Genomic DNA, 56,216 nt, shown 5'->3' on the forward strand with positions numbered 1-56,216 from the left:
GGTTTTTGCCCAGCAGCGCGTGGTACACCCCACCACTTTCTGGCGGGTTTACAGCTAAGCCACCACGCATTACCTGTAGCAGCTGCCGCAGGCTGCGTCCGATTGCGCAGCAATCGTAAAGCCTGTGTACGCGGCTCACCTGAAGAGTCGTGTTACCGGGCTGAACGACGGCTGCGCCGCCGGACGTAGCCTCGTGCCACTCGGCAACTGCTACGGCCTGAGATCAGCCCAGGTTTTTGCCCAGCAGCGCGTGGTACAGCTCGGTATCGCCGAGTATCCCCACCACTTTCTGATTGTCGTGCAGCACCAGTTTGTTGCCGGTCTGATAACGGATTTGCAGCGCGTCGCGCATGCCGATTCCGGAATCCACCAGGGTCGGGCCGCGTCCCAGTCCTTCGACGGCCTGCCCATGGCTCCAGTGCTGCAAGTCCACGCTGCTGGCGCCCTGGCGCACACCCTTGATGGTGTTGCCTTCTGCCAGATCAATCCACGAGTCGTCCCCCGGGTCTATGCACACCGAGCCGTTGATGCGTTTACAGTTGTCCAGCGTGCGCATCAGGCTGCGCCCGCACAGTACGTTCAGGGGGTTGGTATGGGCGACGAAGGTGCGCACATAGTCGTCTGCCGGGTTGAGCACGATCTCTTCGGGCTTGCTGTACTGAATGATCTTGCCGTCTTTCATGATCGCGATGCGGCTACCCAGTTTCAGCGCCTCATCCAGATCGTGACTCACAAACACAATGGTCTTGCTGAGTTTGCGTTGCAGCTCCAGCAATTCGTCCTGCAAGCCCTGGCGGATCAGCGGGTCCAGTGCCGAAAATGGTTCATCCATCAGCAAAATATCGGCGTCCATGGCCAGCGCCCGGGCCAGGCCGACCCGCTGCTGCATGCCGCCGCTCAGTTCATCCGGCTTTTTGTTGCGCCACTGGGTCAGGCCCACCAGCTCCAGCTTTTCGTCCACCAGGGTGCGTCGTTCCTTCTCGGGCCGGCCCTGCATCTCCAGACCAAAACTGATGTTCTCGCGCACGGTTAACCAGGGCATCAGGGCGAACTTTTGAAACACCATGGCGATGCGCTTGGTGCGCATCATTTTCAGTTCGGCCGGGGTGCAGCAAGCAATATCGATTTGCTTGCCTTCATGCTCCACATGCAACTGGCCGCGGCTCACGGTGTTGAGCCCGTTGATACAGCGCAGCAAGCTGGATTTACCCGAGCCGGACAACCCCATCAACACGCAGATTTCGCCTTTGTCGATGTCCAGGCTGGCGCTTTCGACGCCGACAATCTGCCCGGTTTTTTTCAGGATCTGATCCCGTGACAGGCCCTGGTCCAGCAGGCCCAGGGCTTCGCGTGGATCTTTGGCAAAGATAACGTCGACTTTGTCGAAGCGAATAATGCTCATGCGTCGGCTCCTTTTTTAGCTTCCGGCTGCTTGCAGATCCGGTCGAGCATGATCGCCAGCAAAACAATCGCCAGTCCGGCTTCAAAGCCCAGGGCGATGTCTGCGGTGTTCAGTGCGTTGACCACCGGTTTGCCCAGGCCATCGGCACCGACCAGCGCGGCAATCACCACCATCGACAGCGACAACATGATGCATTGGGTAATCCCGGCCGCGATGCTGGGCATGGCATGGGGCAGCTCGATCCGCGTGAGCAGTTGGCGGCGCGAACAGCCAAAGGCCTTGCCGGCATCGAGCAGTTCATGGGGTACATCGCGAATGCCCAGGTACGTCAGGCGAATCGGCGCGGCAATCGCAAAGACCACGGTAGAGATCAGCCCCGGCACTACACCCAGGCCGAACAGGGTCAGGGTAGGGATCAGGTAAACGAAGGTCGGTACGGTCTGCATCAAGTCCAGTACCGGGCGCATGAAGGTGTAGAACATGGGTTTGTGCGCCGCCAGAATGCCCAGCGGCACCCCGATGATCACGCAGACAAAGGTGGCGAACAGCACCTGCGCCAGGGTTTCCATGGTCTCTTGCCAGTACCCCAGATTGAGGATCAGCAGAAACGACAGCGCCACGAACACCGTCAGCCCCCACTTGCGTTGAATAAAGTGCGCGAGCAGTGCAATCAGTCCGATAAACAAAAAGGGGTTGAACCAGGTCAGGGCGAACGTCACGCCGTGGATCATGGTTTCCAGCGTCAGCGCAATGGCGTCGAAGGTGCTGGCACCGTGTTTGGTCAGCCAGTCGACGAAGCTGGCGATGTACTCGCCCAGAGGGATTTTGTGATCAATCAGCATGGTAGTGAACATCCGCATGCAGGGAGAATTGAACCGGAGCCGGACGGGCGTGCCGTCCGGCGCCCGAGATTACTTCGCGAGGCTGGCCTTTACGGCCTCAAGGCCCGGCTTGCCATCAATCGTGGTCACCCCCGTCAGCCAGGTGTCGAGCACCTGCGGGTTCTGTTTGAGCCAGGCTTTGGCCGCCACGTCCGGTTTGATCTTGTCATCAAGCACTTTGCCCATCAGGGTGCTTTCCATGTCCAGGGTGAACACCAGGTTCTTCAGCAACTGGCCGACGTTCGGGCACTCCTCGGTGTAGCCCTTGCGGGTGTTGGTGTAGATAGTCGCCTGACCATAATTGGGGCCAAAAAAGTCATCGCCACCGGTGAGGTACTTCATCTTGAAACGGGTGTTCATCGGGTGCGGTTCCCAACCCAGAAACACCACGTCGGTGCCACGGCGCTGGGCGCGATCGACTTGTGACAGCATCCCGGCTTCGCTCGACTCCACGACCTTGAAGCCCGCGTCCTTAAGGCCGAAGGCGTTCTTGTCGATCATGGTCTGGATCATGCGATTGCCATCGTTGCCCGGTTCGATGCCGTAGATTTTGCCGTCCAGTTCCTTCTTGAATTTAGGCAGGTCGGAGAAGTCTTTGAGGCCCTTGTCGTACAGCGCCTGGGGGACGGCGAGGGTGTATTTGGCGTTCTCCAGATTGGCCCGTACGGTCTCGACGGTTCCGGCATCGCGGTAAGCCTTGATGTCGTTTTCCATGGTCGGCATCCAGTTGCCCAGAAACACGTCCATGTTCTTGCCATCGGCCAGCGACTTGTAGGTGACGGGCACTGAAATCATGGTGGTTTTGGTCTTGTAGCCGAGGGCCTTGAGCACCTCGCTGGTGACGGCGGTGGTGACGGTGATGTCGGTCCAGCCGACATCCGAGAAGTTAACGGTGCTGCATTGCGCCGGCTCTGCAGCCTGGACGATCACGGGCAGACTCAACAGTGCAGCCAGCAACAGCGACGGGGAATGTTTCATGGAACGACTCCTGGGTGTCTGGGTGGCGGTTTTTCGAATCGAAAAGCCGCACGTATCAGTTGCGGTTGGGCGATGCCCGGCAGACGTTTGGCGGCGCATCTGGCAATCGAGTCGAGACTGATCATGTAACAGTGAAATTCAAACGCCTACAGGGTGCGTCGCATCCAGTACAGGGAGGGTCGTATCTGGTACTTGGGAGGTCGTATATGGAAAATTCCGCTGTCAAAACCGGCTTTTCCGGCCTTCTGCACCCTATAAAACGGCGAGGGCGCTGGCAGGCAAAGCCGGGTCGTAGCTGGACGTTTTAGCGGATTGAAAACCGCCCATAGTGCGGGCATTCACCCCCGAGGCTTTGTGCTCATGGCTATCAGCGTGTTTGACCTGTTCAAGATTGGCATTGGCCCCTCCAGCTCCCACACGGTCGGGCCCATGCGGGCCGCAGCGCTGTTTGTGCAGGGCCTGCGCGAACGCGACCAGCTACAACAGGTACGCCGTATTGAAGTGCAGCTTTATGGCTCGCTGTCCGCCACGGGCATCGGCCATGGCAGCGACAATGCCGTGCTCATGGGCTTGATGGGTGAATGGCCGGACACCATCGACCCGGCACAGATAGGCCCGCGCATCGCGCAACTGCGTGAAAGCCGGACACTGCTGCTGGACGGGCATTTGCCCATCCCGTTCGAGTGGGCTCAAGACATGCGCCTGATCGACGAAAACCTGCCATTTCATCCCAATGCCATGACCCTGATAGCCGCCACCGAGCATGGCGAACTGTTCCGCGACAGCTATTACTCGGTGGGCGGCGGCTTTGTGGTGGACGCAGCACAAGCGGCCAGCGGCGTACTGGACATGGACCGGACCCTGTTGCCGTATGACTTTTCCAGCGCCGCCGAGTTGCTCGAACTGTGCGCCACACATCACCTGAGCGTGGCCACCCTGATGATGGCCAATGAACGAACATGGCGCAGTGAGGATGAAATCCGCTGTGGCCTGATCAAGCTCTGGCGGGCCATGCAGGATTGCGTGGAGCAAGGTCTGAAACACGAGGGCATCCTGCCCGGCGGTTTGCATGTCCGTCGCCGCGCTGCCCGCTTGCACCGTAGCTTGCAGGAGCTGGGCAAACCCAACGTCATTGGCTCGACGCTCAGTGCCATGGAGTGGGTCAACCTGTTTGCACTGGCGGTCAACGAAGAAAACGCTGCCGGCGGGCGCATGGTCACGGCCCCCACCAACGGCGCGGCGGGCATCATCCCCGCGGTGCTGCATTACTTCATGAAGTTCAGCGACGAAGTCAGTGAAGCCCATGTGGTTGACTATTTATTAAGCGCGGCGGCGATCGGCATTCTGTGCAAAAAGAACGCCTCGATTTCCGGGGCCGAAGTGGGGTGCCAGGGCGAGGTCGGTTCGGCCTGTGCCATGGCCGCCGCCGGGCTGGCGCAAATCCTCGGCGCTACGCCGGAGCAGTTGTGCAACGCCGCCGAGATTGGTCTGGAACACAACCTGGGCCTGACCTGCGACCCGGTGGGCGGGCTGGTGCAAGTGCCGTGTATCGAGCGCAACGCCATCGCTGCGGTCAAAGCCATCAACGCGGCACAAATGGCCTTGCGCGGTGATGGCCAGCACTTTATTTCGCTGGACCGGGTGATCCGCACCATGCGCGACACGGGCGCCGACATGCATGACAAATACAAAGAAACCTCACGGGGCGGTCTGGCCGTCAGCGCGGTGGAATGCTGAGCTCCGGATGACTGGGTCACCCCCTCCTGTAGGAGCGAGCTTGCTCGCGAGCTTCCAAGATCAAAAGCTCGCGAGCAAGCTCGCTCCTACAGGTTTGCAGTCAGGTTTTCCGCGCGCCGTTTAGGCGCATACCGACCTCTTTTAGCGCATTCGTGCGCTTGGTGACATTCCGTCACATCTCTGTTTCTAGCGTCTCCCTCAAGTGCTACCAATGTGCTCAAAAGCGCCGGGCAATCTGCGCCGGTTGCTTTTAAACATGGCTTGTCTGGTATTTCATCACGACCCGTCCAGACACATTGCGACGTCGTTTTCAGGCTTTGTTGAATGCTCATTCAAGTTTAGGCATGGCATTTGCGTTGTGATTACAAAGCCCCGTTAAACGAGGGCAATAACAAGAGCCTGTGCCTGGGGCCATCACCCGCTTTGTGTGAGGAGATACCGCGATGACGTCGTTCAACTCCGGGGTTCAACCCCAGAACCGTACGCCTCAATCCATCGGCTTTCTGCTGCTGGACAATTTCACGCTCATTTCCCTGGCTTCCGCGATAGAACCCTTGCGCATGGCCAATCAGCTGTCCGGGCGCGAACTGTATCGCTGGAGCACCCTCACCGCAGATGGCAGTCAGGTATGGGCCAGCGACGGTCTGCAAGTGACCCCTGATGCAAGCATGTACAAGGCCCCGGCGCTGGACATGGTGATTGTTTGCGGCGGTATCGGCATTCAGCGCACGGTGACCCGCGAGCACGTTTCATGGCTGCAAAGCCAGGCGCGCCAGTCGCGCCGTCTGGGCGCGGTGTGCACCGGCAGCTGGGCCCTGGCCTACGCCGGTCTGCTCGACGGCTTTGATTGCAGCGTGCACTGGGAATGTCTGGCTTCCATGCAGGAAGCCTTTCCACGAGTCGCCATGAGCACTCGCCTGTTTACCCTGGACCGCAGCCGTTTCACCAGTTCGGGCGGCACCGCGCCGCTGGACATGATGCTGCACCTGATCAGCCGCGATCATGGCCGCGAACTGTCGGCGGCCATTTCCGAAATGTTTGTGTATGAACGCATTCGCAACGAACAGGACCATCAGCGGGTGCCGCTCAAGCACATGCTTGGCACCAACCAGCCCAAGCTGCAGGAAATCGTGGCGTTGATGGAAGCCAACCTCGAAGAGCCCATCGACCTCGATGAACTGGCGGTGTACGTCACAGTGTCGCGACGTCAGCTGGAGCGTCTGTTTCAGAAGTATTTGCACTGCTCGCCATCGCGTTATTACCTCAAGCTGAGGCTGGTGCGGGCGCGCCAGTTACTCAAGCAGACACCGATGTCGATCATTGAAGTCGCGGCGGTATGCGGCTTTGTTTCTACCCCGCATTTCTCCAAGTGTTACCGCGAGTATTTCGGTATTCCGCCCCGCGACGAGCGTGTGGGTTCCAACACTGCCCAGCAGACAACCCTGGTGCCGATTCCGCAGTCATTGCTGATGACACCGCTGGCCGGCCCCATGTCAGCCCTGAATCAGGCACGCCACGAATCAACCTTTGCCAGCGTAAGGCTGTAGCGCCGCAGCGCCTTCTGTAGGAGCGAGCTTGCTCGCGAGCTCTTCAGCGAAGAGATCGCGAGGCAAGCTCGCTCCTACAGGATTAAGGTAGAGGTGGGGTCAGGCCGTCTGGTTTTGCTTGAATTGCGCCAGCCCCGGCAGCAGTTGTTGATCTATGGCCTGGCGCACCGCCGGCAAAATGGTCGCGCTGCCGGTGTAGAGTTTTTCTACCAGGCCCTTGAGTGCGCGCGCGTTGGTTTCATTCAACCCGCAAACCACGGTCGTGCAGGCTTGCTCGGCGCTGCCCGCCACTTCAAACCCCAATGAGCGCAGTTGGCCCAGCAGGTCCTGCTCATCAATCAAGTCCGCATGCATCATGTTTTTATCCTTTTACAGAGGCGCGATCGAACTCGATTCTGGTACGGCCCGGGCCAGGGGGCAAGGGCGGTTTGACGATTTGTCCGGGACGCCTAAGCGCAGGTCGTTTTCGGCTAAGTCCCGGCGCAAAGGGTTGTGCACACTGACTTTCGCGGCACCGTCGATGGTTTGGTCACCCTCTCGGCATCACACAAGGTTAGCCCCGAACCTGTCACGGCAGGCTCGGGGCTTTTTTCATGCCTTCGCGGTATTGGGCAGGCCGATCACCCGGCCCGCATAGGCCGGCTTTGGCAGGTCTCCCTGCTGGGCTTCTATTGCTTGCAACAACGCCAGCGTGTGTTCGCTGAACGGCGCAGAGTGCGGCCCTGCAAGGTCGACATGCAGCAGCATTTGCTCATTGCCAGCCAAGGTTTGCGCTTCGCCGGTCAGGTGCAGGCTGTGATAAAGATGCAGGCGCTTTTTATCAAAGCCGATGAGCTGGGTACGCACTTCGACCTGGGCGCCGAGTTTCACTTCGTGCAGATAGTTCAAGTGCACTTCCAGGGTGAACAGCGAGTGGCCGCCGGCCTCGCGGTTCTGGCTGTCGAGCCCCAGTCGGTCCATCAGGGCATCGGTGGCATAGCTGAAAATCAGCAGGTAAAACGCGTCCCGCAAATGGCCGTTGTAATCGACCCACTCTTCAAGGACGGGGGTGCTGTAGGTCGTGAGGATGGGCATGCAGTACCTCGATCAATCGTTGATGGCAATGCCATGTTTGAGTTTGGTCGCGTTCACCGCTTCCATCACCGCCAGCAGGCAGTCATCACGATAGCTTTCCAGCGCGCCAATGCTGTGGCTGCCCAGTTGTTCTGTCGTGCCCTCAACCACGTCGTCGATCAGTTTTTCGCTGAGTGGCGGTGCAGTCAGGTAGGTCCACGGCAGTTTCAGGGCCGGGCCGAACTGGTTCATGAAGTGGCGCATGCCCGCATCGCCACCGGCCAGGGTATAGGTGAGGAACGTGCCCATGAACGACCAGCGCAAACCGGCGCCAAAGCGGATTGCATCGTCGATTTCACCGGTGGTTGCCACCCCGTCATTGACCAGGTGCAGCGCCTCGCGCCACAGGGCTTCGAGCAAGCGGTCGGCGATAAAGCCCGGCACTTCCTTGCGCACATGCAAAGGCCGCATGCCCAGGGATTGATAGACCTCGATCGCCGCCGCAATGGCTTGGGGCGCGGTTTTTTGCCCGCCCACCACTTCCACCAGCGGCAGCAAGTACACCGGGTTGAACGGGTGGCCGACGATGCAGCGTTGAGGATGGGTGGAGGTCTCGTAGAACTCGCTGGGCAGCAGCCCCGAAGTGCTGGAGCCGATCAGTGCATCGGGTTTGGCGGCGGCGCTGATTTTGCTGTGCAGCTCGAGTTTGAGATCAAGCCGCTCGGGTGCACTTTCCTGGATGAAATCGGCGTCGCGTACACATTCTTCAATGGTGCTGACAAAGCGCAGGCGGTCCTGGGACGCGCCTTTGGCGAGGCCGCTTTTTTCCAGCGCGGGCCAGGCCTTGGCCACGCGTTTGCGCAGGGCGGCTTCGGCACCGGGAGCAGGGTCCCAGGCCACCACGTCCAGGCCGTGGGCCAGTGCGCGGGCGACCCAGCCGCTGCCAATGACACCGCTGCCCAGGGCCGCGAAGGTTTTGATGTTAGTGATAAAGGTCATGGGCAATTCCTGATCAAAATTCGGTCTTAAACCTGTAGGAGCGAGCTTGCCTCGCGAGCTTTTCGCTGTTTCGTTGTTTCGCTGAAGAGCTCGCGAGGCAAGCTCGCTCCTACAGGGGAACAGGGGGCATGTGGGCAGGGGAGGCGGTGTTAGTGGCGCTGGCTCAAACCCATCTTGACCCGGCCTTCAGCCGGGGTCAGAACCCGGGCGCCAAGGCGGCTGAGGATTTCTGTGGCGCGCTCCACCAGCTGCCCGTTGCTCGCCAGTACCCCACGATCCAGCCACAGGTTGTCCTCCAGCCCGACCCGGACGTTGCCGCCGAGCAAGACCGCCTGGGCTGCCATCGGCATTTGCATGCGGCCAATGCCGAACCCGGCCCACACCGCATTAGCGGGCAGGTTGTCGACCATGGCTTTCATGCTGGTGGTGTCTGCCGGCGCGCCCCACGGGATGCCCAGGCACAGCTGGAACAGCGGGTCGTCGAGCAGGCCTTCCTTGATCATTTGTTTGGCGAACCACAGATGGCCGGTGTCGAAAATCTCCAGTTCGGCTTTAACCCCCAGCTCCTGAATGCGCTTGGCGCCCGCCCGCAACTGGGCCGGGGTCGACACATAAATCGTGTCGCCGTCACCGAAGTTCAGGGTGCCGCAATCCAGGGTGCAGATTTCCGGCAGCAACGCTTCAACGTGAGCCAGGCGGGTCAGCGGCCCGACCAGGTCGGTATGGGGGCCAAACTCCATCGGGTTTTCGCCGGGGCCGATGTGCAAGTCACCGCCCATGCCGGCCGTGAGGTTGACGATGATGTCGATGTCGGCCTCACGGATGCGCTCCATCAGTTCGCGGTACAGCGCCACGTCACGGCTGAACTGGCCGGTTTTCGGATCCCGTACATGGCAATGCACCACCGTGGCTCCGGCCTTGGCCGCTTCCACGGCGGCGTCGGCAATTTGCTTGGGCGTGATCGGTACCAGGTGGCTGCGGGCGCTGGTGTCGCCGGCACCGGTGAGTGCGCAAGTGATGATGACGTCGTGGTTCATTTAGCGTTTCCTTAGGGCGTAGAGCGCCACGCCGCTGCCGTTGCAGGCGCGGCCGGGTGGGCTCGGTGTTGAATTATTTGGCGCTGAGTTTCAGGTTCCCGGCAGCGGGTTTGCCATCCGCTGTGGTGACGCCTTCGAGCCAGCGCTGCAAGTCTTGCGGGTGGTCCTTGAGCCACTGACGGGCCGAGACCTGAGCGTCCTTGTGGTCCAGCAACGGCTGCATCATGCGGCTCTCGTCTGCGGCGCTGAAGGTCAGGTTGTTGAGCAAGCGGCTGACGTTCGGGCAACGATTGGCGTAGTCCGGCGTGGTGACGGTCCATACCGTGGCCAGGCCTTCATTCGGGCCCAGTGCATCTTCGCTGCCGGTCAGGTAGGTCATGTTCTGGTTAATGTTCATCGGGTGCGGGGTCCAGCCAAAGAACACGATCGGCTCGTTGCGGTTGACCGCGCGGGTCACGGCCGAGAGCATTCCGGCCTCGCTGGACTCCACCAGCTGGAATTTACCCAGGCCAAAGCGGTTCTGATCGATCATCGCCTTGATCTGGGTATTGGCACCGGAACCCGGTTCAATCCCGTAGATTTTGCCGCCCAGTTCTTTCTCGAATCTGGCGATGTCAGCAAAGCTTTTAAGCCCTTTGTCACTCATATAGGTCGGCACGGCGAGCATCGCCTTGGCATCGTCAAGGCTGGGCCTGGCCAGCACCGTCACCTGTTTGGCATCGACAAAGGGGGTGATGCTCTGGTTCATGATCGGGTTCCAGTAGCCCAGAAACATGTCCAGCCGGTTATCTCGCATCCCGGCGAAGATGATTTGCTGGGAAGCGCTGGTCTGTCTGGTTTTATAGCCGAGACCGTCGAGCAGGGTTTGCGCCATGGCGCTGGTGGCGATCACATCGGTCCAGTTGACCACGCCCATGCGCACGTTCTTGCACGATGGATCTTCGCCAGCCAGTACGTAGGGGCTGAGTACCAACAAGCAACAGCTGATCAGTCGTTTCATGGAGCGGGCCTCGGCAGGTAGCTATTAGAGAACCGGTGTCTTTGTGCACCGTGACGCCAAGTTACGCAGGTCGGGCAGGGCTTAACCGCACTGGAGCGACGGGCTTTTGCACTGCAGCGACCCGAGTGTGTTTCAATCTTTCGAACTGTCTGCACGAGCGCCTCCATGCCCCAGGATTTCTACTTCCTATTGCTGCCCGGCTTTTCCTCATTGGGGTTTATCTCTGCCATTGAGCCGCTGCGGGTGGCCAACCGTTTTCGTGGCGAGCTTTATCGCTGGCACGTGCTCAGCAGCGACGGTGGCGCGGTGCCGGCGAGCAACGGTATGTCGGTCAATGCCGAGGCTGCACTGGAGGGGCTCAAGGCCGGGGCGACGCTGCTGGTGGTGGCCGGCTTTGAGCCGCTGGCCCATGTCACGCCTGCGCTCATCCACTGGCTGCGGCGTCTGGACGGCGAAGGGGTGAGTCTGGGCGGCATCGACACCGGCAGTTTTGTGCTGGCCGAGGCGGGCTTGCTCGACGGCTATCGACTGACCCTGCACTGGGAAGCGCTGGAGGCGTTCAAGGAGTCATGGCCGCGGTTGCAGGTTACCCAGGAACTGTTCGAAATCGACCGCCGACGGATTACCTGCGCAGGTGGCACGGCGTCCATCGACATGATGCTCGATCTGATTGCCCAGGCGCACGGGCCGGAGCTGGCGATTCAGGTCTCGGAACAGTTCGTGCTCGGGCGCATCCGCCCGCGCAAGGATCACCAGCGCATGCAAGTTGCCACGCGCTACGGCATCCGCAACAAGAAGCTGGTGCAGGTCATTGGCGAGATGGAACAACACAGCGAGCCGCCCCTGAGCACGTCGCAACTGGCACTGAGTATCAGCGTCACCCGGCGCCAACTGGAGCGCCTCTTCCGCCTGCATCTGAACGACACACCGCGCAATTTTTACCTTGGGCTGCGTCTGGAGAAAGCCCGGCAATTGCTGCGCCAGACCGACATGAGCGTGCTGGATGTCAGCCTGGCCTGCGGCTTTGAATCACCGTCATATTTCACCCGCAGCTATCGGGCGCGTTTTGCCTGCGCGCCACGACAGGACCGGGTCGGTTAACCCTTGAGCAATGCCGCGCACGCAGCCTTGTAGGCATCATGCTGATATTTGTTCAATGAAGCGGGCAGCTCGAAGGCGTGCTTTTTGAATTGCGCGTTGAGGGTTTGCGGTGACAGCAATTGCACCTCGCAATCGTCCAGCAACTGGATGATGCCTTCGATTTTGAAGGTGGTTGGCCCGCCCGCAAACTCGCCTTTTTTGCTGCGCTTCTTGATTGCGATACGGGTGATGCCGTTGGCCTTTACAAAGGCTGCGAGCTGCGCGGCGAAGGCCTTGACGTTGAGGGCATTTTCATCGTCGTCGAGGGCGATCTTTTTGCTCGCAGTGGCCAGATGTTGAAGGCCGTCGGGGCCTTGGGTGGCAAGGGCGAAGATGGCTTCGCTGCCTTTGATATCGATACCGCAAATAGTCATAAAAACCCTGGATTTAAATAAAGCACCTGACCTGTGGGAGCCGGCTTGCCGGCGATGGCATCAGCCGATTTACCCCTATGGGGCACCGCGCCTGAATCGCTGGCAAGCCAGCTCCCACAGGTTTTTGATAGCAGGGTGGTTATTCCTGCCCGATCGATTCCAGAAACTCCGAACGGTCATCGCTCATGCGCGCCATGCAGTCGTTCAGGGCAATGTTGTAGGTCTGGGTGCCGGAGGTGGCAGGGAACACCACAATCGCGCAATCGGCGTCACGCTGGTGCAGCCACAGTGCCTGAGCGGTCTTGATCTTGCTGATGATGTTATTGAGCTGAGTCGCGTTTGAGCCGTACATCGAGGTCATTCGCGCCTGCAGGGCTTCGTAGTTCTCGGTCAGCAACAGCTCGGCAGCATTTTTGCTGTACGCCGAACACGCCAGGGTTTGCTGGTCGTTTTCCACCGCATCGCACGGGTTGTAGTCGGCATCATCGGCTGCATATGCACCGCTTGTGATCAACGCCAAGGCCAGGAGAATCGATTTCATTGCGGCTTCCTAATCCATAGTTGGGACGGATTCTGGCTCAAGCGGGGGCCAAAGAACAGCCGCGCAGCATAGGTGGTGAGATTGGCGCCGGGTGCTTTGTCGCGCATTGACGCTTTCGGCAATTGCGCTGTCGCTTTTGCACCCGGCTGTTTTTGACCCCGAGCCTATGCTGGCCCCAAAGCGCCGGCAGTCGATTCGGCGTACATAAGGGGACGCCTGATGAGCCCAGCCGAGTTGCACGCAGACAGCATCGTTATCGACGGGCTGATCATTGCCAAATGGAGCCGTGAACTGTTTGAAGACATGCGCAAGGGCGGCCTCACGGCCGCCAACTGCACGGTGTCGGTGTGGGAGGGCTTTCAAGCCACGATCAATAATATTGTGGCCAGCCAGGCCCTTATTCGCGAAAACAGCGACCTGGTGATCCCGGTAAAAACCACCGCCGATATTCGTCGGGCCAAGGCGCTGGGCAAAACCGGAATCATCTTCGGCTTCCAGAATGCCCACGCCTTTGAAGACCAGTTGGGCTACATCGAGATCTTCAAACAGCTCGGGGTTGGCGTGGTGCAGATGTGCTACAACACGCAAAACTTGGTGGGCACCGGCTGCTACGAGCGTGATGGCGGACTCTCGGGCTTTGGCCGCGAAGTCGTGGCCGAAATGAACCGCGTCGGGATCATGTGCGACCTGTCCCACGTGGGTTCAAAAACCTCGGAAGAGGTGATCCTCGAATCGAAAAAACCGGTCTGCTATTCGCACTGTCTGCCGTCCGGCCTCAAAGAGCATCCGCGCAACAAATCCGACGCTGAACTTAAATTCATTGCCGACCATGGCGGCTTTGTCGGGGTGACCATGTTCGCGCCATTTCTGGCCAAGGGCATCGACTCGACCATTGACGATTATGCCCAAGCCATCGAGTACACGATGAATATCGTCGGCGAAGACGCCATCGGTATCGGCACCGACTTCACCCAGGGCCATGGTCAGGACTTCTTCGAAATGCTGACCCACGACAAGGGCTACGCCCGGCGTCTGACCAGCTTCGGCAAGATCATCAACCCGCTGGGCATCCGCACGGTGGGGGAGTTTCCCAACCTCACCGAAACCCTGCTCAAGCGCGGCCACCCCGAGCGCGTGGTGCGCAAAATCATGGGCGAAAACTGGGTCAACGTGCTCAAGGATGTCTGGGGCGAATAGCCGCAAAGCTCCTCGTAGTCGCTGCCGAAGGCTGCGATGAGGACCTCTTGAAAAACGGGCTGCTTCGCAACCCTTCGCAGCCTGCGGCAGCGACTACATAGATTTGTTCAATTTTTGGAGTTTTGTTCCATGGCTAAAATCGCCCCGCAATTGCCTATCGAAGTCGACAGCGAAACCGGTGTCTGGACCTCCGATGCCCTGCCCATGTTGTATGTGCCGCGGCATTTTTTCGTCAATAACCATATGGGCATCGAGGAAGTGCTGGGCGCCGACGCCTACGCCGAAATTCTCTACAAGGCCGGCTACAAGTCCGCCTGGCACTGGTGCGAAAAAGAAGCCGAGTGCCACGGCCTGGAAGGCGTTGCGGTGTTCGAACATTACATGAAGCGTCTGTCGCAGCGTGGCTGGGGCCTGTTCAAAATCCAGGACATCGACCTCGATAAAGGCACCGCCACCATCAAGCTCGAACACTCCTGTTTCGTCTACGTGTACGGCAAGGTCGGGCGCAAGGTCGACTACATGTTCACCGGCTGGTTTGCCGGGGCCATGGATCAGATCCTGCAGGCTCGTGGCAGTCACATTCGCACCAGGGCCGAGCAGGTTTATAGCGGATCGGAAGAAGGCCACGACCACGGCCTGTTTATCGTCAAGCCGTTGTAAGTCGAGGATCGGGATATGGCGTTCGAAGCAATGTTTGAGCCGATTCAAATCGGCAAACTGACCATCCGCAACCGCGTGCTCAGCACTGCCCACGCCGAGGTGTATGCCACCGATGGCGGCATGACCACTGAGCGCTACGTGCAGTACTACGAAGAAAAAGCCAAGGGCGGTATCGGCCTGGCGATTTGCGGTGGTTCGTCAGTGGTGGCGATCGACAGTCCGCAGGAGTGGTGGAGTTCGGTCAACCTGAGCACCGACCGCATCATCCCGCACTTCCAGAACCTGGCCGATGCCATGCACAAGCACGGCGCCAAGATCATGATCCAGATAACCCACATGGGCCGCCGCTCACGCTGGGACGGCTTCAACTGGCCGACCCTGATGTCGCCGTCCGGGGTGCGTGAACCGGTGCACCGTGCCACCTGCAAAACCATCGAGCCCGAAGAAATCTGGCGCGTGATCGGCAATTACGCCAGTGCGGCAGGGCGCGCCAAAAAAGGCGGGCTGGATGGGGTCGAACTGTCGGCGGTGCACCAGCACATGATCGATCAGTTCTGGAGCCCGCGGGTCAACAAACGCACCGATGAATGGGGCGGCAGTTTTGAAAATCGCATGCGCTTCGGTCTTGAAGTGCTCAAGGCCGTGCGTGCCGAAGTCGGACCGGATTTCTGCGTCGGCATTCGCCTGTGCGGTGACGAATTTCACCCCGATGGCTTGAGCCACGAGGACATGAAACAAATCGCCAAGTACTACGACGACACCGGCATGCTTGATTTTATCGGCGTGGTTGGCTCGGGCTGCGACACCCATAACACCCTCGCCAACGTGATCCCCAACATGAGTTACCCACCGGAGCCGTTTTTGCATCTGGCCGCCGGGATCAAGGAAGTGGTCAAGGCGCCGGTGTTGCACGCGCAAAACATCAAGGACCCGAACCAGGCCACGCGAATTCTGGAAGGCGGCTATGTGGACATGGTGGGCATGACCCGTGCCCACATCGCCGACCCGCACCTGATTGCCAAAATCAAAATGGGCCAGATCGACCAGATCAAACAATGCGTGGGCGCCAACTACTGCATCGACCGTCAATACCAGGGGCTGGATGTGCTGTGTATCCAGAATGCCGCCACCTCCCGCGAATACATGGGCGTGCCGCACATCATCCAGAAAACCACCGGGATCAAACGCAAAGTGGTGATCGTCGGTGCCGGCCCTGCCGGTATGGAGGCCGCGCGGGTAGCCGCTGAACGGGGGCACGACGTGACCCTGTTCGAGAAAAAGGACGTTATTGGCGGGCAAATCACCACCGCCTCCAAAGCCCCGCAGCGCGATCAGATGGCCGGTATTACCCGCTGGTTCCAGCTGGAACTGGCGCGCCTGAACGTTGATCTGCGTCTGGGCACTGCGGCAGATCCGGCCACCATTCTCGACCTGCGCCCCGACATCGTGGTGCTGGCCGTGGGCGGGCATCCGTTTGTGGAGCAGAACGAACACTGGGGCGCCGCCGAAGGGCTGGTGGTCAGCAGCTGGGACGTGCTTGACGGCAAGGTTGAACCGGGCAAGAACGTGCTGGTGTACGACACCATTTGCGAATTCACCGGTATGTCCGTCGCCGATTTCATGGCCGACAAAGGGGCGCAGGTCGAGATCGTGACCGACGACACCAAGCCCGGCGTGGCGATTGGCGGGACTTCATTCCCGACCTACTACCGCAGCCTGTACCCCAAGGAAGTGATCATGACCGGGGACATGATGCTGGAGAAGGTGTACCGCGAAGGCGAGAAGCTGATTGCCGTGCTGGAGAACGAATACACCGGCGCCCGGGAAGAGCGCGTGGTGGACCAGGTGGTGATCGAGAATGGCGTGCGCCCGGATGAAGAGCTGTATTACGCGCTCAAACCGGACTCGCGCAACAAGGGCCAGATTGACGTCGAAGCGCTGTTCGCGATCAAACCGCAGCCGTGTCTGAGCGAAGCGGGGGACGGGTATCTGCTGTTCCGCATCGGCGACTGCGTGGCGCAACGCAACGTGCATGCCGCGATCTATGACGCACTCAGGTTGTGCAAGGATTTCTAAGCACGTGTGAATAACTCTGTGGGGGCTGGCTTGCCAGCGATGTTTTTAGCCATTGCATATGCCTCATCGCCGGCAAGCCGGCTCCCACAGGATTTGCGCAACCCCTGAGGTCTTCGGGAGCTTCACCATGCTCAATATTGTTCTCCCTGTATTGTTATTCGCAGCTCTGGGGCTGGCCGTCATCGGCGCCGTGCGGCGGATGCATATGTGGCGTCGTGGCCGCCCGGCCAGGGTCGATCTGCTCGGCGGCCTGCTGGCCATGCCCCGGCGCTACATGGTCGACCTGCACCACGTAGTGGCCCGCGATAAATACATGGCCAATACCCACGTTGCCACCGCCGGGGGCTTTGTGCTGGCGGCGTTGCTGGCGATTCTGGTGCATGGCCTGGGCCTGCATAACCGCATCCTCGGCTACGCCCTGCTGGTTGCCACGGCGCTGATGTTTGTCGGCGCGCTCTTTGTGTTCAAACGTCGCCTCAACCCACCGGCCCGCCTGTCCAAAGGCCCGTGGATGCGCCTGCCGAAAAGCCTGCTGGCATTCTCGCTGAGCTTTTTTATCCTCACCCTGCCGGTCGCCGGTTTGCTGCCCCAGGACTTTGGCGGCTGGTTGCTGGCAGCCCTGCTGGGGGCGGGAGTGGTGTGGGGCGTGGCGGAACTGTTCTTCGGCATGACCTGGGGCGGGCCGATGAAACACGCCTTCGCCGGGGCTTTGCACCTGGCCTGGCATCGGCGCGCCGAGCGCTTTGGCGGTGGGCGCTCCACCGGCTTGAAGCCCTTGGATCTGGAAGACCGCAGTGCGCCACTGGGGGTGGAAAAACCCAAGGATTTCACCTGGAACCAATTGCTGGGTTTTGACGCCTGCGTGCAATGCGGCAAGTGCGAAGCGGCGTGTCCGGCCTACGCTGCGGGCCAGCCGTTGAACCCGAAAAAGCTGATTCAGGACATGGTGGTGGGGCTCGCGGGCGGCACCGATGCGCACTTTGCCGGCAGCCCGTACCCGGGCAAGCCCATTGGCGAACATGCTGGCAACCCGCATCAACCGATCGTTAACGGCCTGGTGGATGCGGACACCCTGTGGTCCTGCACCACCTGCCGTGCCTGTGTTGAAGAGTGCCCGATGATGATTGAGCACGTGGACGCCATCGTCGATATGCGCCGCTTCCTGACCCTGGAAAAAGGTGCAACGCCGAACAACGGGGCCCAGGTGCTGGACAACCTGATCGCCACCGACAACCCCGGCGGTTTTGCCCCGGGCGGGCGGATGAACTGGGCCGCAGATCTGAATCTTGATCTGATGCGCGATAAACCTTCTGTGGACGTGCTGTTCTGGGTTGGCGATGGCGCCTTCGACATGCGCAACCAGCGCACCCTGCGTTCATTCGTCAAAGTGCTGAAAGCGGGTGGCGTCGACTTTGCGGTCCTGGGCCTCGAAGAGCGTGACAGCGGTGACGTGGCCCGGCGCCTTGGTGACGAAGCGACCTTTCAGGCATTGGCCAAGCGCAATATCCAGACCCTGGCGCAATACCGCTTCAAGCGCATCGTGACCTGCGACCCCCACAGTTTTCATGTACTGAAAAACGAATATGGCGCCTTTGGCGGTGAGTACCTGGTGCAACACCACAGCACTTACATGGCCGAGCTGATCAGTCTTGGCGCGCTTGCCTTGAAGGCGGATACGGGCGGCAGCGTGACCTATCACGACCCCTGTTATCTGGGCCGCTACAACGGTGAATACGAGGCACCCCGCGCGGTATTGCGCGCCCTGGGGATTGAGGTCAAAGAGATGCAGCGCTCGGGCTTTCGCTCGCGCTGCTGTGGCGGTGGCGGCGGTGCGCCGATTACTGACATTCCCGGCAAGCAGCGGATTCCCGACATGCGCATGGACGACATCCGCGAGACGGGCGCCGAGCGCGTGGCTGTAGGTTGCCCGCAATGCACGGCGATGCTCGAAGGCGTAGTCGAGCCGCGTCCACAGATCAAAGACATTGCCGAACTGGTGGCCGACGCCCTGATTGAAGAGGTTGCGGCCGCCCGACCGGCCAGACGGGCCGCCCCGGAGGTGATCGCATGAGTGACATTATTCGCCGCGACCCGCGGGCCGAGTGGATTGCCCGTAATCGCCTGCACCCGCTGCATGCTGCCATGCAGCCGGTACAGACCCTCTGGATGGGGCCCAATGGGGTGATGCGCAAAAATGTGCATGGGCAGGGGTTTATCGGCCCCAACGGTATCAAGCGAATTGACCGCAGTGGCGCGCAGCAGGGCGGTGCGGCCAAACGCGCGGCCAGTGTTGAAGTGCAATTACCCCTGCATCAGGTGCCAGCGCCAGCGTTTTATATCTGCGTGGTGCCGGACATGGTCGGTGGCCGTCTCGCCAGTCACGACCGCGACTTGCTGGGCCTGGCCCGGCAGTTGGCGGGCAGCGACGGCGCGGTGCTGGCAGTGGTGTTTGGCGAGTGCAAAGAAACGGCCTTTGCCAGGGCAGGGGTGGATCGTTTGTTGTTACTCGACAGCGAAGGTTATGCACCGGAGCAACGGGTTTACGATTTGCGGGCTGTGGATAACCAGTTCGCCCCCAAGCACTGGTTGCTGCCCGACAGCCGCAATGGCGGCGCAGAGTTGGGCCGCCGCTTTGCTGCGAGCCTGGGCCAGCGCCCGGCCACGCGGGTGTGGCAGATCAAGGACGGAGCCTGTTTGGGACGCGCCGGGGCCGGTCTGCAGGATCTGGCGCAGCCGTTACCAAGGTTGATCCTGGCGGCTGCCGAGTGCGCCGAGCCGGTCAGCGAAACCCGGCATGAAGCATTGGCGGTGCAGTTATCCACAGACGCGCCGCGTTGCTTGGCCCGTATCGAAGACCTGGGTGCAGTTGAGGTCGATCCGGCGGCGATTCCTATGGCCGAAGCGGAATTTATCCTCAGCGGCGGAAACGGGGTTAAGGACTGGGGACTTTTCCACAGGACGGCGGCGGCGCTGGGCGCTACCGAAGGAGCATCAAGGGTGGCGGTGGACGACGGTTTTATGGGCCGGGAACGTCAGGTCGGGGCCAGCGGCACCTGGGTCACGGCCCGGGTGTACGTGGCGGTCGGTATTAGCGGTGCAATCCAGCACCTGCAAGGGATCGGCGCATGCGACAAGGTGGTGGCGATCAATCTTGATCCGGGCTGCGACATGATCAAACGCGCTGACCTTTCTGTGATCGGCGAGGGTGGTGCGATTCTCGAAGCACTGATCGCCGCTGTGGATAACTGGCGCCAGGGCGCCAGACGCGATGCCGCCTGATTGACCTAAACCCCCTGTAGGAGCGAGCTTGTCTCGCGAGCTTTTAAACAGATCGCGAGGCAAGCTCGCTCCTACAGACTGTTTACAGTTTTGGAGATTCGCTTATGACCATTGCCACCGTTGCTCTGGTTTCAATCGGTGCCCACCCGGCTTCCGGCCGGGCCCGGCGCGCTGAACAGGATGCCCGGGCTGTCGAGCTCGGCCTCCAGCTGGCTGGGGATAACCTGCATGTTCTGCACGCAGGTAACCCCCACGAACCGGCGCTGCGTGCGTATCTGGGCATGGGCCTGGACGAACTTCACGTGCTGGAACAGGCGGACGGCGACGATGCGCTGCCGGTTTTGCGCGACTACATCCGGGAAGCCGGGGTGCAGGTGGTACTGACGGGCAGTCAGGCTGAAACCGGTGAAGGCTCGGGCATGCTGCCGTATCTGCTCGCAGAGCAACTGGGCTGGCCGTTGCTGGTGGGGGTGGCTCAGGTCGAATCTATCCACAACGGTGTTGCCCTGGTGTTGCAGGCGTTGCCCCGCGGCCAGCGGCGCCGGCTCAAGGTGCGCCTGCCGTTTATGGCCACTGTGGATAACGCCGCCCCCAAGGCCCGCCAAAGCGCCTATGGCCCGGCTACCCGTGGTGTGGTCGATGCCGAAGTGGTTGAGGTGATTGTGGACGAGTTATCCACAGTCGGTGTTTTCCAGCCCGCCAGGCCGCGGCCAAAGCGTCTCAAAGTGATCAGGGCCAAAAGTGGCGCCGACCGTATGAAAGCGGCGACAGCCAAGGCAGCGGGTGGTGGAGGTCAAATACTCAAAGGCAAGAGCAGCGAAGAGTGTGCACAGGCGATTTTAAAGTTATTAATCGAAGAAGGCGTGGTGCGCTGAGTTGCCCACAAAGTCTGTTAGCGCTTATGTGGATAAGTTGTTTGCTGTCGGCTAAGCGCTATATGGATCAAGGCTTTCAGGCTTCTGATCAAAAAACAACCAATTGCTGTAGTTATCCACTGCTGAGCGGTCAAACCCTTTAAAAAACGGGCCCTTAAAGGGTTTTCCACAGAAAAGGGGTGCGGTGCATAAGTTGCGCACAATCTCTGTTGGCGGATATGTGGATAAGGTGTTTGCGGTTGCTTGCAGCCCATGTATCCCGTGGCCTGTAAGGTTTTGTACAAAAAACAGCCAATCGCCGTTTTCGGGATAACTTACCCACTTCCCCACAATTACTGTGGGTGTGACTGTGGATAAGATGTTGGTGAAGGGCTGCGGGCCTTTGATTGTATGGGGTGTAGCCTGTTGGTTAAAAAATAGCCTGTAGGAGCGAGCTTGCTCGCGAGATTTCAACAGCTCGCTTGAACAGCTCGCGAGGCAAGCTCGCTCCTACAGGTTTGGTCGGGCGGTTATTGGGCGACCACGCCTTTGAGGTACGGCGCCGGCGCCGCGCCCAGGTTGCTCAGCAAGCGCTCGCTGTACCAGTCGACGAAGTTGACCACGCCAAACTCGTAGGTTTGCGAGTACGGCCCCGGCTGGTAGGCCACGGAGTTGATGCCGCGCTGGTTCTCTTCAGCCAGGCGCCGGTCCTGATTGTTGGTGGCGTCCCATACGTTACGCATGCGCTCCACGTCATAGTCCACGCCTTCCACTGCATCCTTGTGCACCAGCCATTTGGTGGTAACCATGGTTTCCTGGGCGCTGAGCGGCCATACGGTAAAGACGATGATGTGGTCGCCCATGCAGTGGTTCCACGAGTGCGGCAGGTGCAGGATGCGCATCGAGCCCAGGTCCGGGTTTTTAATCCGCCCCATGAGTTTTGCACAGCCCTGTTTGCCATCCAGGGTCATCGACACGGTGCCCTTGAGCAGCGGCATGCGCACGATGCGGTTGCGCAGGCCGAAGCTGGCGTGGGCGTAGGGGATTTTTTCCGCATCCCAGGCCGCTGCCGAGGCTGCCACGTGATCCTTGAATGCCTGGTCGGCCCGGGGGTCGGTGACGTCGTCCCATTCCAGCAGGGTCTTGAGCAACTCGGGGTGCGATGCGTTGCAGTGGTAGCACTCGCGGTTGTTTTCCAGCACCAGTTTCCAGTTGGCCTTTTCCACCAGGGTGGTCTGAATCGCCACCTTGGTGTTTTCCATGTCGTAGGGTTCCATGTAGTGGTTCAGCGTGGCCAGGAACTCGTCGATCGCCGGCGGGTTCTCGGCCAGGCTGATAAAGATGTAGCCCCCTGCGGTTTTCACGTTCACCGGCTTGAGCCCGTATTGCTTCATGTCAAAGTCGGCGCCCATCTCGGTGCCGGCAAACAGCAGGCGGCCATCGAGTTCATAGGTCCACTGGTGGTAATGGCACACCAGCTTGGCGACCTTGCCCTTCTCGGAGGTGCATAACCGCGAGCCGCGATGGCGGCATACGTTATGAAAAGCATGGACCTGACCCTCGGTACCGCGAATCACGATGATCGGGTTGTTGCCCACTTGCAGGGTCAGAAAATTGCCCTTGGTCGGGATCTCGCAGGTCATGCCTGCAATCAGCCACTCCTTCTGAAAGATCTCCTGCATGTCGATTTCGAACAGGCGCTCGTCGTTATAAAACGGCTGCGGCAGCGAAAAAGTACGCTCGCGGTTCTGCAACATCTCGGCGGTGGCCTTGCGTGCGGGTTCCAGTGGATCGCCCAGGCTCAGGGTTGCGGTGATGTCCATCGTTGTAATCCTCATGGCCATTGTATGTGGCCCGAAAGTGGCTGCTCAGGGGTGCGACGCAAGGCAAAGCAATTAACGCTATCAGTGGCGCTGAGTGTGCGATCAGGGCGTGCCGATGCCATATCTGCGGGCGACATGGCCCAATCTGTTCCCGACGCGCCAGCCCCTGTTTCAAGGGGCTGGTCGCGATAAGTATGTGAATGTCGTGAATAGGTAAATGGCCGCCCCGGGGCATGCGCAGAATCGCCAGCAAGAGGCCGGTTGTCGGCCGTGGAGAAGCGCATGTCCAACAGCTTTCTGAATCCGGTAACCACCCAGACCTGGGCCAACGGCCGACACATCGTGCGATGCGTCAAAGTGATTCAGGAAACCTGGGATGTGCGCACCTTCTGCTTTATGGCCGACCAGCCGATCCTGTTCTTTTTCAAGCCGGGGCAGTTCGTGACCCTGGAGCTGGAAATCGACGGCGATCCGGTGATGCGCTCATACACCATTTCCAGTTCGCCTTCGGTGCCGTACAGCTTTTCGGTGACCATCAAGCGCGTGCCGGGCGGGCGCGTGTCCAACTGGCTGCACGACACCTTGAGTGAGGGCCAGGAGCTGGCGGTGCACGGTCCGGTCGGGCTGTTCAACGCCATCGACGCACCGAGCCCCAAGGTCCTGTATCTGAGCGGCGGGGTCGGCATTACCCCGGTCATGTCCATGGCGCGCTGGTTTTACGACACCAACGCCAATGTCGACATGGTGTTTATCCACAGCGCCCGTTCGCCCAAAGACATCATTTATCACCGCGAGCTGGAGCACATGGCTTCGCGCATCGACAATTTCAGCCTGCACCTGATTTGCGAGAAGCACGGCCTGGGCGAGCCCTGGGCCGGGTATCGCGGTTATTTGAATCACAAGATGCTGGAACTGATGGCCCCCGACTTTATGGAGCGCGAGGTGTTCTGTTGCGGCCCCACGCCTTACATGAGCGCGGTCAAGCGGCTGCTGGAAGCCAACGGTTTTGACATGAGCCGTTACCACGAAGAGTCTTTTGGCGCGACCCCGCCCGAGGCCCGGGCCGATGCGGTGGAGCAGGCCGAACAGGCGGCAGATGCGCCGGAGCTGGATCTGGCGGACCTCAACCAGGTGGAATTCACCGCGTCGGGCAAAAGTATCCGCGTGGGCCCGGCCGAAACCGTACACGCCGCGGCAGCCAAGCTGGGGCTGTTGATTCCCAAGGCCTGCGGCATGGGGATTTGTGGCACGTGCAAGGTGTTGAAGCTGGGCGGCGAAGTCGAGATGGAGCACAACGGCGGCATCACCGACGAAGACGTGGCAGAAGGCTACATCTTGTCGTGCTGCAGCGTACCCAAGGGCGATGTGCGGATTGAATTCTGATACCTGTAGGAGCGAGCTTCTTGAAAAACCACAGCTCGCGAGACAATCGAGCGTCGACCGGCTCTTCCTGCAAGGGGGGTGTTTGGGGGAAGACGGGAACAAAGATCGCAAACCACAGTCTTTAGGGGGCTTAAAGGCCGGTTGCCGCTAGCTTAGCCGGTGACTTTTCTTTATCGTACGCGCCCTCTGAAAACAGCTTGAGATCACCACCATGATGGAATCATCCCTTAGCAAACTGGAACAACTGGTCAGCGATCTGGTTCAACAAAAGCAGGAGCTGTTGGACATCAACGCTGCGCTGAACGTTGAACTGGCCCAGGCCAAAGATGACAACGAAAGCCTGCAACTGAGCCTGATGGAACAGGAAGAGAAGCAAGGTGCAACAGCTGCCCGTATCCAGGCACTGGTTGAACGCGCGAGCACTGTCAGCGCATGAGCGAAGACAGAGACGGAATAAAAGTCGTCTCGATTCTGGGCAACGACTATTCGATCAAGGCACCTGTTGGGGAGCTGCAAACCTTGGTGTCCGCATCGGTGATGTTAAACACTGCCTTGGCCGATACGAAAAGAAAGTACCCGAGCTTGATCGGGGACAAGTTGTTGGTGCTGGCCGCGTTGAATCTGTGTTCGCAACAGATTGAACTCAAACAGCAGCACAAACAGGAACTCGACCGTTATCAAGAGCAAGTCAGCGCCACGGTCGAAGTGATTGAGCGGACTCTCGGGCAATCCTGAGTCGGGTAACAATCAATCATCTTCTGTAGGAGCGGGCTTGCTCGCGAGCTGTTAGAAGCTCGCGAGCAAGCTCGCTCCTGCATTAATTTGTACCCATCACTTCGCGGATATCCGCTGCCAGTTCCCGCACCCGCGCCTCTTCGGTGTCCCACGAGCACATGAAGCGTGCGCCGCCCTTGCCGATAAAGGTGTAAAAGCGCCAGCCCTTGGCTGTCAGCGCTGCCACAGCCGGTTCCGACAGTTGCAGGAACACGCCGTTGGCTTCCACCGGAAACATCAGCTCAACCCCCGGAATGTCACTGACCAGCTGGCTCAGCAATTGTGCGCAGTGGTTGGCGTGGCGGGAATGTTTGAGCCAGGCGTCGTTTTCCAGCAAGCCGACCCAGGGTGCTGACAGAAAACGCATTTTCGACGCCAGTTGCCCGGCCTGTTTGCAGCGATAGTCAAAGTCCACGGCCAGGGCGTGATCAAAGAACAGAATCGCTTCGCCCACCGCCATGCCGTTTTTGGTCCCGCCAAAGCACAGCACATCAACCCCGGCTTTCCAACTCAGCTCCGCAGGCGAGCACCCCAGGTACGCGCAAGCATTGGAAAAACGGGCGCCGTCCATGTGCAACAGCAGGCCCAGCTCCTTGCAGGTAGCGCTGATGGCGCGGATTTCTTCCGGGCGGTACACGCTGCCGACTTCGGTGGCCTGGGTGATGGTGACGACCCGCGGCTTGGGGTAGTGGATGTCTTTGCGCTTGAGGGCGATTTCGCGGATCGACTCGGGGGTGATCTTGCCGTTTTCAGTGCGGGCAATCAGCAGTTTCGAGCCGTTGGAGAAGAACTCCGGCGCACCGCATTCATCGGTTTCGACGTGGGCGGTCTCGGAGCAGATCACGCTGTGGAAGCTCTGGCACAACGACGACAGGGCCAGTGAGTTGGCGGCGGTGCCGTTGAAGGCGAAGTACACCTCGCAATCGGTTTCGAACAGTTTGCGGAAATCGTTGGCGGCCCGCAGGGTCCATTCGTCATCACCATATGAGCGCTGGTGGCCGTGGTTGGCCAGCTCCATGGCGGCCCAGACTTCGGGACAGATACCGGAGTAGTTGTCGCTGGCGAATTGTTGGCTCTTGTCAGTCATTTCCCGGTTCCATGGTCGAAGATCGTGCTGCACTTTATCCAAGAATCCGGCGGGTGCACAGAATGCTCGACAGACTTCTTGTGGGAGCCGGCTTGCCGGCGATGGCAGATCAGGTATCGCCAGTGGCTCGCATCGCCGGCAAGCCGGCTCCCACAGGGCATGAGTGATACGCGCTTTTGTCCCATGTCGTAAACGCACCTTTGTGTGGCGTCCATAGGCATTTGATCCGGGGGCGCCAGCTCTACCATCTGGCTCAAAGGGCAAGCCCTAACCGAGACCAAAGGCGCGCTGGCGCTGGGAGAACGCAATGTTCAGCAAGCAGGATCAGATTCAGGGCTACGACGATGCCTTGTTAGCGGCCATGAATGCCGAAGATCAGCGTCAGGAAGATCACATCGAACTGATTGCCTCCGAGAACTACACCAGCCGGCGCGTGATGCAAGCCCAGGGCAGCGGCCTGACCAACAAGTACGCCGAAGGCTACCCCGGCAAACGCTATTACGGCGGTTGCGAGCATGTGGATAAAGTCGAGCAGCTGGCCATCGATCGCGCCAAACAACTGTTCGGTGCCGATTACGCCAACGTGCAACCGCACTCCGGCAGCCAGGCCAACGCGGCGGTGTACCTGGCGTTGCTCAATGCCGGGGACACAGTGCTGGGCATGAGCCTGGCCCACGGCGGTCACTTGACCCACGGCGCCAGCGTCAGTTTTTCCGGCAAGTTGTACAACGCGGTGCAATACGGCATCGACACCACCACCGGGCTGATCGACTACGACGAAGTCGAGCGTCTGGCCGTCGAGCATCAGCCGAAGATGATCATTGCCGGGTTCTCGGCTTACTCCAAATTCCTCGACTTTCCGCGTTTCCGGCAGATTGCCGACAAAGTGGGGGCTTACCTGTTTGTCGACATGGCCCACGTGGCCGGTCTGGTGGCGGCGGGCTTGTACCCGAACCCGCTGCCCTACGCCGACGTTGTGACCACCACCACCCACAAAACCCTGCGCGGGCCGCGCGGCGGGCTGATTCTGGCCAAGGCCAACGAAGCACTGGAGAAAAAATTCAACTCGGCGGTGTTCCCCGGCGGCCAGGGCGGGCCGTTGATGCACGTGATCGCAGCCAAAGCGGTGTGTTTCAAGGAAGCCCTGGAACCCGGCTTTAAAACCTATCAAAAACAGGTGATCGACAACGCCCGGGCGATGGCCGAGGTGTTTGTGAAGCGCGGTTACGACGTGGTCTCGGGCGGCACCGACAACCACCTGTTTTTGCTCAGCCTGATCCGCCAGGGCCTGACCGGAAAAGACGCTGATGCAGCCCTGGGCCGGGCCCATATCACGGTCAATAAAAACGCGGTGCCGAACGATCCGCAATCACCCTTCGTGACTTCGGGCTTGCGCATCGGTACCCCGGCGGTCACCACCCGCGGTTTCAAAGTGGCGCAATGTACGGAGCTGGCCGGCTGGATCTGCGACATCCTCGATCACCTCGGCGATGCCGATATCGAGGCTGACGTGGCGAGCCAGGTAACGGCACTGTGCAAAGACTTCCCGGTTTATCGCTGAGCGCGGTTTTGGAGTAATCCCTATGCAACGGTACTCAGGCTTCGGCCTCTTCAAACACTCCCTCAGCCACCACGAAAACTGGCAGAAGATGTGGCGCACGCCGACCCCGAAAAAGGTCTACGACGTGATCATTGTCGGCGGTGGCGGCCACGGCCTGGCCACTGCTTACTATCTGGCCAAGGAACACGGCATCACCAATGTGGCGGTGGTGGAAAAGGGCTGGTTGGGCGGCGGCAACACGGCGCGCAACACCACCATCGTGCGTTCCAACTATTTGTGGGACGAGTCGGCGCATCTGTACGAGCACGCAATGAAGCTGTGGGAAGGCCTGTCCCAGGACCTGAACTACAACGTCATGTTCTCCCAGCGCGGGGTGTACAACCTGTGCCACACCCTGCAAGACATTCGCGACTCGGAGCGCCGGGTCAGTGCCAACCGCCTCAACGGGGTGGACGGCGAGTTGCTGAATGCGAAACAGGTGGCAGACGAAATTCCGTACCTGGACTGTTCAAAAAACACCCGCTACCCGGTGATGGGCGCCACTGTCCAGCGCCGTGGCGGCGTGGCTCGGCATGACGCCGTGGCCTGGGGCTTTGCCCGGGCCGCCGATGCGCTGGGGGTGGACTTGATCCAGCAAACCGAAGTGCTCGGCTTTCGCAAGGAAAACGGCGTGTGCATTGGCGTCGAAACCAGTAAAGGTTTTATCGGCGCCAAGCGCGTGGGCGTAGTCACGGCCGGTAACTCCGGGCACATGGCGCGCCAGGCCGGGTTCCGCCTGCCGATTGAATCGCACCCGTTGCAGGCATTGGTATCGGAGCCGATCAAACCGATTATCGACAGCGTGATCATGTCCAACGCGGTTCACGGTTACATCAGCCAGTCCGACAAGGGCGATCTGGTGATCGGCGCCGGTATTGACGGCTATAACGGCTACGGCCAGCGCGGCTCGTACCCGGTGATCGAGCACACCATTCAAGCCATTGTCGAGATGTTCCCGGTGTTGTCCCGGGTGCGCATGAACCGCCAGTGGGGCGGGATCGTCGATACCACGCCGGACGCCTGCCCGATCATCTCCAAGACCCCGGTACCGAACCTGTTCTTCAACTGCGGTTGGGGGACGGGCGGGTTCAAGGCCACGCCGGGCTCGGGCAACGTGTTTGCCGCCAGCCTGGCCAAAGGCGAAATGCACCCGCTGGCTGCGCCGTTTTCCATTGACCGGTTCCACAACGGCGCCCTGATCGACGAACACGGCGCTGCCGCTGTCGCCCACTAACAGGAGAATCACCCCATGTTGCACATCTTCTGTCCCCATTGCGGCGAGTTGCGTTCCGAAGAGGAATTTCACGCCAGCGGCCAGGCCCACATTCCGCGGCCGCTCGACCCCGGCTCCTGCACCGACGCCGAGTGGGGCGACTACATGTTTTTTCGCGACAACCCCCGTGGCCTGCACCACGAGTTGTGGAACCACGTAGCGGGCTGTCGCCAGTTCTTCAACGCGACGCGCAATACCGTGACCTATGAAATTCTTGAAACCTACCTGATCGGCAGCAAGCCGCAGTTCACCGAACAGGCTGCGCCATTGACCACCACGGCCACTCGCGAGCTGGGAGAAAAGGTATGAGCCAGACCCATCGCTTGCCTAACGGCGGCCGCGTCGATCGCAACAAAGTGCTGACTTTCACGTTCAATGGTCAACAGTACAAAGGCTACGAAGGCGACAGTCTGGCCGCAGCGTTGCTGGCCAACGGCGTCGACGTGATCGGTCGCAGCTTTAAATATTCCCGGCCGCGGGGCATTTTTGCCGCCGGTGCCGAAGAGCCCAATGCGGTGCTGCAAATCGGCGCCACCGAAGCCACCCAGATCCCCAACGTGCGCGCCACGCAACAGGCGCTGTATCAAGGTCTGGTCGCCACCAGCACCAACGGCTGGCCCAACGTCAACACTGACGTGATGGGGATTTTGGGCAAGGTCGGCGGCAAGCTGATGCCGCCCGGGTTTTACTACAAAACCTTCATGTACCCGCAATCGTTCTGGATGACCTACGAGAAGTACATCCGCAAGGCGGCGGGGCTGGGGCGTTCGCCAACCCAGAACGATCCCGATACCTACGACTACATGAACCACCATTGCGATGTGCTGATCGTCGGGGCCGGTCCGGCCGGGCTGGCCGCTGCCCTGGCGGCAGCACGCAGCGGTGCACGGGTGATCGTGGCCGATGAACAGGAAGAGTTTGGCGGCAGCCTGCTCGACAGCCGTGAAAGCCTGGACGGCAAACCGGCGATGGAATGGGTCGCCGGGGTGATTGCTGCACTCAAGGCGCTGCCGGACGTGTTGCTGCTGCCACGGGCCACCGTGAACGGCTATCACGACCACAATTTCCTGACCATTCACGAGCGTCTCACCGACCACCTTGGCGACCGCGCGCCCATCGGCCAGGTGCGTCAGCGCATTCATCGGGTACGGGCCAAGCGTGTGGTGCTGGCCACCGGCGCGTGCGAGCGGCCGCTGGTGTACGGCAACAACGACGTGCCGGGCAATATGCTTGCGGGTGCGGTGTCGACCTATGTGCGCCGCTATGGGGTGGCGCCGGGCAGAAAACTGGTGCTGAGCACCAACAATGACCATGCCTATCGCGTGGCGCTGGACTGGCTCGATGCCAGTCTGCAAGTGGTGGCCATTGCCGATGCCCGTAGCAATCCCCGCGGTGCACTGGTCGAAGAAGCGCGGGCCAAAGGCATCCGGATTCTGACCGGCAGCGCCGTGATCGAAACCCGCGGCAGCAAACATGTCACCGGTGCCCGTGTGGCGGCGATTGACCTCAAACAGCACAGCGTCGCCAGCCCCGGCGAATGGCTGGAGTGTGATCTGGTTGCGACCTCCGGCGGCTACAGCCCGGTGGTGCATCTGGCCTCGCACCTGGGCGGCAAGCCGACCTGGCGTGAAGATATCCTTGGTTTTGTCCCCGGCGAAGCCCCGCAAAAGCGCGTCTGCGTGGGCGGTATCAATGGTGTCTACAAGCTCGGCGACAGCCTGGCCGACGGCTTTGAAGGTGGCGTGCGGGCGGCCAGTGAAGCCGGGTTCAAACCGGTTGAAGGCGTGCTGCCCAAAGCCCTGAATCATCATGAAGAAGCCACCCTGGCGCTGTTTCAGGTGCCCCACGAAAAAGCCACGGCACGGGCGCCGAAGCAATTCGTCGACCTGCAAAACGACGTGACCGCAGCGGCCATTGAGCTGGCGACGCGCGAAGGTTTCGAGTCGGTGGAGCACGTCAAGCGCTACACCGCCTTGGGGTTTGGCACTGACCAGGGCAAGCTGGGCAACGTCAACGGGCTGGCCATTGCGGCACGTTCGCTGAACGTGACCATCGCGCAAATGGGCACCACCATGTTCCGCCCCAACTACACGCCGGTGACCTTCGGCGCGGTGGCGGGCCGCCATTGCGGGCACATCTTCGAACCGGTGCGCTACACCGCGCTGCAAGCCTGGCACGTCAAGCAAGGTGCCGAGTTTGAAGACGTCGGCCAATGGAAACGGCCGTGGTACTTCCCGCGCAATGGCGAGGATCTGCACGCGGCGGTCAAGCGCGAGTGCAAGGCGGTGCGTGACAGCGTCGGCATTCTGGATGCCTCCACCCTCGGCAAGATCGACATTCAGGGGCCGGATGCCCGGGAGTTTCTGAACCGCATCTACACCAACGCCTGGACCAAGCTGGATGTGGGCAAGGCCCGCTACGGCCTGATGTGCAAAGAAGACGGCATGGTGTTCGACGATGGTGTGACCGCCTGCCTGGCCGACAACCATTTTGTGATGACCACCACCACCGGCGGTGCGGCCCGTGTACTGCAATGGCTGGAGATTTATCAACAGACCGAGTGGCCGGATCTGAAGGTGTACTTCACCTCGGTCACCGACCACTACGCGACCCTGACCCTGTCCGGCCCCAACAGCCGCAAGCTGTTGAGCGAAGTGACCGACATCGACCTGGACCGTGAAGCCTTCCCGTTCATGACCTGGAAAGAAGGTCTGGTGGGCGGCGTACCGGCACGGGTGTTCCGTATCTCGTTCACCGGTGAGCTGTCGTACGAGGTCAACATCCAGGCTGACTACGCCATGGGCGTGCTGGAAAAAATTGTCGAGGCGGGCAAGCCGTACAACCTCACCCCGTATGGCACCGAGACCATGCACGTGCTGCGGGCCGAGAAGGGTTTCATCATCGTCGGGCAGGACACCGACGGTTCCATGACCCCTGACGACCTGAACATGGGCTGGTGTGTGGGCCGCACCAAACCGTTCTCATGGATCGGCTGGCGCGGGATGAACCGCGAAGACTGCGTGCGTGATCAGCGCAAACAACTGGTGGGCCTCAAGCCGGTGGACCCGACCAAATGGCTGCCTGAAGGCGCGCAACTGGTGTTCGACACCAAGCAGGCGATCCCGATGAGCATGGTCGGCCATGTGACCTCCAGCTACACCTGCGGTTCGCTGGGTTACTCGTTTGCCATGGGCGTGGTCAAAGGCGGCCTCAAACGCATGGGCGAGCGGGTGTTCGCACCGTTGGCGGACGGCAGCGTGATCGAGGCTGAAATTGTGTCTTCGGTGTTCTTCGACCCCAAGGGCGAACGGCAGAATATTTGAATCAAGACCATCGCTGGCAAGCCAGCTCCCACAGGGTTGCATTGCAAGTGTGGGAGCTGGCTTGCCAGCGATAGCGGTCGATCCTACATAACATTGCGAACGGGTGATTCATGACCACAGCCAACGTTTACCAACAACGCCCGGACTCGGGCGCGAAAGCCGAGTCATCGTTACACCACGCCAACCTCGCCGGCCTGATTGGCAAAGGCCGTAAAAACCCCGGCGTCATCGTGCGCGAGAAAAAACTCCTGGGTCATCTGACCCTGCGTGGCGACGCCAAAGACCCGGCCTTTGCCGAAGGGGTGCACAAGGCTCTGGGCCTGGAATTACCGGTGGCCTTGAGCCTGGTGGCCAAGGATCAGACATCGCTGCAATGGATGGGCCCGGACGAGTGGCTGCTGATTGTTCCCGGCGGCCAGGAATTCGCCGTGGAGCAAGCCCTGCGCGCAGCGCTGGCGGGGCTGCATATCTCGGTGGTCAATGTCAGTGGCGGCCAGCAACTGCTGGAGCTGAGCGGCCCGAACGTGCGTGAAGTGCTGATGAAGTCCACCAGCTATGACGTGCACCCCGACAACTTCCCGGTGGGCAAGGCAGTGGGCACGGTGTTCGCCAAATCGCAGCTGGTGATCCGCCACACTGGCGAAGACACCTGGGAACTGCTGATCCGGCGCAGCTTTTCGGACTATTGGTGGTTATGGTTGCAGGACGCAGCGGCGCAATACGGGCTGAGTGTCGAGGCCTGAGCCACGCCCGATCACAAAACTGATTGTGGGAGCTGGCTTGCCAGCGATGCAGGCGATGCGGTCTTTCTCTGGGGGCGTGCTGATGCAATCGCTGGCAAGCCAGCTCCCACAAGGGTTACGCCATTCAACACAATTACAAGGAGCACCCCATGAGCCGCGCCCCGGATACCTGGATTCTCACCGCTGACTGCCCCAGCCTGCTGGGTACGGTGGACGCGGTGACGCGTTATCTGTTCGAGCACCGTTGCTATGTCACCGAGCACCATTCGTTCGATGATCAGAGTTCGGGGCGGTTTTTCATTCGTGTTGAGTTCCGTCAGCCTGATGGCTTTGACGAGCAGGAATTCCGTGCAGGCCTGGCCGAGCGCGGTGATGCCTTCGGCATGACTTTCGAGCTGACTGCGCCACACTACCGGCCCAAAGTCCTGATCATGGTGTCCAAAGCCGATCACTGCCTTAACGACTTGCTCTATCGCCAGCGCATCGGCCAGTTGTCGATGGATGTGGTGGCCGTGGTTTCCAATCACCCGGACCTTGAGCCTCTGGCCCAGTGGCATGACATCCCCTATCACCACTTCGCGCTTAACCCCTCTGACAAAGCGGCGCAGGAGGCAAAGGTATGGCAAGTGATCGAAGACACCGGTGCCGAGCTGGTGATTCTCGCCCGCTACATGCAAGTGCTGTCGCCTGAGCTGTGTCGCAAACTGGACGGCAAGGCGATCAATATCCATCACTCGCTGCTGCCCGGTTTCAAAGGCGCCAAGCCCTATCACCAGGCTTACGAGAAGGGCGTCAAACTGGTGGGCGCCACCGCGCACTACATCAACAACGACCTGGACGAAGGCCCGATCATTGCCCAGGGCGTCGAGGTGGTGGATCACAGCCACTACCCGCAGGACCTGATTGCCAAAGGCCGCGATATCGAAGCGCAAACCCTGGCCCGGGGCGTGGGCTATCACATCGAGCGGCGCGTTTTCCTAAATGGAGGTCGTACGGTGGTCCTCTGACCGGCGCCGCAGGTTCTAAGCTGCAGGCAGACCGGCTTGCGGCTTGCCGTTGCCGGTCACCCCTCCAAAAACAACAAGGGTGAGTTCGATGGCTGACAATCGCGGTGTGGTGTACCTGGGCAATGGCCAGGTTGAAGTGCAAAGCATTCCCTTCCCGAAGATGCAAAACCCGCAAGGCAAACAAATCAATCACGGTGTGATCCTGCGGGTGGTGTCGACCAATATCTGCGGCTCCGACCAGCACATGGTGCGCGGACGCACCACCGCGCAAACCGGCCTGGTGCTGGGGCATGAGATTACCGGTGAGGTGATCGAGGCCGGTCGCGACGTCGAACATTTGAAAGTCGGCGACCTGGTGTCGGTGCCCTTTAACGTGGCGTGCGGACGTTGCCGCAGCTGTAAGGAGCAAAACACCGGGGTGTGCCTGACCGTCAACCCGGCCCGTCCCGGCGGCGCTTATGGTTACGTGGACATGGGTGACTGGGTCGGCGGCCAGGCTGAATATGTGCTGGTGCCGTATGCCGATTTCAACCTGCTCAAACTGCCGGACCGCGACGCGGCGATGGAGAAAATCCGCGACCTGACCTGCCTCTCCGACATTCTGCCCACCGGTTATCACGGTGCCGTAACTGCGGGCGTCGGCCCTGGCAGCACGGTGTATATCGCCGGTGCAGGGCCGGTAGGTCTGGCGGCAGCGGCGTCGGCGCGACTGTTGGGCGCGGCCGTGGTGATTGTCGGTGACGTGAACCCGATTCGTCTGGCGCACGCCAAGGCCCAGGGCTTTGAAATTGCCGACTTGTCCAAAGACACGCCGCTGCACGAACAGATTGCCGAGTTGCTGGGTGAGCCGGAAGTGGATTGCGCGGTCGATGCCGTGGGCTTTGAGGCCCGTGGTCACGGTCATGACGGGGTCAAGCACGAAGCTCCGGCCACCGTACTCAATTCACTGATGGGCGTGGTGCGGGTGGCGGGCAAAATCGGCATCCCGGGCCTGTATGTGACCGAAGATCCGGGCGCTGTGGATGCGGCTGCGAAAATGGGCAGCCTGAGCATTCGCTTTGGTCTGGGCTGGGCCAAGTCCCACAGCTTCCATACCGGCCAGACGCCAGTGATGAAATACAACCGCCAACTGATGCAAGCCATCATGTGGGACCGGATCAAAATCGCCGATATCGTCGGGGTTGAAGTGATCAGCCTGGACGATGCGCCACGTGGCTATGGCGAGTTTGATGCGGGGGTACCGAAGAAGTTTGTGATCGATCCGCACAAACTGTTCAGCGGGGTCTGATCGATACATCCACTGCTGGAGCGAACTGCATTCGTCCGCTCCGGCAGTGATGTTTACAACGCGGCCAACGGCCCCTGGTACAACACCGGCCCGGTCGGCTGGCCGGTCGGTGAGCCGCCACGCGGTTCAAGGCTGACTGCCAGCACTACACGGGTGCCCAGCATTTGCTGCTGGCTCTCGCTCAGGCCGATCATGCCATCGCCGCCCGTGGGGATCAGGCCCAGCGATACAGGCTTGCCCTCTACCGGGATCGCCCATAACTCGAGGCTGCGCCCGGCATCGACGGCGGCCAGTTCCAGCGGTTGAACCTTCAGGTAATCGGCGTGAGCTTCGATCCGCAAGGCAGGTTGCTCGGTGCCGCTGAGCAAGGTGGCCTTGTACTGAGCGTTGTCGCGGGTATAGAGCAACCCCACTGTCACGGCAATCAGCAAAGAGCAGACCACAGCCCCCGTGCGTAGCCAGGTCCAGAACGGACGCTTGGCCGGCACATGCAGCTTTTGCGGTTCGATCCGCGAAACGACGGCCTGCCACACGTGCTCGGGTACGGGCTGCGCAGCCAGGGGCTCGGCCAGGCTGGCGAGATGGGTGTTCCACTGCGCCAGTTCGGCGCGCAAATGTGCATCGTCCAGCAGCAGTTGTTCAAAGCGTTTGCGGGCAGTGGGCGGCATCAGGCCAATGGCATAGTCGCCAGCCAGAGCCCGGCGCAGGTCGGCAGTTTTATAGTTCATGATTCGAGGCACCTGCGCAGACGTTCCATGCCCCGGCGAATCGAGGATTTGACTGTGCCCAAGGGCGCTGCCAGCTGCGTGGCCAGCTCGCTGGCACTGAAGCCATGGAAATAGGCAATGGTGATGGTCTGGCGCTGCATGCCGTCCAGTTGCTCAAGGCAATGATTGAGGGCACGGGAGGAGCGGTCGCTGTCCAGTTGCTCATCGGCGCCCGGGGTGTCATCGGCCACGGCGTCCTGTTGCAGATCGCTTAACGGCAACTCGCGGTGTTTGCGCAGTTGGTCGATCGCCAGGTTACGCGTGATGTTGATCATCCAGGTCAGTGGTGCCGACAAATGAGCTTCATAACGTGAGGCGTTGTGCCAAATGCGCACAAAACTTTCCTGCACCACTTCTTCAGCGAGGTCGCGTCGACCCATACATCGCAGGGCTACGCTGTGCAAGCTGGGAGCCACACTGCGGTACAGGGTTTCGAAAGCGCGTCGATTGCCCAACGAGCATTGGGCCAGCAGCTGTTTTAGGTACTCGGTGTTGGCAGTTAAAATACCCGTTCTCCCTACATCACTGGTGATGGCTCCATGCCAGTTATCGGTTGAGATTAGTTGAGCATATAGAGTTATTCCATTCATGGCAGGGTTCTCATTGACCGGCCGGTTGCCGGAGCGCCAACCGGCCGGACGGGCGTGCAACTATTTAGGCATCAGTACTTTGTCGATGACCTGAATGACGCCATTGGACTGGTTAACATCGTAGGTAGTGATGTCGGCCACATTACCTTTTTCATCCTTGACCACGATGTTGTGCGGGCCATTCATCATCACCCACAGTTTGCCGCCGCTGACGGTGGTGAGTTCTGCTTTACCGCCACCGGCCTTGATGCGTTTGGCCAGCTCCATCATGTCGAGTTTGCCGGCTACCACGTGGTACGTGAGAATCTTGGTCAGGGTGGCTTTGTTTTCAGGTTTGAGCAGCGTGTCGACCGTTCCTGCCGGCAAGGCTGCGAACGCGGAGTTGACCGGCGCAAACACGGTGAACGGCCCTTTGCCTTTAAGGGTGTCAACCAGGCCTGCCGCTTTAACGGCGGCCACCAGAGTGGTGTGATCGGCCGAATTTACCGCGTTGTCGATGATGTCTTTGCCGGGCAGCATGCTTTGCCCGCCGACCATCACACTGTCGTGGTTCATGCCCATGTCAGCCGCTTGTGCGGTAGTGAGGAGCGCGCCGCCGGCAAGGGCCAGGGTCAGAAGGCTGGCAATCAACGGGGTTTTGATCGAATTGCGTTTCATGGTCTGTGTCCTTGTCGGTTATCAGGCGGTCAGTAAGGTCTGTCCGTGCTTGATATACGCAGGCGAGGGCAAAGCGGATGCAGCGCGGGCAAACAATTTTTCAATTAAGATTGCGTGCCGTTTGATCCAGTAGTGGCATTTGGGAACATCTGCCGGTTATTCGGGTCTTACACACAGTTTTGCCGTCGCGTTAATTGACGCGCGGCTCTTTGGATATAGAGGTTGATGCAATGAAAAAGTTGAGCGCAGTGGCACTGGCAACATTGATGACCGTGGCCGCAAGCCCGGTGTTTGCGGGTTTCAGCTTGAGCGATGTGGCTGGCGTCGCGGCTCAAATGCAGGGCGCCAACGGTAACGGCGCGACCACTGACAAGTCGGCACAAGCGGTGCAGTTGCTGAGCAAGGTCAACGAGCTTGGGGTCAAGCCCGAGCAGGCGGCTGGCGGTGTTGGCGCGATGTTGAGCCTGGCGAAAAACCAGCTGACCTCCAGTGACTATTCCGAGCTGACCAAGCAAGTGCCGGGTGTTAACAAGCTGGCTGGCGCCGGTGCCCTGGGTCAACTGAGCCAACTGGGCGGTTTGCTGGGCAAGACCAATGGCGTGTCCGAAACCGCGACCAGCGCTGTGAGCAACGTGGCCAACACCAGCCAGCTTGATGCCGCGTTCTCTGCGCTGGGCATGCAGGACGGGATGGTCGCCAAGTTTGCCCCGGTTCTGCTGGATTACTTCAAAGGCCAGAACGTCAGCACTTCGCTGCTGAGCAAACTGGGTAGCGCCTGGGGCGTTTAAAGATCAGCCACGCTCGGCACGCAAGGTGCTGATGCGTTGATCTTTCTTGATCCAGAGCTGGTTGACCCAGCTCTGGATCTGCTCACGAAACACCGGATCATTCTCGTAATCCCCCTGCCATAACGCCGGGTCCAGCTCGCGGATCTGTATGTCGACGATCACCTTGGGCACTTGCCCGCTGATCAACTCCCAAAACCCCGGAATCCTTGCCTGTGGATACACCACGGTCACGTCGAGCACGGCATCCAGCTGTTCGCCCATGGCTGCCAGCACGAAGGCCACGCCGCCTGCCTTGGGCTTGAGCAGGTAGGTGTAAGGCGATTGCTGGCGGGCGCGCTTGGCCGGGGTAAAACGCGTGCCTTCAAGATAGTTGACCACGGTCACCGGCTGGCGCTTGAACAGATCGCAGGCCGCCCGGGTAATTTTCAGGTCTTCACCTTTGAGCTCCGGGTGTCTGGCCAGGAAGGCTTTGGAGTAACGCTTCATGAACGGGTAGTCGAGCGCCCACCAGGCCAGCCCCAGAAAGGGCACCCAGATCAGTTCTTTTTTGAGGAAGAATTTGAAGAACGGCGTGCGCCGGTTCAGGCCCTGCATCAGCGCCGGGATATCAACCCACGATTGATGATTGCTGATCACCAGGTACGAGGTATCGCGTCTCAGGCCTTCAGCCCCGCGAATGTCCCATTGGGTGGGCAGGCACAGGGCGAAAATGCGTTTATCGATTTCAGACCAGGTCTCGGCGATCCACATCACGGCCCACGAATTGTAATCGCGCAGGCGGCCCGGTGAGATGAGTTTGAGCACGGCAAACAGCATCAACGGGCCAAACAGGACGAGGGTGTTACACAGCAATAGCAGTGTGACCAGACAGCCGGTGAGCAGGCGGCGCATAAGTAACTCTTGAACGTTCAGGGACCGGTCATGATAAGCAGAGCCTTGCAGAACGCCAAATCGGCGTATCGACAAATGTTTCACGCGCCAGCCGCTATCGTTCAACCGACACTGTAGACGCGGGCTTGCTCGCGATAGCATCACCACGGTAAATGAATTAAACGAGTTGCCAGCATCGCGAGCCAGGCTCGCCCCTGCAGGTGGCGTTAAACCGAAGGAAACTGTCTTTATGAAGTCTGTTCTAGCCTTGCTGTCTGTACTGGCATTGCCGGTGATGGCCGCCGAGCCGACCCTGTACGGGCGTTACGAATACATCAAGTTGCCGGAAATCGGTGAAACCCTCAAAGCCAAGATGGACACCGGCGCCCTGACCGCGTCGCTGTCAGCCAAAAACATTCAGACCTTTACCCGCGATGGCGACGAGTGGGTACGCTTCCAGCTGGCAACCGAAGGTGCGAGCAGCAAGGTCTATGAACACAAAGTGGCCCGCATCAGCAAAATCAAAAGCCGCGCCGATGAAGATGAAGACAAGGACGCAACCGAAAGCGCCAAGCGCCCGGTGGTCGATCTGGAAATGTGCCTGGGCAATGTCAAACGCACGGTTGAGGTCAACCTCACCGACCGCAGCAGCTTCAACTACCCGCTGTTGATCGGTGCCAAGGCCTTGCGCGAGTTCGGTGCCGCGGTCAATCCGGCCCGTCGCTATACGGCAGACAAACCGGATTGCTGATCAAACCCGGCCCTGCCCTGCAGGGCCGGGTCAGCGCTTGAGTAACCCGCGCACGCTGAGCCACACCGGGATGCCCAGCCCTATCCAGCTCAGGGCATCCCAGGCGCCATCATCCAGCAGTGCACAAAACAAGCCCGTTGCCCCGACCAGCCCGATCGCCAGCGGGATGGAGAACACTTTCCAGAAACTCGACTGACGCGGTTTCATCGGGCGCTCTCCTTGGCTGCTCGACGACGTACCCACCACAGATACAGGCCACTGCCCAGGACCACGATGGTCAGCAGGTCGAGTGCCGCCCACAGCACTTTCATCGGCATGCCGCCGTAGTCGCCAAAGTGCAGCGGTTGCGACATGCCCATGGCATCCATGTACCACGGGCGCCCGGCCACGGCGGTGACCTCAAGGTTGCTGGCGTCTATCAGCACCGGTGTCAGCAGGTGCGAAGTCAGGTGGGTATTACCTTTCATAAACACCGAGTAATGGTGCTCGCTGGAGAACCGGGTACCGGGGAAGGCGATAAAGTCCGGCTGCATGTCGGGCGCGGCCTGGGCGGCGATGTGCAACAGGTCACTGGCGGGTGCCAGGTGAGTCAGTGGCGGGGCGTCGCGGTAGGGTTCGATCATGGCGCTGAGGGTTTCAGCGCGCCAGGCGGCGATGATCAGGTCGGCGCTGGCACTGATCACCCCGGTCACGCCCACCACCAGCGCCCAGGTCAGGGTCACGACGCCAATCAGGTTATGCAGGTCGAGCCAGCGCAAGCGCCGGGACTTGTCGGTGCGCACGGTGGCAAAGTCATGGCGGCGCATGAACGGCAAGTACAAAACGGTGCCGGAGATGATCGCCAGCACAAAGAGGATGCCCATGAACGCCAGCAACAGCTTGCCGGGCAGACCGGCAAACATGTCCACGTGCAGGCGCAGCATGACCATCATGATGCCGCCGTTGGCGGAGGGCACATCAATCGCCTCGCCGGTACGTGCATCGAGCATAAAGGTGTGGGATGAATTGGGCTCGGTGTCTGCAGTGGGAGCCATGATGGTCAGGACGGCATTGGGCTCATCGTCGTCCCAGCCGAAATACTGCATGACCTCTCCCGGCCGGTGAGCCTGCGCCGCGAGCACCAGCTGTTGCAGATCGAGGGTTGGCGTGCCGGCAGGCAATTGCTTGACCTGTGGCGCGTCCCCCAGCAGATGGTCGATCTCATGGTGAAAAATCAACGGTAGGCCGGTCAGCGCCAGCATCAGCAAAAACGCGGTGCAAATCAGGCTGGTCCAGGTGTGAATAAAGGACCAGCGGCGGATGGTTTTGCTTTTCATGACATTCCCAAATGCAAAAACGCCCTTGTGGGAGCGAGCTTGCCTGGCGATGGCACCACCTCGCTCGGGGGGTGATCTCATCGCGAGGCAAGCTCGCTCCTACAGGTGGGTAGTGGTGCTGTGTTTAGCGGGTTACCACTTGTAACTAACGCTGGCGAGGACGCTGCGTTCATCACCGTAGTAGCAGTAATAGCCATCACAGGTGGCGATGTAGTCTTTGTTCAAGAAGTTCTTCGCATTAAGGGCGACTGAAACACCTTCCAGTTTGTTAGATACACGGCCCAGGTCGTAATGCACAGCGGCGTCATAGACGGTGTAAGCACCCGCTTTTCCAAGATAGGTATTAGCTTCGTCACCGTAGGTATCTCCCACATACCGTGCGCCCGCGCCCACACCGAAACCGTCCAGTGGCCCGGTGTGCCAGGTGTAGTCAGCCCAAAGCGATGCCTGCTGTTTTGGCATCAATTGCAGTCGATTGCCTTTGTAAATACCGTCCAGCACTTTGGAGTTTGCCAAGGTGTAGGAGGCAATGACTTTCAGGTTTTTTGTGACATCGGAAACAGCTTCAAGCTCCAGACCCTGAACCTTCACCTGGCCTGTCTGGCTGCTGGTCGGGATACCGTTCACATTATTGGTGACGGTTACGTTGTCCTGGCGCAGGTCATACACGGCAGCACTAAGGAGGGTATCGGTGCCCGGAGGCTGGTACTTGAGACCTAACTCCCACTGCTTGCCTTGGGTGGGTTTGAATGCTTCAGTGCTGTTCGAGTTGGCGCCACTGGTTGGCTGGAACGATTCGGCATAGGACAAATAGGGAACAAAGCCAGAGTCGAACACATAGCTGATTGCCGCGTTACCACTGAAGGCCTTGTCGCGTTGGGTGCTGGTAGCATCGTCGCGGTTGAAGAATTTGGTGCCGGTGTGTACCCAGTCTTCGCGTCCACCAAGGGTCAGACGCCAATTGTCCAAAGCCATTTGGTCTTGAACATACAGGCCAGTCTGATAAGTTTTTTGGTCATAGTCGTAGTACGCCGTCGAGCGGTCAGGACGCTGAATAGGTAGGCCATGGGCCGGGTTGTTTACATCGACACTCGGCGCGGAGCCAAAAATGGACAGGTAGTTAGTGTTGGAACGCTGGTGATCAAGGCCGAGCAAGACGGTATGGCTCACGTCTCCTGTGTTGAAGTCGGCCTGAAAGTTGTTGTCCACGGCGAACTGGCTGATGTCTTCGTCGGTGCTGGTGGTGCTGCGCGACACCATGCCATTGGCATCAACAGCATTTGGACCTGCGCCGACAGTGATCCCTTGAAAGGACAGGTCGCTCTTGGTGTAACGCAGGTTTTGCTTGAATTGCCATACGTCATTGAAACGGTGTTCGAAGGCGTAACCCAAAGCGTAATAAGTACGGTCGTAATACTCCCAGTCTGGATCACCTAGATTCTTGTGATGGGAAACCTTGCCGTAAGGCGAGTCAATCTTGGTGCCTTGCAGCGGTAAAAACTGGCTGGTAATCCCTGTGTCATCGCGGGTGAACTGGGAAATAAAGGTCAGCTTGGTATCGTCGTCAATGTTCCACGTCAGGCTGGGGGCTAGGTTGTAACGCTTGTTTTCGACTTTATCGATAGGTGTATCGCTGTCACGCACTACGCCGCTGAGGCTGTAGAGGAACGTTCCTTCGTCGTCAACTTTACCGGTGCTGGCGAAGCTGATCTGGCGTTGGTTATCGGTACCGATCTGAGCCTGTATCTCATGCTCGGGCACTGCGCTCGGGCGACGGCTAACCATGTCCAGCATGCCCCCCGGAGGGGTCTGGCCGTATACCGAGGACGCCGGGCCGCGCAGCAACGCGACGCGATCCAGATTCCAGGTTTCTACTTTCGGGTTTGCATACACGCCTTTGGGCAGTGGCAAGCCATCGAGAAACTGGGTCGGTACAAAGCCGCGAACTTTCAGCCAGTCCGAGCGGGTATCGCTGCCATAGCTTCCGGCCACAATGCCCGGCATATAACGCACCGCATCATCCAGGTTCTGCACCGCCCGGTCCTGCATCTGGCTGCGGGTGGCGACGGAGATCGAGCGCGGGGCTTCGAGCAGGGAGGTGTCGGTTTTGGTGCCGGCGGCGGTGCGTTGGGCAAGGTAGCCGTCGACCGGACCCCATGCGCTTTCATAGCTGTCCTGGCCGCTGATGGTGGTGGCTTCAAGCGCCACCACCCCTGCAGGGATGGCGATCAGGGTGAAGCTGCCGGCGCTTCCCGGCACCAGTTGCAGGCCGCTGTCGCGCAACGCCTCGCGCAATGCCGTGCTGGCCTCGAACGAGCCTTTGACCGGGGCTGAGGTTTTACCTGCAACCAGAGCCGGGTCGATGGCCAGGGTGATACCTGACTGGCTGGCGATCTGGTTCAGGGTTGCCGCCAACGGCCCGGCGGGCAGGTTGTAGCTGCGCGCAGTCGAGGCCTGCTCGGCGGCGATCAGCGAGGTGCTGGCCAACGGGGCGCAGAAGGCGATGGCTACGGCTAACAGGCTGGGGCGCAAAAAGGTGTCGAGGGAGCGGGACATTCGGCGGGTTCCTGAATGGAAATGTTTCTCAATGACTATCTGCCGAACGAGATCAGAAAAGTGATAGGGCTGATTGAAAATAATTTAGATTTAGTTTTTGCCGGGCCTGGCGCTGACGGTGACCCACCACGGGGTGTGCTGTTCAATCTGCACCGGTAAAGCGGGCAGCAGGGAATTGAGCGCCAGTTCGACGTTGTTCAGGGCGAAGCTGCCGCTGATGCGCAGGTCGGCCACGTCAGGGTCGACGCCCAGATGGCCGCGGTGATAGCGATTGAGTTCGCGCACCATGTCGCCCAGACGGACGTTGTCGAGGACCAGCATGCCGCGGGTCCAGGCGTCTGCTCCGGCGTTGACGGCGAGCATCTGGCCGAGGTGGTCGCGGTGCATCAGTACTTGCTGACCCTCGTTGTAGATGATTTCGTCGACGCTGTTTTCGGGATGGGCCGCGACCCGCGACTGCAACACGCTGAGGCGGGTGCCATCGTCCTCGCGCCTCACCAGAAACCGCGTGCCCAGTGCGCGCAGGCTGCCATCGCGGGTTTGCACGATAAACGGCCGCGGGTCGCCATGGCCGGTCTGAACCATGATTTCGCCTTCTTGCAGGATGATTCGCCGGGTCGTCTGATCAAACCGCACATCGACTGCGCTGTGGGTGTTGAGGTTCAGCAGCGTGCCATCGGCCAGGCGTAACTGGCGCTGCTCGCCCGTGGCGGTGCGGTGATCGGCCATCCAGTAATCAACCGGCAGAAAGTCTTTGCCGACGAACAATGTCAGCCCCAACACCAGCGCGATGCTGGCCAGCCCGCCGCCAATTTTGCGCACCTGCTGCACGCCGCTGCGGGCCTTGAGCAAAGCGTTGCGTGCAGGGGCAGTGGCGCTGCTGAAGCGGTGGTCGAGCATGCCCAGTTGCAACCAGGCCCGCGCATGCTCTTCGCTGGCGCTGTACCACTTGCTGAATTCGGCTTGCTCTATCTCGCTGCCATTGCCGCAGTCCAGACACAGCTGCCAGGCAATGGCGGCATCCAGCACGGCTGCCGATACCGGTCTGGAACTGACCGGGTTCATGCCGGTTCGCCATACAGGGCGATGTAGCACTGGCGGATACCCTGTGCCAGGTACTGGCGCACGCGGGGAACCGACACGCCGAGGCGTTCAGCGATTTCAGCGTGGGTCAGGCCGTCGATGCGGCTATGCAGGAAGGCTGCGCGGGACTTGCTCGACAGTTTGCCGAGCAGGCGGTCGATGGCCTTGAGGTCTTCGAGGATCAGTTGCTGTTCTTCAGGCGAGGGTAGCTCGGCCTCGGGGATCAGCATCAGCTCGTTGAGGTAGGCCTGCTCCAGGGCGGCGCGGCGGAAGTAATCAAACAGCAGGCCTTTGGCAATGGCAGCCAGGAAAGCCCGGGGTTCGCGGGGGGCCTTGAGGTCTGCGCGGCCGAGCAGGCGCACAAAGGTGTCCTGGCTCAAGTCTTCAGCCCGTTGCGGGCAGGCCACATTGCGTCGCAACCACGCCAGCAGCCAACCGCGATGGTCGCGGTAAAGCGCTCCAACCAGTTCACTGTGCGGGGTTTGGACTGACGACAAGGACATCACCGAAGACGAGTTTTAACTAACGATAACTATTCGCGATTGTGTCAGAGGCCATGGGCATGCGCAATTGACACTCATCGGAAGGTAAACAGCCTGTAGGAGCGAGCTTGCTCGCGAGCTCTTTGGTGCAGCCATGAAAGGCTCGCGAGCAAGCTCGCTCCTACAGGTGTGAAGTCGTGCCGGTTCAGGAGCCGGGTTCGGTGTCAGAAGCTATGGGCTTGCTTGCGTCGCTGCCATTGGTTTAGCCGCTGCTGCAGGGCCCGCGGGCTGTCGATCTGTTGCGCGCGGGCGCGGCTGAACAGGATCAGCGCCAGTTCGGCTGTGGCCAGGGCGTCGGCACTGGCGTTGTGGCGGTCTTCGACTTGCAGGTTGAAGTGTCTGATCCAGTGATCAAGCCCGGCTTCACGCAGATTGACCTGCGGGCACAGCATCGGCGCCAGGGCCGCCACGTCCATGAACGGGTGCTGCAAACGGTAGCCCAGGCTTTCTTTAAGGGCACGGCCGAGCATGTGCTGGTCAAAGGGCGCGTGGAATGCAAGCAGCGGGCTGTCGCCAACGAAGGCCATGAAGTCGAGCAAGGCATCGGCCGGATCACTGCCCGCCGCAATCGCTTCGGGGCCCAGGCCATGCAGCAAGACGCTGGGAGTGAGGGGATTGTCGGTGCGCAGCAGGGTACGTTCAAACGCCTGGCCCAGGTCTATCGCCCCATCTTCGATGACCATTGCGCCTATCGACAGCACTTGATCGCGATTAAGGTTCAGGCCGCTGGTTTCCAGATCGACCACCACCCAACGTTGTTTGCGCAGTGAGGTCTCGCTCAGCCCGGGAGTCGGCGGCAGTTGCTGAACGCGTTGCTGCTGCTCAAGGCTTAAAACCGGCTTTTTGCGTGGCAGTAACCAGGACAGCAGGCTCATAACTGATACCGCAGGGCCAGGCTGCTCTGCAGGCGCTGGGCCTGGCGCAGGGCTTCACGCAGGATGCGTCGATCCAGCTGGTTCAGGCTGTCCGGGTCGACACGGTTGGACCAGGGGCGGTTTTCCCGACTTTGCAACTGGTGCTGTTGCATGCGGGTTTGCTGGATGAATTGGTAGGCCTCTTCATACGCCGCTCCGTCCAGCGGTTCGATCACTTCAAGGTGCACCAGCCGGCGCAGGCGTTCGAGGGTGTTGTTGGCTTCCACGCCGTGGGCCAGCGCCAGTAGCCGGGCACCGTCGACAAACGGCGTGAGGCCTTGCACCTTGAGGTCCAGGGTGGCTTTGTCGCTGCCTTTGCGCTCCAGCACAAACTCGCGAAAACGCCCCACGGGCGGGCGATGGCGCAGGGCGTTGTCGGCCATCATGCGCTGGAACAAGCGATTGTCGGCCACTTGCTCAAGGATCCCGCGGCGCAGTTGTTGGCAGCCCTGTTCGTCACCCCAGACCACTCGCAGATCGAAATAAATGCTCGATGCCAGCAGGTTCTCGGGGGTTGCCTCGCGAATGAACGCGGCGAAACGGCGGGCCCATTCGGCGCGTGACAAGCACAGGTCCGGATTGCCGGCCATGATATTGCCCTTGCACAGGGTAAAGCCGCAGGCCGCCAGATGATGGTTGATTTGCTGCGCAACGGGCAGCAGGCGCTGGCGAATTTCGGCGGCGTGGCTAGCGTCCCTGGCCTCGAACAGAATGCCGTTGTCCTGGTCGGTGTGCAGGGTTTGTTCGCGTCGCCCTTCGCTGCCAAAACATAGCCAGCTGAACGGCACGCCGGGATCGCCGCGGTCGGCCAGTACCAGTTCGATCACCCGGCACACGGTGTGGTCGTTGAGCTGGGTGATGATGTGGGTGATCTGGGTGGATGACGCACCATGGGCCAGCATGCGCTCTACCAGCTGGCCTATCTCGCCGCGCAGGCTGATCAGGTTTTCCAGGCGGGGCGCATGACGGATGGTGCGTGCCAGGTGGACCAGATCTACCCGTTGCAGCGAGAACAGGTCACGCTCGGAGACCACGCCGCACAGGCGTTGATCCTTGACCAGGCATACGTGGGCAATGTGGCGCTCGGTCATGGCGATGGCGGCGTCAAAGGCGCTGTGGTCGGGGGTCAGGTAAAACGGCGCCGGGGTCATGTACAGGTCGATTGCCTGGGCGAAGTCCTGGACCCCGCTGGCCACCACCTGGCGCAGATCGCGCAGGGTGAAAATCCCCAACGGCGCTTTGCGCTCGTCAACCACCACAATGCTGCCCACTTGCTGCTCGTGCATCAGGCGCACGGCTTCGTGCAGTGCGGTGTCCGGCAGACAGGTCACCGGATGGCGCATGGCCAGTTCGCCGAGCCGGGTGTTGAGCGAATATTGAGTGCCCAGGGTCTCTGCGGCTTTTTGCTGAACCTGTTGATTGACCTTGTCGAGCAGACTGCTGACGCCACGCAAGGCGAAGTCGCGGAACTCGTCGGACAGGGCAAACAATTTGATAAAAGCGGGCTTGTTCAGTTGCAGGCAAAAGGTGTCTTCGGCGGCCCGGTGTTCGGTGCGGGTGGCGCGCTCGCCCAGTAGCGCGGCTAGCGGGAAGCATTCGCCGGCGGTGATTTCAAAGGTGGTTTCGGCGCCTTCACGGCCCACATGGGTCCGTTCACCCACCACCCGGCCTTGCTTGACGATGTAAAAATGATCTACCGGCCCGTCAGTCGGTCGGATGATGCTCTCGCCGGGACCATAGAAGCGCAGTTGGCACTGCTCTACCAGGAACGCCAGGTGAGTGTTTTCCATTTGGTTAAAGGGCGGGAATCGCTGCAAAAATTGCATGGTGCCGTGAATGTTCTGCAGCACCGCAGTTTTCCCTGCCTGGAGAAACGCATCCGATTTACTCATTACCATTACCGCGTTGTTGTTATGACGGGACGGGGCGGGCCCATGGCGTGTTCTGACCCTCATGCTCGGTTGTCTGCGCGCGGGTGCCCATTGGACGTAAGTCTATGGGCACCGGTCGGGTCGAACTTTTTGCGGGCTCGTGCGGACTTTTTCCTTGTATAACCAGATCTCAGGCTTGGCATTAATGTGATCTGAGTGCACATTGAACCGACCAAGGGATAGCCGACTTTAGCGCTGGGGTATTTGACCGGCATGACAGCTTACGAGAGCCGCATGACTGAACACGACATATTGACCGACGCCGAGCGCGAGGCCTTGAACGAGGTGATGCGAACACCCGTTCCGGAGCAGCATGGGGTGTTGATTGTTGACGATGATGAGCTGGCGTGTGAGCTGTTGGCGGAGTTTTTGACGTTGCACGGCATTGAGTGTGTAACGGCAAGCAATGAAGGTCAGGCGCTGGCGTTATTGAAGTCTGAAAAATCCATTGGGCTGATCCTTACTGACTTGCGCATGGTGCCCCACGACGGCTTGCACCTGATCCGCAAAGTGCGCGCATCAGATCGGGCAAGTTTGCCGGTCATCATCATGTCGGGTGACGCCGGGGTGCGTGATGCCATCGAGGCGATGCATCTGGATGTGGTGGACTTCCTGCTCAAGCCGATTGATACCGCCAGGTTGCTCAAGCTGGTAAAGCAGGAACTGGTGTTGTAGCCCCGCACAGGTTTATGCCTGAAAAAAAGCCCCGGCACATGGCCGGGGCTTTTTGTTTTGTGGCGGTTGTTACAAGCCATTCCTGGCTTTGAACTCACGACGACGGCGATGCAGAACCGGCTCGGTATAACCGTTCGGCTGTTTGCTGCCTTCGATCACCAGTTCGACTGCTGCCTGGAAGGCGATATTGCTGTCGAAGTCCGGTGCCAGCGGACGGTACAGCGCGTCGTTGGCATTCTGGCGGTCGACCACCGGGGCCATGCGCTTTAGGCTTTCAAGCACTTGGGTCTTGCTGACGATGCCGTGACGCAGCCAGTTGGCGATGTGCTGGCTGGAAATACGCAGCGTCGCACGGTCTTCCATCAGGCCGATGTCGTTGATGTCCGGTACTTTCGAACAACCAACGCCCTGGTCGATCCAGCGCACCACGTAACCCAGGATGCCCTGCGAGTTGTTATCCAGTTCGTTCTGGATCTGCTCGGGTGTCCATTGCGGGTTAACGGCCAGCGGGATGGTCAGGATGTCGTCGACCGATGCCGGGACGCGTTTGGCCAGTTCGGCCTGACGGGCGAACACGTCAACCTTGTGGTAATGCAGCGCATGCAAGGCGGCCGCCGTGGGCGAAGGTACCCAGGCGGTGTTGGCGCCTGCCAGTGGATGAGCAATTTTCTGTTCCAGCATGGCGGCCATCAGGTCGGGCATTGCCCACATGCCTTTACCGATTTGCGCCCGACCTTGCAGACCCGTACTCAAGCCGACATCGACGTTGTTGTTTTCGTAGGCGCCAATCCATTTTTCGGACTTCATGTCAGCCTTGCGCACCATAGGCCCGGCTTCCATCGAGGTGTGAATCTCGTCGCCAGTACGGTCCAGGAAGCCGGTGTTGATAAATACCACGCGCTCGCTGGCCGCCTTGATGCAGGCCTTGAGGTTGATGGTGGTGCGGCGCTCTTCGTCCATGATCCCGACTTTGAGCGTGTTGCGTGGCAGCTTGAGGACGTCTTCGATGCGCCCGAACAGCTCGTTGGTGAACGCCGCTTCTTCAGCGCCGTGCATTTTCGGTTTGACGATGTACACCGAACCGGTGCGGCTGTTTTTGCGGGTGGCCGTGCCGTTGAGGCTGTGCATCGCTGCCAGGCTGGTCAGCAGGCCGTCGAGGATGCCCTCAGGGACTTCGTTGCCGTCCTTGTCGAGGATTGCATCGATGGTCATCAGGTGACCCACGTTGCGCACGAACAACAGGGAGCGGCCGTGCAGGCTGACGGTGCCGCCGTCTGGCGCGGTGTACTCGCGGTCCGGGTTCATGGTGCGGGTGAAGGTTTCGCCGCCCTTGGACACTTGCTCGCTCAGGTCGCCCTTCATCAGGCCGAGCCAGTTGCGGTAGATCACCACCTTGTCGTCAGCATCGACCGCGGCGACCGAGTCTTCGCAGTCCATGATGGTGGTCAGCGCGGCTTCCATCAGCACGTCTTTGACGCCGGCGGCGTCGGTCTGGCCGACCGGGCTGGCAGCGTCGATCTGGATTTCGAAGTGCAGGCCATTGTGTTTGAGCAACACGGCCGTCGGCGCAGCAGCAGAGCCGTGATAGCCGATCAGTTGCGCAGTGTCGCGCAGGCCGCTGGCGTTGCCGTCCTTGAGGCTGACCTGCAAGGCACCCTCAACGATGGCGTAGCCCGTGGCATCAACGTGGGAACCGGAGGCCAGGGGAGCGGCTTCGTCGAGGAAGGCGCGGGCGAAGGCGATCACCTTGTCGCCACGGATCTTGTTGTAGCCTTTGCCCTTGGTGGCGCCATCGGCCTCGCTGATGGCATCGGTGCCGTACAGCGCGTCATACAGCGAACCCCAGCGGGCGTTCGAGGCGTTGAGGGCGAAGCGCGCATTCATTACCGGCACCACCAACTGGGGGCCGGCCATGCGGGCGATTTCGTCATCGACGTTTTGCGTCGTTGCCTGGAAATCTGCAGCTTCTGGCTGCAAATACCCGATGTCTTGCAAGAAGGCTTTGTAAGCCACGGCGTCATGGGCCTTGCCGGCCTGGGCCTGGTGCCAGGCGTCGATCCGCGCCTGCAAATCATCGCGTTTGGCGAGCAGTGCTTTGTTCTTGGGTGCCAGGTCATGAATAACCTTGTCGGCACCGGCCCAGAACTGGTCGGCGTCGAGGCCGGTACCGGGAATGGCTTCGTTGTTTACGAAGTCGAACAGGACTTTGGCGACCTGCAGGCCACCGACGTGAACGTGTTCAGTCATTGCTTGCCTCACTCATTTTTATTTAAAGCCTGGAGCGCTTCTTAAAACACCGCGTTGCTCATGCTGGCGGGGTTGTGCGGGGTGTAGCAGACGCCTTGGCGGACTATGTTGCAAATTATGTAGTGGTTGCCAGGGCATACTACATGATCAATTGAAGATGTGAAAATCAGACTAATCACGTCGTTCTGCGACCATTTGTACGCTATCGGTCACACAGAAGAACAGGATGTTCTCAAGAAATGTACGGGTTGTTCCAGATAATTATAAAAACAGTACACAATTTGTTGTTCGGGGATGTTTTTGTGGGAGCCGAAGTGGCAGTTGTGGTCTTGCCTATACTCATCCGACCCCTAATAAGAGAGTCCCCGCCATGAACCATCTTGTGATTACTGTCTTTGCCCCGGACAAGGCAGGGCAGGTTGAGCGCATTGCCCAGTGTATCGCCGAGCATGGCGGCAATTGGCTGGAAAGCCGGATGTCGCGCATGGCCGGGCAATTCGCCGGGATCCTGCGCGTGGGCGTACCTGCCGAAGCCCATGATGAGTTGATCGCTGCGCTGCATGGTCTGGCCCCGGACGGGATTCGGGTGCTGATTGCCGAAAGCGGGATCGAGCAGTCGTGCACCTGGAAGCCGATTGCCATGGATCTGGTGGGCAATGACCGCCCGGGTATCGTGCGTGACATTACCCGGGTGCTGACGGAGCAGGGCGTGAATCTGGAGCGTCTGGTGACGGATGTGCGGCCCGCGCCCATGAGCAACGAGCCGCTGTTTCATGCCGAAGCCATTCTGGCGGTACCGCTGACGCTCTCGCTGGAGGTGTTGCAGGCGCGCCTGGAAACCCTGGCCGACGAGTTGATGGTCGAGCTTGAGTTGCGCCCCGAGGACTAGGGGCCTTTCTCATTCAGTTTCCGGCCGCGTTGTGCCCCCCTACCCCCGGCGCAGGGTCAGCACTGCATCGAGGGTATAGACCGCCAGACCGGCCCAGATAAACATAAAGGCCATGAGTGTGGCTTCGGACAAATGCTCGCCAAATACCGAGACCGCCAGAATCAATACCAGCGTCGGCGCGATGTACTGCATAAAGCCCAGGGTGGTGTAGGGCAAGTGCCGTGCCGCGGCGTTGAAACTCACCAAAGGGATCAGGGTTGCCGGGCCTGCAGCCACCAGTAACCAGGCTTCTTTAGTGCTCCAGAACTCGGCATGGGCACTGTTGGCCTCGGGGTGCATAAGCAGCCAGCCAATGGCGATGGGCACCAGAATCCAGGTTTCGACCACCAGCCCCGGCAGCGCCTTGACCGGCGCCTGTTTGCGGATCAACCCGTAAAAGCCAAAGCTCAGTGCCAGCACCAGTGACACCCACGGCAGGCTGCCGACTTGCCACACCTGTTGTGCGACCCCGAGGGCGGCAAGCCCTACGGCCATCCATTGCAGGCGGCGCAGGCGCTCGCCCAGCAGCAACATGCCGAGCAATACGTTGACCAGGGGGTTGATGTAGTAGCCGAGGCTGGCTTCCAGCATGCGGTCGTTATTGACCGCCCACACGTAGGTCAGCCAGTTGGCCGCGATCAACAGCCCGCTGATGGCCAGTACACCGAGGCGTTTGGGGTTGTCGCGCAGCTCCTGCCACCAGCCTGGGTGCTTCCATACCAGCAGCAACAGCGAGCCAAACAGCGCAGACCAGAGCACCCGGTTCACGATGATCTCGGCCGCGGGGACGCTGGCGAGTAGTTTGAAGTAGAGCGGGAAGATGCCCCAGATGATATAGGCGCTGAGGCCTAAAATGTACCCGCGACGCGGGTTGGCGGCTTGCATGCAGAATCCTTGCTTAGGCAACTAACTGATACGGAACAGCCCAAGAGTGTAAGCAGGTTTTACAGAGTGCGAGCAAAGTTTTTGTAGGGGCGAGCTGTTCGTTTTCGGGTAAAAGCTCGCGAGCAAGCTCGCTCCTACAGAACAAGCTCGCTCCTACAAAAGTCGGGGGCGGGTCAGAACAGCTTCAGCGGTTCTTCATTGAGTGCCGACAGTTGTTCGCGCAAGGCCAGCACCTGGTCGCCCCAGTAGCGCTCGGAGCCAAACCACGGAAAGCTGTGGGGGAATGCCGGGTCGTCCCAGCGGCGTGCCAGCCACGCGCTGTAGTGCATCAGGCGCAAGGCCCGCAGCGGTTCGATCAGCGCCAGTTCGCGCGGGTTGAAGTCATGGAATTCGCTGTAGCCGTCCATCAGTTCTGACAGCTGGCCCAGGCACTCCTGACGATCACCGGCCAGCATCATCCACAGGTCCTGCACCGCAGGGCCCATGCGACAGTCGTCGAGGTCGACGATATGGAACACCTCATCGCGGCACATCATGTTGCCGGGGTGACAATCGCCGTGCATGCGGATGTTGGTATGCGGGGTGGCGGCGTACACATCTTCAACGCGCTTGAGCAGGTCACGGGCCACCGACTCGTAGGCCGGGAGCAGGCTGCGCGGAATGAAGTTGCCTTCGAGCAGGGTGGTGAGCGAGTCGTGGCCAAAGTTCTTCACGCCCAGCGCTTCGCGGTGTTCAAACGGCTTGGTCGCGCCTACGGCATGCAGGCGCCCGAGCAGTTGCCCCAGACGGTACAGCTGATCGAGATTGCCGGGCTCCGGCGCACGGCCGCCCCGGCGCGGAAACAGGGTGAAGCGAAAGCCTGCGTGTTCGAACAGGCTCTGGCCGTTGTGGATCATCGGCGCGACCACCGGGACATCACAGTCGGCGAGCTCGAAGGTAAAGCGGTGCTCTTCGAGGATGGCTTCGTTGGTCCAGCGTTGCGGTCGGTAGAATTTGGCGATCAGCGGTTCCGAGTCTTCGATGCCGACCTGGTACACGCGATTTTCGTAGCTGTTGAGCGCAAGCACGCGGGCATCGCTCAGGAAACCGATGCTTTCGACGGCGTCGAGCACCAGATCAGGGGTAAGTGTTGCAAACGGATGAGACATGCTGACTCCTGCGCGCAGCAGGCTGCCGCGTCCGGCCATGCATGTTAGCGCAGACCGGCAACGATCTGGCACTAAACCTTGTGGCTGGCGGCCAATGGGCCTCTTTGTGGGAGCTGGCTAATGGGCAGGCCTGTGGGAGGTGGCTTGCCAGCGATTCAGGCACCGCGCCGTGTCTGGCGTTGTGCGGGGATGCTATCGCCGGCAAGCCGGCTCCTACAGAGGGTGGCGGTCAATGGGGCCTTTCTGTGGGAGGTGGCTTGCCAGCGATTCAGGCACCGCGCTGGGTCTGGCATTGTGCGGGGATGCTATCGCCGGCAAGCCGGCTCCTACAGAGGGTGGCGACCAATGGGGCCTTTCTGTGGGAGCTGGCTGGCCAGCGATTCAGGCACCGCGCCGTGTCTGGCGTTGTGCGGTGATGCTTTCGCCGGCAAGCCGGCTCCTACAGAGGGTGGCAGGCAATGGGGCCTTTCTGTGGGAGCTGGCTGGTCAGCGATTCAGGCACAACGTCGGGTCTGGCGTTGTGCGGTGATGCTTTCGCCGGCAAGCCGGCTCCTACAGAGGGTGGCGGCCAATGGGGCCTTTCTGTGGGAGCTGGCTTGCCAGCGATTCAGGCACAACGCCGGGTCTGGCGTTGTGCGGGGATGCTATCGCCGGCAAGCCGGCTCCTACAGAGGGTGGCGGTCAATGGGGCCTTTCTGTGGGAGCTGGCTTGCCAGCGATTCAGGCACCGCGCCGTGTCTGGAATTGTGAGGTGATGCTATCGCCGGCAAGCCGGCTCCTACATAGGGTGGCGACCAATGGGGCCTTTCTGTGGGAGCTGGCTTGCCAGCGATTCAGGCACAACGCCGGGTCTGGCGTTGTGCGGGGATGCTGTCGCCAGCAAGCCGGCTCCTACAGAGGGTGGCGACCAATGGGGCCTTTCTGTGGGAGCTGGCTTGCCAGCGATTCAGGCACCGCGCCGTGTCTGGCGTTGTGCGGGGATGCTATCGCCAGCAAGCCGGCTCCTACAGAGGGTGGTGGCCAATGGGGCCTTTCTGTGGGTGCTGGCTTGCCAGCGATTCAGGCACAACGCCGGGTCTGGCGTTGTGCGGTGATGCTGTCGCCAGCAAGCCGGCTCTCACAATAGGGCCGGCGTTGCATCAGGCGCCGATGATGCCGCCGTCTTCGCGGCTGATGGCCATGACCGAGGAGCGCGGTTTGCCGTCGGGCAGGTGCTCGGGGAAGGTGGATCCACCGTTTTCACCGGGATGCTGGATGCCAACAAACAGCGTCTTCTGGTCAGGGGAGAAGCTGATGCCTGTTACCTCGCAGCCAATCGGGCCAACCATGAAGCGGCGGATTTCGCCGCTGACCGGATCGGCGCAGAGCATCTGGTTATTGCCCATGCCGGCAAAGTCTGCGGCGTTGCTGGCATCGCCGTCGGTCAGGATCCACAGGCGTCCGGCGTCATCAAAGCCCAGGCCATCGGGGCTGTTAAACATGTTTTGCGCGGTGATATTGGACGAGCCGGCTTTGGGCTGACCGGCATGCACCACAGGGTTGCCGGCGACCACAAACAGGTCCCAGTCGAAGGTGTCGGCGCCGTGATCGCCGTTGTGGGCTTTCCAGCGCAGGATCTGCCCGTAGACATTCTTCTCCCGGGGGTTGGGCCCGCCGACCGGTTGCCCGTCTTCGCCGCGTTTGGCGTTGTTGGTCAGGGTGCAATAGACCTGGCCGTCCTTGGGGCTGACCACGATCCATTCCGGGCGATCCATGCGTGTGGCATTTACCACGCTGCCCGCCAGGCGTGCATGAATCAGTACGTCGCCCTGGTTGGCGAAACCGCTGGCAGTATCGACCCCGTTTTTGCCATGGCTCAATTCCACCCACTGACCCTGCCCCCTGGGCAGGTCGGGGTTTTTGTCGCCGTCATCAAAACGGGCAACGTAAAGGGTGCCGTGGTCCAGCAGGTCGCGATTGGCCTTGGGGTCTTTATGGTCGATCCGGTCGCGGCTGATGAACCGGTAGATAAACTCGCCGCGTTCGTCGTCGCCCATGTAGACCACCGCCCGGCCGTCTGTGGTTTCGGCCAGGGCTGCGTTCTCGTGCTTGAAGCGGCCCAGCGCAGTGCGTTTGACGGGCATGGAGTGCGGGTCGAACGGGTCAATTTCGACCACCCAGCCGTGGCGATTGAGCTCGTTGGGATTGACCGCCAGATCGAAGCGCGGGTCATGGGGGTGCCAGTTGATTTCTTTGCTGGCGGCCACTGCGCCATAACGTTTTTGCGCGGCGTCGAAGCTTTGTTTTGGGTCGGAGCTGCCAAAGCAGTCGGTGAAGTTCTCTTCACAGGTCAGGTAGGTGCCCCACGGGGTTTTGCCATTGGCGCAGTTCTGGAAGGTGCCCAGGGCAAGGGTGCCGCTGTTGTCGGCCCCGGTGCGCAACAAGGCATGACCGGCCGCCGGCCCGCCCAGACGGATCGGTGTATTGCCATGTACGCGACGGTTGAATGGCGAGCCCTGGGCGAACTGCCAGC

The 56,216-nt window shown here is 60.3% G+C and carries 50 protein-coding genes (1 of these 50 only partly in view); 23 read left to right on the forward strand and 27 right to left on the reverse strand.

Going from position 1 to position 56,216, the window contains the following annotated elements; translation table 11 throughout:
• Nucleotides 1-223: 223 nt before the first annotated feature.
• From choV to ACP7BO_RS16890, 3 genes are all read right to left on the reverse strand, one after another.
• Complete coding sequence (gene choV, locus ACP7BO_RS16880) at nucleotides 224-1,402, reverse strand: choline ABC transporter ATP-binding protein (RefSeq protein ID WP_426211572.1); 1,179 nt, start codon at nucleotides 1,400-1,402, stop codon at nucleotides 224-226.
• Nucleotides 1,399-2,244, reverse strand: coding sequence for a choline ABC transporter permease subunit (choW, locus tag ACP7BO_RS16885; RefSeq protein WP_426211574.1), 846 nt, complete (start codon nucleotides 2,242-2,244; stop codon nucleotides 1,399-1,401). Before choW ends, choV begins: the two co-directional genes overlap by 4 nt.
• A 69-nt stretch (nucleotides 2,245-2,313) precedes the next feature.
• On the reverse strand, nucleotides 2,314-3,261 hold the full coding sequence (locus ACP7BO_RS16890) for a choline ABC transporter substrate-binding protein (protein ID WP_060696646.1): 948 nt from the start codon (nucleotides 3,259-3,261) through the stop codon (nucleotides 2,314-2,316).
• A 360-nt stretch (nucleotides 3,262-3,621) separates the two neighbouring features.
• Here ACP7BO_RS16890 and ACP7BO_RS16895 point away from each other — a divergent pair, with 360 nt between their 5' ends.
• Together ACP7BO_RS16895 and ACP7BO_RS16900 are read left to right on the forward strand one after the other, a co-directional pair.
• Nucleotides 3,622-4,998, forward strand: a complete 1,377-nt coding sequence (locus ACP7BO_RS16895) for an L-serine ammonia-lyase (RefSeq protein WP_426211576.1) — start codon at nucleotides 3,622-3,624, stop codon at nucleotides 4,996-4,998.
• A 443-nt stretch (nucleotides 4,999-5,441) separates the two neighbouring features.
• On the forward strand, nucleotides 5,442-6,545 hold the full coding sequence (locus tag ACP7BO_RS16900) for a GlxA family transcriptional regulator (RefSeq protein WP_060696648.1): 1,104 nt from the start codon (nucleotides 5,442-5,444) through the stop codon (nucleotides 6,543-6,545).
• A gap of 99 nt (nucleotides 6,546-6,644) precedes the next feature.
• On the opposite strand, the gene ACP7BO_RS16905 is transcribed toward ACP7BO_RS16900, so the two are convergent.
• The 5 genes from ACP7BO_RS16905 to choX form a co-directional block, all read right to left on the reverse strand.
• A complete protein-coding gene (locus ACP7BO_RS16905; RefSeq protein ID WP_426211579.1) occupies nucleotides 6,645-6,902 on the reverse strand; it encodes a hypothetical protein in 258 nt (85 codons plus the stop codon).
• A 234-nt stretch (nucleotides 6,903-7,136) separates the two neighbouring features.
• Nucleotides 7,137-7,619, reverse strand: a complete 483-nt coding sequence (locus tag ACP7BO_RS16910) for a thioesterase family protein (protein WP_426211581.1) — start codon at nucleotides 7,617-7,619, stop codon at nucleotides 7,137-7,139.
• Between the two features lie 12 nt (nucleotides 7,620-7,631).
• Nucleotides 7,632-8,597, reverse strand: a complete 966-nt coding sequence (locus tag ACP7BO_RS16915) for an L-carnitine dehydrogenase (protein WP_426211583.1) — start codon at nucleotides 8,595-8,597, stop codon at nucleotides 7,632-7,634.
• Nucleotides 8,598-8,746: 149 nt separating this feature from the next.
• Nucleotides 8,747-9,634 carry a 3-keto-5-aminohexanoate cleavage protein gene (locus ACP7BO_RS16920; RefSeq protein ID WP_397455532.1) on the reverse strand — a complete coding sequence of 296 codons (888 nt, stop codon included), beginning with the start codon at nucleotides 9,632-9,634 and terminating at the stop codon, nucleotides 8,747-8,749.
• A gap of 73 nt (nucleotides 9,635-9,707) precedes the next feature.
• Nucleotides 9,708-10,634, reverse strand: a complete 927-nt coding sequence (choX, locus tag ACP7BO_RS16925; protein ID WP_426211585.1) for a choline ABC transporter substrate-binding protein — start codon at nucleotides 10,632-10,634, stop codon at nucleotides 9,708-9,710.
• Nucleotides 10,635-10,799: 165 nt separating this feature from the next.
• On the opposite strand from choX, the gene ACP7BO_RS16930 reads away from it, so the two are divergent.
• A complete protein-coding gene (locus ACP7BO_RS16930) occupies nucleotides 10,800-11,735 on the forward strand; it encodes a GlxA family transcriptional regulator (RefSeq protein WP_397455534.1) in 936 nt (311 codons plus the stop codon).
• Here the strand turns inward: ACP7BO_RS16930 and ACP7BO_RS16935 are convergent.
• Both ACP7BO_RS16935 and ACP7BO_RS16940 read right to left on the reverse strand, forming a co-directional pair.
• Nucleotides 11,732-12,148: a DUF3010 family protein gene (locus ACP7BO_RS16935; protein WP_426211587.1), complete on the reverse strand. Its 417-nt coding sequence runs from the start codon at nucleotides 12,146-12,148 to the stop codon at nucleotides 11,732-11,734. The genes ACP7BO_RS16930 and ACP7BO_RS16935 overlap by 4 nt on opposite strands.
• Nucleotides 12,149-12,287: 139 nt before the next feature.
• Nucleotides 12,288-12,689 carry a lysozyme inhibitor LprI family protein gene (locus ACP7BO_RS16940; RefSeq protein WP_397455535.1) on the reverse strand — a complete coding sequence of 134 codons (402 nt, stop codon included), beginning with the start codon at nucleotides 12,687-12,689 and terminating at the stop codon, nucleotides 12,288-12,290.
• A 219-nt stretch (nucleotides 12,690-12,908) separates the two neighbouring features.
• On the opposite strand from ACP7BO_RS16940, the gene ACP7BO_RS16945 reads away from it, so the two are divergent.
• The 6 genes from ACP7BO_RS16945 to ACP7BO_RS16970 all read left to right on the forward strand — a co-directional run bounded on the left by ACP7BO_RS16945 (nucleotide 12,909) and on the right by ACP7BO_RS16970 (nucleotide 20,776).
• On the forward strand, nucleotides 12,909-13,886 hold the full coding sequence (locus tag ACP7BO_RS16945) for a dipeptidase (protein ID WP_397455536.1): 978 nt from the start codon (nucleotides 12,909-12,911) through the stop codon (nucleotides 13,884-13,886).
• A gap of 129 nt (nucleotides 13,887-14,015) precedes the next feature.
• Nucleotides 14,016-14,546, forward strand: a complete 531-nt coding sequence (locus ACP7BO_RS16950) for a DUF5943 domain-containing protein (RefSeq protein WP_397455537.1) — start codon at nucleotides 14,016-14,018, stop codon at nucleotides 14,544-14,546.
• 15 nt (nucleotides 14,547-14,561) lie between these two features.
• Entirely contained in the window at nucleotides 14,562-16,622 is a 2,061-nt protein-coding gene (dgcA, locus tag ACP7BO_RS16955) for a dimethylglycine demethylation protein DgcA (RefSeq protein ID WP_426211590.1), read from the forward strand.
• A gap of 127 nt (nucleotides 16,623-16,749) precedes the next feature.
• Nucleotides 16,750-18,693, forward strand: coding sequence for a dimethylglycine demethylation protein DgcB (gene dgcB, locus ACP7BO_RS16960; RefSeq protein ID WP_426211592.1), 1,944 nt, complete (start codon nucleotides 16,750-16,752; stop codon nucleotides 18,691-18,693).
• Entirely contained in the window at nucleotides 18,690-19,901 is a 1,212-nt protein-coding gene (locus tag ACP7BO_RS16965; protein WP_426211594.1) for an electron transfer flavoprotein subunit alpha/FixB family protein, read from the forward strand. Before dgcB ends, ACP7BO_RS16965 begins: the two co-directional genes overlap by 4 nt.
• Before the next feature lie 104 nt (nucleotides 19,902-20,005).
• Complete coding sequence (locus tag ACP7BO_RS16970) at nucleotides 20,006-20,776, forward strand: electron transfer flavoprotein subunit beta (RefSeq protein WP_426211596.1); 771 nt, start codon at nucleotides 20,006-20,008, stop codon at nucleotides 20,774-20,776.
• 509 nt (nucleotides 20,777-21,285) lie between these two features.
• On the opposite strand, the gene gbcA is transcribed toward ACP7BO_RS16970, so the two are convergent.
• Nucleotides 21,286-22,578: a glycine-betaine demethylase subunit GbcA gene (gene gbcA, locus ACP7BO_RS16975; protein WP_426211598.1), complete on the reverse strand. Its 1,293-nt coding sequence runs from the start codon at nucleotides 22,576-22,578 to the stop codon at nucleotides 21,286-21,288.
• Nucleotides 22,579-22,860: 282 nt separating this feature from the next.
• Here gbcA and gbcB point away from each other — a divergent pair, with 282 nt between their 5' ends.
• From gbcB to ACP7BO_RS16990, 3 genes are all read left to right on the forward strand, one after another.
• On the forward strand, nucleotides 22,861-23,961 hold the full coding sequence (gene gbcB, locus ACP7BO_RS16980; protein ID WP_004419536.1) for a glycine-betaine demethylase subunit GbcB: 1,101 nt from the start codon (nucleotides 22,861-22,863) through the stop codon (nucleotides 23,959-23,961).
• Between the two features lie 211 nt (nucleotides 23,962-24,172).
• Nucleotides 24,173-24,397: a hypothetical protein gene (locus tag ACP7BO_RS16985; RefSeq protein WP_060696663.1), complete on the forward strand. Its 225-nt coding sequence runs from the start codon at nucleotides 24,173-24,175 to the stop codon at nucleotides 24,395-24,397.
• Nucleotides 24,394-24,696 carry a cell division protein ZapA gene (locus tag ACP7BO_RS16990; RefSeq protein WP_073509817.1) on the forward strand — a complete coding sequence of 101 codons (303 nt, stop codon included), beginning with the start codon at nucleotides 24,394-24,396 and terminating at the stop codon, nucleotides 24,694-24,696. The genes ACP7BO_RS16985 and ACP7BO_RS16990 overlap by 4 nt, the downstream gene beginning before the upstream one ends.
• A gap of 82 nt (nucleotides 24,697-24,778) precedes the next feature.
• On the opposite strand, the gene ACP7BO_RS16995 is transcribed toward ACP7BO_RS16990, so the two are convergent.
• Nucleotides 24,779-25,822, reverse strand: coding sequence for a threonine aldolase family protein (locus tag ACP7BO_RS16995; protein ID WP_397455542.1), 1,044 nt, complete (start codon nucleotides 25,820-25,822; stop codon nucleotides 24,779-24,781).
• A gap of 307 nt (nucleotides 25,823-26,129) precedes the next feature.
• Here ACP7BO_RS16995 and glyA point away from each other — a divergent pair, with 307 nt between their 5' ends.
• From glyA to fdhA, 7 genes are all read left to right on the forward strand, one after another.
• The gene (gene glyA / locus ACP7BO_RS17000; protein ID WP_397455543.1) at nucleotides 26,130-27,383 is read left to right on the forward strand and encodes a serine hydroxymethyltransferase; all 1,254 of its coding nucleotides are present in this window, start codon (nucleotides 26,130-26,132) and stop codon (nucleotides 27,381-27,383) included.
• Between the two features lie 22 nt (nucleotides 27,384-27,405).
• The gene (locus ACP7BO_RS17005; RefSeq protein ID WP_004419522.1) at nucleotides 27,406-28,656 is read left to right on the forward strand and encodes a sarcosine oxidase subunit beta; all 1,251 of its coding nucleotides are present in this window, start codon (nucleotides 27,406-27,408) and stop codon (nucleotides 28,654-28,656) included.
• Between the two features lie 15 nt (nucleotides 28,657-28,671).
• Complete coding sequence (locus ACP7BO_RS17010) at nucleotides 28,672-29,004, forward strand: sarcosine oxidase subunit delta (protein ID WP_397455545.1); 333 nt, start codon at nucleotides 28,672-28,674, stop codon at nucleotides 29,002-29,004.
• The gene (locus tag ACP7BO_RS17015; RefSeq protein WP_426211603.1) at nucleotides 29,001-32,018 is read left to right on the forward strand and encodes a sarcosine oxidase subunit alpha; all 3,018 of its coding nucleotides are present in this window, start codon (nucleotides 29,001-29,003) and stop codon (nucleotides 32,016-32,018) included. Before ACP7BO_RS17010 ends, ACP7BO_RS17015 begins: the two co-directional genes overlap by 4 nt.
• 110 nt (nucleotides 32,019-32,128) lie before the next feature.
• The gene (locus ACP7BO_RS17020; RefSeq protein WP_004419513.1) at nucleotides 32,129-32,761 is read left to right on the forward strand and encodes a sarcosine oxidase subunit gamma; all 633 of its coding nucleotides are present in this window, start codon (nucleotides 32,129-32,131) and stop codon (nucleotides 32,759-32,761) included.
• Nucleotides 32,762-32,910: 149 nt separating this feature from the next.
• Nucleotides 32,911-33,768 (forward strand): formyltetrahydrofolate deformylase, encoded by an 858-nt coding sequence (gene purU / locus ACP7BO_RS17025; protein ID WP_426211605.1) that lies wholly within the window; start codon nucleotides 32,911-32,913, stop codon nucleotides 33,766-33,768.
• Between the two features lie 88 nt (nucleotides 33,769-33,856).
• Nucleotides 33,857-35,056, forward strand: coding sequence for a formaldehyde dehydrogenase, glutathione-independent (fdhA, locus tag ACP7BO_RS17030; protein ID WP_004419507.1), 1,200 nt, complete (start codon nucleotides 33,857-33,859; stop codon nucleotides 35,054-35,056).
• 53 nt (nucleotides 35,057-35,109) lie between these two features.
• Here fdhA and ACP7BO_RS17035 read toward each other — a convergent pair whose 3' ends face one another.
• From ACP7BO_RS17035 to ACP7BO_RS17045, 3 genes are read right to left on the reverse strand one after another with little or no spacing between them, the layout of a single operon-like run.
• Nucleotides 35,110-35,784: an anti-sigma factor gene (locus tag ACP7BO_RS17035; RefSeq protein WP_426211607.1), complete on the reverse strand. Its 675-nt coding sequence runs from the start codon at nucleotides 35,782-35,784 to the stop codon at nucleotides 35,110-35,112.
• Entirely contained in the window at nucleotides 35,781-36,413 is a 633-nt protein-coding gene (locus ACP7BO_RS17040) for an RNA polymerase sigma factor (RefSeq protein ID WP_397455549.1), read from the reverse strand. Before ACP7BO_RS17040 ends, ACP7BO_RS17035 begins: the two co-directional genes overlap by 4 nt.
• Before the next feature lie 60 nt (nucleotides 36,414-36,473).
• Entirely contained in the window at nucleotides 36,474-37,070 is a 597-nt protein-coding gene (locus ACP7BO_RS17045; protein ID WP_060696673.1) for a fasciclin domain-containing protein, read from the reverse strand.
• A 230-nt stretch (nucleotides 37,071-37,300) separates the two neighbouring features.
• On the opposite strand from ACP7BO_RS17045, the gene ACP7BO_RS17050 reads away from it, so the two are divergent.
• Nucleotides 37,301-37,858, forward strand: a complete 558-nt coding sequence (locus tag ACP7BO_RS17050) for a DUF2780 domain-containing protein (protein WP_060696674.1) — start codon at nucleotides 37,301-37,303, stop codon at nucleotides 37,856-37,858.
• 3 nt (nucleotides 37,859-37,861) lie between these two features.
• Here the strand turns inward: ACP7BO_RS17050 and ACP7BO_RS17055 are convergent, their stop codons facing one another.
• The gene (locus tag ACP7BO_RS17055; RefSeq protein ID WP_426211610.1) at nucleotides 37,862-38,749 is read right to left on the reverse strand and encodes an acyltransferase; all 888 of its coding nucleotides are present in this window, start codon (nucleotides 38,747-38,749) and stop codon (nucleotides 37,862-37,864) included.
• A gap of 229 nt (nucleotides 38,750-38,978) precedes the next feature.
• Here ACP7BO_RS17055 and ACP7BO_RS17060 point away from each other — a divergent pair, with 229 nt between their 5' ends.
• Complete coding sequence (locus ACP7BO_RS17060; RefSeq protein WP_060696675.1) at nucleotides 38,979-39,479, forward strand: ATP-dependent zinc protease family protein; 501 nt, start codon at nucleotides 38,979-38,981, stop codon at nucleotides 39,477-39,479.
• Nucleotides 39,480-39,509: 30 nt separating this feature from the next.
• On the opposite strand, the gene ACP7BO_RS17065 is transcribed toward ACP7BO_RS17060, so the two are convergent.
• The 7 genes from ACP7BO_RS17065 to ACP7BO_RS17095 all read right to left on the reverse strand — a co-directional run bounded on the left by ACP7BO_RS17065 (nucleotide 39,510) and on the right by ACP7BO_RS17095 (nucleotide 47,782).
• On the reverse strand, nucleotides 39,510-39,686 hold the full coding sequence (locus ACP7BO_RS17065; RefSeq protein ID WP_167344886.1) for a hypothetical protein: 177 nt from the start codon (nucleotides 39,684-39,686) through the stop codon (nucleotides 39,510-39,512).
• On the reverse strand, nucleotides 39,683-40,795 hold the full coding sequence (locus ACP7BO_RS17070; protein ID WP_397455552.1) for a PepSY-associated TM helix domain-containing protein: 1,113 nt from the start codon (nucleotides 40,793-40,795) through the stop codon (nucleotides 39,683-39,685). Before ACP7BO_RS17070 ends, ACP7BO_RS17065 begins: the two co-directional genes overlap by 4 nt.
• A 132-nt stretch (nucleotides 40,796-40,927) precedes the next feature.
• Nucleotides 40,928-43,351, reverse strand: a complete 2,424-nt coding sequence (locus tag ACP7BO_RS17075; protein WP_426211613.1) for a TonB-dependent siderophore receptor — start codon at nucleotides 43,349-43,351, stop codon at nucleotides 40,928-40,930.
• A gap of 90 nt (nucleotides 43,352-43,441) precedes the next feature.
• Nucleotides 43,442-44,416: a FecR domain-containing protein gene (locus ACP7BO_RS17080; RefSeq protein ID WP_426211615.1), complete on the reverse strand. Its 975-nt coding sequence runs from the start codon at nucleotides 44,414-44,416 to the stop codon at nucleotides 43,442-43,444.
• Nucleotides 44,413-44,937 (reverse strand): RNA polymerase sigma factor, encoded by a 525-nt coding sequence (locus ACP7BO_RS17085; protein ID WP_162232797.1) that lies wholly within the window; start codon nucleotides 44,935-44,937, stop codon nucleotides 44,413-44,415. Before ACP7BO_RS17085 ends, ACP7BO_RS17080 begins: the two co-directional genes overlap by 4 nt.
• A 203-nt stretch (nucleotides 44,938-45,140) precedes the next feature.
• Nucleotides 45,141-45,851, reverse strand: coding sequence for a 3'-5' exonuclease (locus ACP7BO_RS17090; RefSeq protein WP_426211617.1), 711 nt, complete (start codon nucleotides 45,849-45,851; stop codon nucleotides 45,141-45,143).
• Nucleotides 45,848-47,782, reverse strand: a complete 1,935-nt coding sequence (locus ACP7BO_RS17095; protein WP_426211619.1) for a putative nucleotidyltransferase substrate binding domain-containing protein — start codon at nucleotides 47,780-47,782, stop codon at nucleotides 45,848-45,850. Before ACP7BO_RS17095 ends, ACP7BO_RS17090 begins: the two co-directional genes overlap by 4 nt.
• A 273-nt stretch (nucleotides 47,783-48,055) precedes the next feature.
• Between ACP7BO_RS17095 and ACP7BO_RS17100 the strand changes: the two genes are divergently transcribed.
• Nucleotides 48,056-48,496, forward strand: coding sequence for a response regulator (locus ACP7BO_RS17100; protein ID WP_397455559.1), 441 nt, complete (start codon nucleotides 48,056-48,058; stop codon nucleotides 48,494-48,496).
• Between the two features lie 69 nt (nucleotides 48,497-48,565).
• On the opposite strand, the gene ACP7BO_RS17105 is transcribed toward ACP7BO_RS17100, so the two are convergent.
• Nucleotides 48,566-50,743 (reverse strand): malate synthase G, encoded by a 2,178-nt coding sequence (locus ACP7BO_RS17105; protein WP_426211621.1) that lies wholly within the window; start codon nucleotides 50,741-50,743, stop codon nucleotides 48,566-48,568.
• Between the two features lie 370 nt (nucleotides 50,744-51,113).
• Between ACP7BO_RS17105 and ACP7BO_RS17110 the strand changes: the two genes are divergently transcribed.
• The gene (locus ACP7BO_RS17110) at nucleotides 51,114-51,632 is read left to right on the forward strand and encodes a glycine cleavage system protein R (protein ID WP_060696683.1); all 519 of its coding nucleotides are present in this window, start codon (nucleotides 51,114-51,116) and stop codon (nucleotides 51,630-51,632) included.
• A gap of 39 nt (nucleotides 51,633-51,671) precedes the next feature.
• On the opposite strand, the gene rarD is transcribed toward ACP7BO_RS17110, so the two are convergent.
• From rarD to ACP7BO_RS17125, 3 genes are all read right to left on the reverse strand, one after another.
• Nucleotides 51,672-52,556, reverse strand: a complete 885-nt coding sequence (rarD, locus tag ACP7BO_RS17115) for an EamA family transporter RarD (RefSeq protein WP_397455562.1) — start codon at nucleotides 52,554-52,556, stop codon at nucleotides 51,672-51,674.
• Nucleotides 52,557-52,729: 173 nt separating this feature from the next.
• Nucleotides 52,730-53,704 (reverse strand): serine/threonine protein kinase, encoded by a 975-nt coding sequence (locus ACP7BO_RS17120; protein WP_397455563.1) that lies wholly within the window; start codon nucleotides 53,702-53,704, stop codon nucleotides 52,730-52,732.
• Between the two features lie 1,139 nt (nucleotides 53,705-54,843).
• A protein-coding gene (locus ACP7BO_RS17125; protein WP_426211625.1) for a PhoX family protein crosses the window boundary here: on the reverse strand, nucleotides 54,844-56,216 show its 3' portion. The gene runs 529 nt beyond the window's last position; the window shows 1,373 of its 1,902 coding nt (coding positions 530-1,902); its start codon lies beyond the right edge, outside the window; its stop codon occupies nucleotides 54,844-54,846.

The organism is Pseudomonas sp. TWR2-1-1 (genome assembly GCF_049897045.1).
In the GTDB taxonomy this organism is placed as follows: domain Bacteria; phylum Pseudomonadota; class Gammaproteobacteria; order Pseudomonadales; family Pseudomonadaceae; genus Aquipseudomonas; species Aquipseudomonas versuta.

Bases quoted from the DNA above. Each gene is read 5' to 3' on its own strand.
- ACP7BO_RS17035 (WP_426211607.1), bottom strand. From the start codon at position 35,784: ATGAACTATAAAACTGCCGACCTGCGCCGGGCTCTGGCTGGCGACTAT.
- rarD (WP_397455562.1), bottom strand. From the start codon at position 52,556: ATGCAAGCCGCCAACCCGCGTCGCGGGTACATTTTAGGCCTCAGCGCC.
- ACP7BO_RS17095 (WP_426211619.1), bottom strand. From the start codon at position 47,782: ATGAGTAAATCGGATGCGTTTCTCCAGGCAGGGAAAACTGCGGTGCTG.
- ACP7BO_RS17015 (WP_426211603.1), top strand. From the start codon at position 29,001: ATGAGCCAGACCCATCGCTTGCCTAACGGCGGCCGCGTCGATCGCAAC.
- ACP7BO_RS17110 (WP_060696683.1), top strand. From the start codon at position 51,114: ATGAACCATCTTGTGATTACTGTCTTTGCCCCGGACAAGGCAGGGCAG.
- dgcA (WP_426211590.1), top strand. From the start codon at position 14,562: ATGGCGTTCGAAGCAATGTTTGAGCCGATTCAAATCGGCAAACTGACC.
- gbcB (WP_004419536.1), top strand. From the start codon at position 22,861: ATGTCCAACAGCTTTCTGAATCCGGTAACCACCCAGACCTGGGCCAAC.
- ACP7BO_RS17040 (WP_397455549.1), bottom strand. From the start codon at position 36,413: ATGAATGGAATAACTCTATATGCTCAACTAATCTCAACCGATAACTGG.
- ACP7BO_RS17050 (WP_060696674.1), top strand. From the start codon at position 37,301: ATGAAAAAGTTGAGCGCAGTGGCACTGGCAACATTGATGACCGTGGCC.
- ACP7BO_RS16965 (WP_426211594.1), top strand. From the start codon at position 18,690: ATGAGTGACATTATTCGCCGCGACCCGCGGGCCGAGTGGATTGCCCGT.
- ACP7BO_RS16985 (WP_060696663.1), top strand. From the start codon at position 24,173: ATGATGGAATCATCCCTTAGCAAACTGGAACAACTGGTCAGCGATCTG.
- ACP7BO_RS16930 (WP_397455534.1), top strand. From the start codon at position 10,800: ATGCCCCAGGATTTCTACTTCCTATTGCTGCCCGGCTTTTCCTCATTG.
- ACP7BO_RS16940 (WP_397455535.1), bottom strand. From the start codon at position 12,689: ATGAAATCGATTCTCCTGGCCTTGGCGTTGATCACAAGCGGTGCATAT.
- ACP7BO_RS16915 (WP_426211583.1), bottom strand. From the start codon at position 8,597: ATGACCTTTATCACTAACATCAAAACCTTCGCGGCCCTGGGCAGCGGT.
- ACP7BO_RS17055 (WP_426211610.1), bottom strand. From the start codon at position 38,749: ATGCGCCGCCTGCTCACCGGCTGTCTGGTCACACTGCTATTGCTGTGT.
- ACP7BO_RS16910 (WP_426211581.1), bottom strand. From the start codon at position 7,619: ATGCCCATCCTCACGACCTACAGCACCCCCGTCCTTGAAGAGTGGGTC.
- ACP7BO_RS16950 (WP_397455537.1), top strand. From the start codon at position 14,016: ATGGCTAAAATCGCCCCGCAATTGCCTATCGAAGTCGACAGCGAAACC.
- glyA (WP_397455543.1), top strand. From the start codon at position 26,130: ATGTTCAGCAAGCAGGATCAGATTCAGGGCTACGACGATGCCTTGTTA.
- ACP7BO_RS16895 (WP_426211576.1), top strand. From the start codon at position 3,622: ATGGCTATCAGCGTGTTTGACCTGTTCAAGATTGGCATTGGCCCCTCC.
- ACP7BO_RS17005 (WP_004419522.1), top strand. From the start codon at position 27,406: ATGCAACGGTACTCAGGCTTCGGCCTCTTCAAACACTCCCTCAGCCAC.
- ACP7BO_RS16935 (WP_426211587.1), bottom strand. From the start codon at position 12,148: ATGACTATTTGCGGTATCGATATCAAAGGCAGCGAAGCCATCTTCGCC.
- ACP7BO_RS17080 (WP_426211615.1), bottom strand. From the start codon at position 44,416: ATGAACCCGGTCAGTTCCAGACCGGTATCGGCAGCCGTGCTGGATGCC.
- ACP7BO_RS17045 (WP_060696673.1), bottom strand. From the start codon at position 37,070: ATGAAACGCAATTCGATCAAAACCCCGTTGATTGCCAGCCTTCTGACC.
- purU (WP_426211605.1), top strand. From the start codon at position 32,911: ATGAGCCGCGCCCCGGATACCTGGATTCTCACCGCTGACTGCCCCAGC.
- choW (WP_426211574.1), bottom strand. From the start codon at position 2,244: ATGCTGATTGATCACAAAATCCCTCTGGGCGAGTACATCGCCAGCTTC.
- ACP7BO_RS17060 (WP_060696675.1), top strand. From the start codon at position 38,979: ATGAAGTCTGTTCTAGCCTTGCTGTCTGTACTGGCATTGCCGGTGATG.
- ACP7BO_RS17100 (WP_397455559.1), top strand. From the start codon at position 48,056: ATGACTGAACACGACATATTGACCGACGCCGAGCGCGAGGCCTTGAAC.
- ACP7BO_RS17120 (WP_397455563.1), bottom strand. From the start codon at position 53,704: ATGTCTCATCCGTTTGCAACACTTACCCCTGATCTGGTGCTCGACGCC.
- ACP7BO_RS16945 (WP_397455536.1), top strand. From the start codon at position 12,909: ATGAGCCCAGCCGAGTTGCACGCAGACAGCATCGTTATCGACGGGCTG.
- gbcA (WP_426211598.1), bottom strand. From the start codon at position 22,578: ATGGACATCACCGCAACCCTGAGCCTGGGCGATCCACTGGAACCCGCA.
- ACP7BO_RS16920 (WP_397455532.1), bottom strand. From the start codon at position 9,634: ATGAACCACGACGTCATCATCACTTGCGCACTCACCGGTGCCGGCGAC.
- ACP7BO_RS16900 (WP_060696648.1), top strand. From the start codon at position 5,442: ATGACGTCGTTCAACTCCGGGGTTCAACCCCAGAACCGTACGCCTCAA.
- ACP7BO_RS17065 (WP_167344886.1), bottom strand. From the start codon at position 39,686: ATGAAACCGCGTCAGTCGAGTTTCTGGAAAGTGTTCTCCATCCCGCTG.
- fdhA (WP_004419507.1), top strand. From the start codon at position 33,857: ATGGCTGACAATCGCGGTGTGGTGTACCTGGGCAATGGCCAGGTTGAA.
- ACP7BO_RS17010 (WP_397455545.1), top strand. From the start codon at position 28,672: ATGTTGCACATCTTCTGTCCCCATTGCGGCGAGTTGCGTTCCGAAGAG.
- ACP7BO_RS16905 (WP_426211579.1), bottom strand. From the start codon at position 6,902: ATGATGCATGCGGACTTGATTGATGAGCAGGACCTGCTGGGCCAACTG.
- choX (WP_426211585.1), bottom strand. From the start codon at position 10,634: ATGAAACGACTGATCAGCTGTTGCTTGTTGGTACTCAGCCCCTACGTA.
- ACP7BO_RS17090 (WP_426211617.1), bottom strand. From the start codon at position 45,851: ATGAGCCTGCTGTCCTGGTTACTGCCACGCAAAAAGCCGGTTTTAAGC.
- ACP7BO_RS16890 (WP_060696646.1), bottom strand. From the start codon at position 3,261: ATGAAACATTCCCCGTCGCTGTTGCTGGCTGCACTGTTGAGTCTGCCC.
- dgcB (WP_426211592.1), top strand. From the start codon at position 16,750: ATGCTCAATATTGTTCTCCCTGTATTGTTATTCGCAGCTCTGGGGCTG.
- ACP7BO_RS17070 (WP_397455552.1), bottom strand. From the start codon at position 40,795: ATGAAAAGCAAAACCATCCGCCGCTGGTCCTTTATTCACACCTGGACC.
- ACP7BO_RS16995 (WP_397455542.1), bottom strand. From the start codon at position 25,822: ATGACTGACAAGAGCCAACAATTCGCCAGCGACAACTACTCCGGTATC.
- ACP7BO_RS17075 (WP_426211613.1), bottom strand. From the start codon at position 43,351: ATGTCCCGCTCCCTCGACACCTTTTTGCGCCCCAGCCTGTTAGCCGTA.
- ACP7BO_RS17020 (WP_004419513.1), top strand. From the start codon at position 32,129: ATGACCACAGCCAACGTTTACCAACAACGCCCGGACTCGGGCGCGAAA.
- ACP7BO_RS16970 (WP_426211596.1), top strand. From the start codon at position 20,006: ATGACCATTGCCACCGTTGCTCTGGTTTCAATCGGTGCCCACCCGGCT.
- choV (WP_426211572.1), bottom strand. From the start codon at position 1,402: ATGAGCATTATTCGCTTCGACAAAGTCGACGTTATCTTTGCCAAAGAT.
- ACP7BO_RS17105 (WP_426211621.1), bottom strand. From the start codon at position 50,743: ATGACTGAACACGTTCACGTCGGTGGCCTGCAGGTCGCCAAAGTCCTG.
- ACP7BO_RS17085 (WP_162232797.1), bottom strand. From the start codon at position 44,937: ATGTCCTTGTCGTCAGTCCAAACCCCGCACAGTGAACTGGTTGGAGCG.
- ACP7BO_RS16990 (WP_073509817.1), top strand. From the start codon at position 24,394: ATGAGCGAAGACAGAGACGGAATAAAAGTCGTCTCGATTCTGGGCAAC.